Consider the following 57,671-nt stretch of genomic DNA (forward strand, 5'->3'; position numbering starts at 1 on the left):
CTCATGGCGCCAATCTAACCCGCTGACTCACAAACATGAATCCGCAGATCAGAGGAATAGCGCAACAAAGCCACCTGGATCTTTCAGGCCGGGATTTCCACGAATTTGTTGAACCAGTGATATTCCTCGCCCAGAAGACGATGGGCCTGTTCCACCACGCGATCCGGCAGATCGAGTTTGCGACCGGATTTGCGCTCCTGCACGCTGGCGCTGATTGCTGTCCCCAGAAGGTCGTTCAGCTTCGTGGCGAAATCCTCATAGCGGTCAGTACGCCCGATCAGGGTAAAGCGGTGCTTGCCCCAATAGCGCAGGAAGTTCTTATAGACCATCCGCATATTCGGGGCCTTCATGATATACTGGATGATCGTGACGTTGCCTTTTGCAATTTCACGACCGAATTCGGCGAAGAACCCGGTATCATCGGGACGCTCAAGCCCCCATTGCATATGAAAATGGTAATTCGAGATCACCCGGTCCAGCGGATCGCGCACCAGCGCGATATACCGAAACTCTGGACCGATATAGCGATCGATCGGGAAATGGCCAAAAATCAGATCGTTAACGCCGAAATTCCGGAGGTCTGCATTGGCATCGATGAATTGCGGCCCGTTATAGGCCTCGTAATCCTCATGCATCTTGATGCCACTGGTGCGCAATTGCGTCAGCAGACTCGTCCCCCCACATTTCGGCACATGGGGAAACACATAACAGGTCTTCATCAGATTTACATTCCAGTTCTGGCGGTTGGCTGCCCGGAAGATCCCACGCGCTTACACTTGGTCTCAGTCCGGAACCCGGATCATGCTTTCAGGCGTGCGACCCTTATAAAACCTAGGGTTCTCAACAGGTTGCTTGCGGAGCCTTGCATAGATCTGCGTTGGCTTCAGATAGCCCAGATCAGTCAGGATCTCATTCAGTTCTTCAATAAAGGTGATGAAAGCGGCGTCGCGCGGATCATTGGCATTGTAGTGATGGCCATAGCCGCGATCAACAAAGGTCTCGGCCAGATTGCCCCAGCCGATAAAGGTGTCGAAATGGAAATAGCGCACCAGAAGCGGCAGGATATCCTGCGCCCGGATTCCTTCGAACCCTTCGCCGGAACAATCGTGATTTAGGAAATCCTCGCCCTTGAAGTTCAGCTGCAAATGGGTGCGGCGCTCGGGCGGAAGAAATTTCCAGATCGAATTGATGATCTTATAGGCTTCCGGCCAGCGCATATGGCCGTTGCGACCGATCACGTCGAAGGTGACGAAAGAGGCGGCATCCTCCATCGCATTTCTCGTGGTTTCGAACAGTTTTTCCAGCTCGACAATGTGATGCAGCGCGTGATGCGCCATCATGGCCCCGAATTTGCGGTCCGGGACCCAATTGTTCAGGTCAACCTCGAGTGGCACGAACTTATCTGCGATCCCGGCCTCGCGGGCGGTCTCCATCGCGCGGGCATTCTGGATTGGTGACAATTCCAGCAACACGAATTTGAAATCCGGAAAGCCCAGATGAATCATATGGCGTGCAATGGTGTTTTCCAGACCGCCATCACCCGATCCGATACTGCCTATATTGGGATTACCGGTCGCTTTGATGCTTTCGATGAAAGCATGCGCATAGATATCTATGTGGTTATGATGACCGGTGACCTCGGTGATACGGGGCCGGATGAAGGTCTGCGACCAGAAATCAAATATGCCTGACAGTTCGTCATGCATATTGCCCTTCTCTTCATATTGGCGGATTTGCTCGGAAACACGCTGTTCATGGCTGGCGTCCCGGGCATCGCGGCGCAACTCTGCACACATTCGATTCGTCACCTTTCGCTGTCGCTGCATCGCTAACGTGGCGGGAAAAACGCGGCAAGCCTGAACTGCCTGTCCGCGCCGCCAAAGGCGCCGGACCGCCGGTCGCCTCGTTTTAGCGTGGATTTACCCTTATTCAACGGGGGCCAGGCGATAAATCGCGCCCGCCGTTTCCGACAGGAACCAGATCGCCCCATCCGGCCCCTCCCTTATATCGCGCACGCGGCCGGTTTCGGGGGCGGTGATGCGTTCTTCTGCCCAGCCGGTGGCGGCGGGCGTTTCGGGATCGAGCCGCGAGATGAAATCGAGCTTCAGCGAGCCGGTGAAGACATCGCCCTTCCATGCAGGGACCAGCGCCCCCGAATAGACCATCAGACCCGAAGGCGCGATGGAGGGATCCCAGTAATGCAGAGGCTGGTTCATCCCGTCCGCATGGGTGCCGCTGCCGATTTTCGTACCATTGTAATTCACCCCGTAGGAAATCACCGGCCAGCCGAAATTTTCGCCTGGCTGTGACAGGTTGATCTCGTCACCGCCCTTCGCCCCATGTTCCGAGACCAGAAGGCCACCATCGGGCATGGCGGCGGCGCCCTGGATATTGCGGTGCCCGACCGAAAAGATGCCCGTCCGCCAGCCGGTCTGCGCGACATCCGGGCGGCCATCCGGGCTGCCATCGCGCGCGATGCTGATCACCTTGCCATGGCTCAGGGCCGGGTCCTGTGCCTCAAGCCCCGCCGGGCCGGTGCCACGGTCGCCGGTGGTGATGAAGATATTGCCCCTCGCCCCCTCGACGATGCGCGCACCGAAATGCCGGCTTGCGGCTGCTGTATCGCCGGTGAACAGGGTCGCAAAGTCCTCAAGCCGGCTGTTATCCGCAGAGAGCCGCCCCCGCCCGGCCATGGTCGCAAGCCCCTCACCGCTCCGGCCCGCCCAGGTCAGCCAGATCTCCCGACTGGTGGCGAAATCGACGGGAACCATCACATCGAGCAGCCCGCCCTGCCCCAACACGGCCACCTCCGGCAGGCCGCTGATCGCCTGCATATCGCCCTCGGCAAGGCGCAAGAGCCTGCCGCCCTTTTCGGTTACCAGCAGACTGCCATCGGGCAAAAAGGCAAAGCCCCATGGCATATCGAACCCCGCTGCCACCCGGGTGATCTCCATCGGGCCAGCCGAGGTCTCGACCCTGCCCTGCGCCCCGGCGGCACCCGCGCCGGCCAGTATCGCAAACGCCAGGCCGGTCAGGGCCGTCTTCCCTGCGGATTTGATCATCACGCGCCCTCACTTCCGCATCCCACCGCCAGAGCTTCCGGCAAAGTTGCCGCCAAAGCCCCGGGCTGACTCTCCGGTTAAATCTCCGGGTCAGGTCTCCGGGAGAAAAGATAGGGGCGGCTCTCCCGCGCTGCGAGGGTTGATAAGGAATTTATCCCTCTGAACTGGTTTTTTCGGCGCTTTTCTTTTGAAATCTGCCCGGCTAGGGTCGGGAAAGGATCTCGGTCCAATCAGGGAGATATCAATGAAAAAGTTTCTGCTGGCCACTGCGGCCTGCGCGCTGGCGGCTGGCTCGGCCTCGGCTGAGGATGTGAAACTCGGCATCCTGCTCGGCTTCACCGGCCCCATCGAAACCATCGCGCCGAATATGGCGCTGGCGTCGGAAATGGCGATCAAAGAAGTGAACGACTCCGGCAAGGCCGCAAATGGCTGGGTTTTCTCGGGCGTGCGCGCAGACAGCAGCTGCATTGATGCGGCCCTCGCCACGGCAGCCGCCGAACGCCTGATCACCTCGGAAAGCGTCAAGGGCATCATCGGCGCCGATTGTTCGGGCGTGACCCGCGCCGTGCTGACCAATGTCGCCATGCCGAACGGCATCGTGATGATCTCGCCCTCGGCCACCTCGCCGGCCTTGTCGGATGATCCGGATGAAGGTCTCTTCTTCCGCACCGTGCCCTCGGATGCCCGCGAAGGCATCATCATGGGCGACATTCTGGCCGAGCGTGGCGTGAAGTCGATCGCGATCTCCTATTCCAACTCGGATTACGGCAAGGGCCAGGCCGATGCGATTGCTGCGGCTGCCGAAGCAAAGGGGATCAAGGTCACCATCAACGCATCGCATGACGATGGCAAAGCCGATTACTCGGCCGAAGTCGCGGCGCTGGCAGCAGCAGGCGGTGATGTGCTCGTGGTGGCGGGCTATGTCGACCAGGGTGGCAAAGGCATCATCCAGGCCGCAGTCGATACCGGCGCCTTCACGACCTTCGGCCTGCCGGGCGGCATGTTCGGGGAATCCCTGACCGAAGCCATTGGCGCCCCGCTGGAAGGCTCTTACGGTCAGCACCCGTCGTCAGACGCCGCCGGCTACCAGACCTATCTGGACATGGCCACCGCCAATGACCCGAGCTTCGACGGCACCACCAACTTTGCGCCGAACACCTATGACGCGACTGCAATCATGATCCTTGCCATGCAGGCCGCCGGCTCGACCGATCCGAAAGTCTACAAGGACAAGATCATGGAAGTCGCCAATGGCCCCGCCGATGGCTCGGGCGAGGTGATCAACCCCGGCGAGCTGGGCAAGGCGCTGGAGCTGATCGCCGCCGGCAAAGCCATCAACTATGAAGGCGCCACCGGCGTGACCTTCCTCGAGAATGGCGACGTCACCGGGCGCTACCGCGAATATGAAATCAAGGACGGCAAGTGGGAAACGGTGAAATATCACTGATTTCCGGCTGACATTGGGGCAATTGCCCCGGTCTCTGCCTTGACAGGCCTTGCAGGCCCGTGCATCCGCGCGGGCCTGTGACAAACAAAGCGCCACCCGGCCGCGTCTGACGGCAGTATCAGCGGGGGCAATCAGGGGATGTGTATGATCCGGGTCGAGAACCTTCACCGGCATTTTGGCGGTTTTCATGCTGTCGATGGCGCCAGTCTTGAGATCCGCACGGGCACGATCACCGGGCTGATCGGTCCGAACGGTGCCGGCAAATCTACCCTGTTCAATGTGATCGCTGGCCGGCTGCCGCCGACATCCGGCAAGGTCTTTATGGATGGCGATGAGATCACCGGCCTTGCGCCGCATGAACTGTTTCACAAGGGCCTTCTGCGCACCTTCCAGATCGCCCATGAATTCGGCTCGATGACGGTGCGCGAGAATCTGATGATGGTGCCGGGCCAGCAGCACGGCGAGCATCTGTGGAACGCCCTCTTCTCACGCGGCAAGATCCGCGAAGAAGAAGAACGGCTGCGCGCCAGGGCCGATGAGGTGCTTGAATTCCTGACCATCAGCCATATCGCCGATAACAAGGCGAGCCAGATTTCCGGCGGGCAGAAAAAGCTGGTGGAGCTGGGCCGCACCATGATGGTCGACGCGAAGGTGGTCTTTCTGGACGAGGTCGGTGCCGGGGTGAACCGCACACTTCTGAACACGATCGGCGATGCGATCGTCCGGCTGAACAAAGAGCGCGGCTATACTTTCTGCGTGATCGAGCATGACATGGATTTCATCGGCCGCTTCTGCGATCCGGTGATCGTCATGGCCGAAGGCAAGGTTCTCGCCGAAGGCAGTGCCGCCGAGGTCCGCGCCGATGAGCGGGTGATCGAGGCCTATCTGGGCCGCGGGTTGAAGAACAAGCTGAAGGATGAGGCAACTCATGGTTGAGACCAGACGCAAATGCCGCCTGGCTTCTGCCCTTTTGGTCTCAATGGCAGTCAGCTTTTTTTCGGCTGGTTCGCCACCTGCACATGCTCAGGCATCGGCAGGCTGTGCAAATTTGCTCGCATCGAGCTTTTGCCCCGGTAATTCGGGATGGAAGATCGCCGAAATCCCCTACCCTTCGACAACGTATTTCGCCAACAAGTCAGCCCGTCTCACCGGAGAGCTGAAGGTGGGGCTGAACAACGGCATTTCGCTGAAGGATCTGCTGGCGAGTCATCAGTCCGCTATGGACAAGGACTCAAGATTTTCCGCGCCGCCACGCCTTTTTGATGAGACAGAGACCGAAATAGTCGGGCAGCGCGGCGTCAGGCGCATCTGGCAGCTTCACACAGGAAAAAAGAAGCCATTCCTGGTGGTGACCTGTGCTTTGCGCGACAGTTTCAGCCTCTGCGTCACAACGTTTCATAAAAACAGCCGCTTCGACAAGGCTGAGCTTGACCTTCACAAGGCCCTTGTCACCTCTTTAACCTACAGGCCTTCGTAATGGCACATCCTTTTCTCATCGGTGAAAATATGACCGGCGGCTATGGCCCGGTCGATATCCTGCATTCCTGCACGCTTGCGGTCGAAAAGGGCGAGATCGCGGTGATCGTCGGCCCGAATGGCGCCGGCAAATCCACCGCGATGAAGGCGGTGTTCGGCATGCTGTCCTTGCGATCCGGCACGGTACGGCTGGATGGCGAGGATATCACGAAACTCTCTCCCCAGGCGCGGGTGCGCAAAGGGATGGGGTTCGTGCCGCAGACCCAGAATATTTTCACCACGATGACGGTCGAGGAAAACCTCGAAATGGGCGCCTTCATCCGCGAGGATGAGGGCATCCAGGATACAATGGCGCAGATCTATGACCTGTTCCCGATCCTGAAGGAAAAGCGCAACCAGGCGGCGGGCGAGCTTTCCGGTGGCCAGCGCCAGCAGGTCGCGGTCGGACGCGCATTGATGACGCGGCCCAGGGTGCTGATGCTCGACGAGCCGACCGCCGGGGTCTCGCCCATCGTGATGGATGAGCTGTTCGACCGCATCATCGAGATCGCCCGCACCGGCATCTCGATCCTGATGGTGGAACAAAACGCCCGCCAGGCGCTGGAGATCGCCGATAAGGGCTTTGTGCTGGTTCAGGGCGCGAACCGCTATACCGACACGGGTGCGGCGCTGCTCGCGGACCCCGAGGTCCGCAAATCCTTCCTCGGGGGCTGAAAAGGTGCGCAGCATCCCCCCGCTGGCCCCTGTGCCGCTTTCTTCGGGCCCCGCCCTGGCGGTTCGGCGTCTCAGCTGCAATGCGGTTTTCAGATGTGATGCTTTCGCTCACTTTTGCTCATTCCACATGCGCGCGCCCCTCGCCGCTCTGCCCCTGTCAGCCAGGAAGGCGGCGCTTGCCATGGCAGTCCTTTGCACCCTGCCCCCCCTGACTGTAAGTGCCCGCACTCTCGACTGCAGCGTCCGGTATGAATGCTCCGGCGGCAGCTGCAAAGAGACGAGCCGCCATTACCGCACCTATGCCGGCCCGGAAAAGATTGAGGTCCAGAGCCAGGGCTATGCGACCGATCTTGTGATGCTCGACAGAACCTCGGGCGGCGATCTTGTTTACGGGGGCCAGATCGGCCCGAATCTCTATGGTGTCTTCTTTCTTGCCCCGTCGAGTGCTGCGCAGCTGATGTTGCAGGGCGTCAATGGCTGGTCGGAAAACAAGACCGAAATGCTGATTTGCACGGAGGCCAAGGGCTGATGGATATTCTGAACGCCCTTGTGGCTTTCGCCAATTTCGTGCTGGTGCCGGGGCTGACCTATGGCAGCCAGCTGGCGCTTGGCGCGCTTGGGGTCTCGCTGGTCTTCGCGGTGCTGAGGTTTTCGAATTTTGCGCATGGCGATACGATGGCGCTTGGCACGGTGATGGCGATCCTCTTCACCTGGATGCTGCAAAGCTGGGGGGTCTCGGCCGGCCCGCTGCCAACGGCGCTGATCGCGCTGCCATTCGCGATCCTCGCGACCTCGGTGCTGGTGCTGGGCTCTGATATCGTCGTCTACCGCTTTTACCGCCGTGCCAAAGCGAAACCGATCATCCTGATGATCGCCTCGATCGGCGTCATGTTCGTGATGAATGGCCTGGTGCGGATGATCCTTGGCACGCGGGAGATTCAGTTTGCCGATGGCGAGCGCTTCCTGCTGCCACCCGCCGCCTTCCGCGCCGCGACCGGGCTGGCCGAGCCTCTGGCGATCCGCACCTCGCAGGCGGTTTCCGTGATCGTCGCGGTGATCTGCGTTGTGGCACTGTTCTGGTTTCTGAACCGCACCCGCACGGGCAAGTCGATGCGGGCTTTTTCCGACAATGAAGATCTGGCGCTGCTGTCGGGGATCAATCCGGACCGCGTGGTGATGGTGACCTGGATCATCGCGGCGGCGCTGGCGACCATTGCCGGCACGCTCTACGGGCTTGATAAAAACTACAGGGTCTTTGTCTATTTCGGCATGCTGCTGCCGATTTTTGCCAGCGCCATTGTCGGCGGGCTTGGCTCGCCCATCGGCGCGATCATCGGCGGCTTTGTCATCGCTTTCTCGGAAATCCTGATCACCAACGCCTGGAGCAAGATCCTCGGCTATCTGACGCCGGAGGGCTGGCTCGGAGACGGGCTCTACCAGGCGCTTTCGACCGATTACAAAGTGGCGGTGAGTTTCGTGATCCTGATCATCGTGCTTCTGGTGAAGCCCAATGGCATCATGGGGAGCAAATAAGATGCGCAATACCCTTCTCTTTGCCGGCGTCGCGACCCTCTTCCTGCTGACCGGTTTCTTCCAAAGCTGGAACCTTGCGCTCAATATCCTGAACCTTGCGCTGATCTCGGCGGTGATGGCGATTGGCGTGAATATCCAATGGGGCTGGGCCGGGCTGTTCTCGGCCGGGATCGTCGGCTTTGTTGCCCTTGGCGGGGTTGGGGTGGCGCTGGTCTCGGGCAACCCCGTGGCCGGCGCCTGGGAGGCCGGGACGCCCGAAATCCTCTCGGCGCTGGTCTTTGGCGCCATTGCAATCGTGCTGGCGGTCTGGATGCAGAAAAAGCTGCCAAAGGGCAGCACGCGAACGCTGGCGACCATCGCTTTCCTGCTGGTCTGTTTCTTCATCTACCGCGCGCTGCTTGACCCTGCCGTCATGGCGGTCGAGGCGAATGACTCGTCGAAAGCCGGGCATATCGGCGGTCTCGGGTTCAACTCGCTCTGGGCCTGGCCAGTGGGTGCGGCGCTGGCGGGGGCCGTGGCCTGGGTGATCGGCAAAGTGGCGCTTGGCCTGCGCGAGGATTACCTCGCCATTGCGACGCTGGGGATCGGCGAGATCATCATCGCCGCCCTGAGGAATGAGGACTGGCTGGCGCGCGGGGTCAAGAACCTGATCGACCTGCCCCGCCCCTGGCCGGTGCCATATGAGCTGGAACTGCAGCGCAATCCGGATTTCACCGACTGGATCGGGCTGGTGAATGCCGATCCGGTTCCTGCCTCGGCCATTGCGGTGAAACTGCTTTATGCGGGCCTGTTTGCCATCATTGTGCTGGTGTTGTTGTGGCTGTGCGAGCGCGCGCTTAACAGCCCCTGGGGGCGCATGACCCGCGCCATCCGCGACAATGAAATCTCGGCCGCCGCAATGGGCAAGAATGTCAAATACCGCCATTTGCAGATCTTCATCCTCGGCTCTGCCGTGGTCGGTCTGGCGGGGGCGATGATGACCTCGCTCGATGGCCAGCTGACACCGTCAAGCTATGCGCCGCTGCGCTTTACCTTCCTGATCTGGGTGATGGTGATCGTTGGCGGTTCGGGCAATAACAAGGGCGCCATTCTGGGCGGTATCCTGATCGGCTGGCTCTATCTGGCGGCAGAATCCTTTGGGCCGATGATCATGGGCTGGCTGACCTCGGTTCTGCCGGCAGGTCCGGTGAAGACCCAGCTGGCGGAATCTGCGGCGCATATGCGGCTCCTGATGCTTGGGGTGATCCTGCTGCTGGTGCTGCGCTTTGCGCCGCGCGGACTGATCCCCGAGAAATAGGACTGTCCGGCCCCCGGGCATAGTCGGCACAAAGGGGCACCCGCGACAGGTGCCCCTTTTTAATTCCAATACCGCCTTTGCGACAGATCAGGCAAAAACGACAATGGCTGTCGCTGTCTGACAGGCCGTTTTTGGCATCTGCCGCCACTCTGACCACATGTTCCAGCAGCAGAGCGGAGACAGGCTCATGAAATCCCATGCCCGCGTGGTGGTGATCGGCGGAGGCGTTGTCGGCTGTTCGGTGCTCTACCACCTGACAAAGCTCGGCTGGTCGGATGTGATGCTGATCGAGCGCTCGGAACTGACCTCCGGATCGACCTGGCACGCGGCGGGCGGGTTTCACACCATGAACGGCGACACCAATATGGCGGCGCTGCAGGGCTATACGATCCGGCTTTACAAGGAACTCGAAGAGATCACCGGCATGTCCTGCGGGCTGCACCATGTCGGAGGCGTGACGCTGGCCGACAACCCCGCGCGGTTTGAACAGCTGAAGGCCGAACGCGCGAAACACCGCTATATGGGGCTCGATACCGAGATCCTGACCCCTGCTGAGATTTCGAAAATGACCGATGGCATGGTCAGTCTCGACGGTATCATCGGCGGGCTTTATGATCCGCTGGACGGGCATCTTGACCCCTCTGGCACCACCCATGCCTATGCCAAAGCCGCGCGGATGGCGGGGGCCGAGATCGTGCTGCACAACCGCGTTCTGGAGACCAATCCGACGAAAGACGGCTGGGAAGTGGTGACCGAGAAAGGCACCGTGACCTGCGAGCATCTGGTCAATGCCGGCGGCCTCTGGGCGCGGGAAATCGGTGCCATGGCCGGGGTTTACCTGCCGCTTTTGCCGATGGCGCATCAGTATCTGGTCACCGAGGACATCCCCGAGATCATGGAGATCCTCGCCCAGGGCCGCGAATTCCCGCATGTGATGGATCCGGGCGGCGAGAGCTATCTGCGCCAGGAAGGTCGCGGGCTCTGCATCGGATTCTATGAAAAACCCTGCGAGCCATGGGCGCTTGATGGCACGCCCTGGACATTCGGCCATGAGCTTCTGAACGAGAATTTCGATAAGATCGAGGAGTCGGTCGCCTTTGCCTATCGCCGCTTCCCGGTTCTGGAACGCTCGGGCGTCAAGCGCGTGATCCACGGGCCATTTACCTTTGCTCCGGACGGGAACCCGCTGATCGGGCCGGTGCCGGGGCTGAGGAATTACTGGTCGGCCTGTGCGGTGATGGCGGGCTTCAGCCAGGGCGGCGGTATGGGTCTGGCACTTGCGCAATGGATGATCGAGGGCGAGGTCGAACGCGACCCGCGCGGCTTTGATGTGGCGCGTTTCGGCACCTGGACCAGCCCCGGCTATACCGTGCCGAAGGTGATCGAAAACTACCAGATGCGCTTCAACGTCTCTTACCCGAACGAGGAACGCCCCGCCGCCCGCCCCTTCCGCACCACGCCGATGTATGACGTGTTTGACGGGATGGGCGCGGTCTGGGGGAGCCAATACGGGCTTGAGGTGGTGAATTACTTCGCCCTGCCCGGCGAGCCGCGCTATGAGACGCCGACCTTCAAACGCTCCAACGCCTGGGAGGCCACCGCACGCGAGGTCAAAGGCCTCCGGGAAGGCGTCGGCATCAATGAGCTGCAGAATTTCGGCAAATACCTCGTCAGAGGTGCGGGCGCCCGCGCCTGGCTCGACCGGATCATGGCCGGACGCATCCCGAAACCGGGCCGCATCTCGCTGACACCGATGCTGGCGGTCTCGGGCAAGATCATTGGCGATTTCACCGTCTCCTGCCTGTCTGAGACCGAATTCCAGCTGACCGCCAGTTACGGCGCGCAGGGCTGGCACATGCGCTGGTTCGAGGACCATGCCGCGCCCGGCGTCACCGTTGAGAATATCTCGGATACACGGTCCGGCTTCACCATCGCCGGACCGAATGCCCGCAAGCTGCTGGCGCGTGTCACCCGTGCGGATGTCTCGGCGAAATCGTTCAGATTCATGGATGTAAAGCCGATGACCGTCGGCATGGCGAATTGCCTTGTGCAGCGCGTCAGCTACACCGCCGATCTGGGATATGAGATCTTCTGCGACCAGATGTCGGTGCGCCATCTCTGGGATGTGCTGATGCAGGCCGGCGCGGATCTGGGCATCACCCCCTTCGGCATGCGGGCGATGATGAGCCTCCGGCTCGACAAATGGTTCGGCTCCTGGGGGCGCGAATTCTCGCCCGATTACACCCCTGCCGAGACCGGTCTTGACCGGTTCATCGCCTGGACAAAACCCGTCGACTGGATCGGCAAAGAGGCCGCTCTGAAGGAGCGCGAAACCGGCCCCTCCCGCCGCCTCGTGACGATGGAGGTCGATGTCAGCGATGCCGATATCGTGGCCTGGGAACCGGTCTGGCTTGACGGAAAGGTCGTCGGCTGGTGCACCTCGGGCGGCTACAGCCACTGGACCGGCAAGTCACTGGCACTGGGCTTCATCCCCGCCGGCCGCGTCGAAGACGGGCTGGCGCTGGAGGTCGAAATCCTCGGCGAGCGCCGCCCGGCACGGGTGCATCTGGCGCCGGTCTGGGACGATGGCGGCCGGATGCGCGACTGATCTGGAACCGCGTCCGGGCCGAGATCGTATCGCCCCGGCGGAGCCTGCTCAGGATAAGCCGCCAATCTGAATGCGCCAACCCGCGCGCGCCGTTTCACCGATGTCTTCGACACAGGAAGTCTGGAGGCCGGTCGCGATCACCGCAGCCTTGGCCTCAGCTTCCCTAGCCGTGATGAAACTGCGGCCGAAGATTGCGCTCCGTCGCAATGAACTGCATCTGTTCATACCGCTCGCGACGGACTCGGACGAGGCGGGCTTCGAAAACCTCGGTTTCATCGGGATCTTCTGCGCGCGCCGCCAGGGCAATTTCCTGGAATTCATGCAGGGTCAGCCCCTTCATCGCCGTCCAGGTCAGTTCAGCCAAAACCGGCTCCTGATGCCCTTCGAACACAAAGCTGACGTGGTCGATACAATCGGGATCGGTGTAAACAGCAACTTTTCCGTGACTGCTGTCCTTCAGGGCCTGAAGCGCAGGCGACGTATAGGAAAGACCGAAGGCCTTCACACCGTCATCGGTGACGGTGTTCTCCATCAATTCGACCACACGCAGCGCGATGCGGCGCTTGCGATTGCCCCGCTTCCACGCCTGGTCCGGCAGGGACATTTCATCATACCCAGACTCGCGGAACCGCTGGCAATATCTGAACAGGGTCCGCCCGCCGGGAAGCGGGATCACAACCTTTTCCGACCCACCCCGCAATTCAGTTCCAGAGACGATGATCGGCGTGGCCGTGAAATGCTCTGCTGCTGCCTTACGGATCAACTTGCGGATCTCCGGCTTGTCCAACATGACGGGATAGATCCGAAAGCCGCGGTCCTCCAAAGCATCAATCCCCATGCAAAAGGCGAGACGGGGATCGATTTGAGCCTGAATGCTCGGACGCAACTGGTCCCGGTAGTGAAAACCACCGTCACCGATGCGCGCGGCCGCTGCAGACGTGGTGTTCTGCATGTTGGCAGCAGACACGCCGGGCAGCCGCAGATAATGCAGGGCCTCGCGGCAGGATAGGACCTCCGTATTGCCGGTTCCGAGGTCCATGAAACGGTATCGGCGCGATCAGGCGGCGATGATGCGGCAGCGCTATGCCGTGCGGTTCACCTGCGCCCCGGGTCGCAGGCGGCCATCATCCATCGCTCAGAGGCCAGAGGACTCCGGCATCGTCATCGCACCGAAGCGACTGAATGACGAGATGGCTGCCATCCTCAGGTTCAAGACGGCGACCTTCGCGGATCTCGGCCTGCAGCGGAACGGTGTTTGGGGAACCGAGACTGCCTCGCAGAAGGTCGAGCATTTCGGGCTCTGGTTCGGCGCCTTCGCGGCCCCGCCCGAAAGCGAGGTGCAGGGGCGCGGCGTCGATCCAAAGCTGCTGACCTTCGCGATGATGATCTTTCCACAGGTCTGGGACTGGTATCTGACATGGCGCGAACGGCGCCGTGGATTCTATACCAAATGGGAAGTCGATCTCCTTTCCATCGCCGCCGCCTTCTGCCGGGAGGAGACCGGCTGGCTGCGCCAGACCCCGCGTATCGCAGACACCCTGCGTGAGATCGACGGGCTGATCAGCGGTCAGGAGATCTCTGCAATCCATGCCGACTGGGCCGGAGCATGCGAGCGGATGTATAAGCACGCCCGGCGGCGCATCAAGGAAATCGACCGCGTCGCCCGGAACCACCGCGATCCGTTCGAGCCCATCCTGCCGGTGCTGGAGGCCCCGAGCCCGGTCGGAGAGTATCGCAAGATCACCGAAGAAATCCTGAACCGGATGCCTGATGAGCGACATCATCCGCGTGCTGCGGCGGAGTCAGTCAGGTCCTTTCTGCTGCTCCGCATCGGCCTGCACACTGGCTTGCGTCAAAAGAACCTGAGGGAACTGCTGCTGTGCAAACCGGGCAACCTGCCCACGCCGGAGCGCAAGCCCGAGGATATGAAACGCGGCGAATTGCGCTGGAGCAGCCGCCATCATGGCTGGGAGATCCTGATCCCATCTGTCGCGTTCAAAAACGCCAATTCGTCCTTCTTCGGATCAAAACCGTTTCGTCTGATCCTGCCAGACCTTGGCCGCCTCTATGAACTGCTTGAAGCCTGGATCGACCGGCACCGCAGCAGGCTGATCGGCGCCGCCGCCGATCCTGACACCCTCTTCGTCAAGACGGCGAAGATGACCAGCACCAATGCCGCCTATTGTCAGAACACATTCTATGAGGCCTGGCGGACGGCGATCCAGCGCTATGGTATCTGCACCCCTTGGACAGCGCGCGGAGCCATCAAGGGCCTGCTGCCCCACGGTCCCCACAACGTCCGGGACGTTCTGGCCATGCATATCCTGAAGCAGACAGGATCCTACGAACAGGCCAGCTACGCAATTCAGGATACTGCCGAGATGGTGGCGCAGCACTATGGGCGCTTCTTGCCCCAGGACAAAGCCGAGATCGCGGCCAGAATCCTCAATCAGGTCTGGCAGGCGGCCTGAGGCTTTAGATGGCAGGGGGCAAATGTATCGCCCTCTGCCTCGAAAGTTCAGTGAGAGAGCGCAATCGTTGCCAACCGGTCTCAACTTCCATCGGCTCTGGAACTGCCGAAAATCGGCAGATTGTGAATCCGATATGTCCCTTTAGGCATCAGATCCCCGGTTTTGGTGAGATTCCGGATGCCTTTTACAAATTGGGACGCAGACGCCGGATACTGAGTTCTGTAGCGCCATCCCAGTTCGACAAGTCTATCCAGGGCGCATGCGATCAATGCCCTCGCGCCTGCCAGTCGGCGACCGAAAAGACGGCGACATCGCCATCCGAGATGATCGGGATGGGCACGTTGAGCCCTCCACCGATCGCGACGAGTTCTTTCGTCTTAACGATCACATATTTCTTGTCGAAATCACTCACTTCGGCTTCCGGGATCATTGGTATTGCACCAACACCATCCCTCGGTGATCGCTGAAACGTGTTAAGCAGACCAGCGGCCGTGATTTCCTCAAGAAATTGCACATCGACACTCAAGCCTCGCGCAGCATCATACAAATCGAGCATAGGCCGAATCTGCCCATCGGAAGCAGCCTCTGAATCTTCAGGCAGGATCCTGATGGCGTGATAGTCGACCCGACCCATCAGCCGGCTTGTTCCCGGCAGCTTGCCGTCCAAAGCCAATCGCAGCACATCAGGGGCAGTCATGCGGAACAGTCGACAGATTGACCTGGTGTCGCGCCCGGTATGGCCGTCGCCTTCCGGAAGCGCCCCGATCCAGGATGAGAAGCCCAGAACACTGGCACGATCCAAACGCGGCCGAAGACCTTCGCCAATCGTCGAATGACACAGCACGCCGGCATCGACCAGTGTGCCGATCGTGAATTTACTGACACCCAGCATCTCGGTGGCCTCGCCAGGACCTGCATCTTCGATCGCACCATCGCGCAGGGCAGATATCACCCAGACCGGGATCAGCCGATCCGGGCCAGACTTGGAGAGGTCCAGATGACCTTCGGCCTCCAGCTGTTTGCCCAATCTCTTCGGGTGGAGATCAAGTTCCTTTGCGCCAGACTGAAGACTGTGCAAGCGTCGTTCCACCACCTTTTCATCCAGCGCCAGTTCATGGCGATCAAGCGGCCAGGTGCTCATGATGTGGCTCCGCAGGATCGCACGAACCGGTTCGAACCGTGAACCCGGCCGAAACCGCATCGGCAAGCTCTCCAGAGCTTCATGATTTCACAGCTCAGTTCTTGCAGAACAGCAGGGAGACACCGATCATCTCGGCACATTCCCCCACGACATCGATATCCAGCTTGTCGATCCATGCGTCGCCGATCCGTTCTTCGAGGCGGTCTTGCGCCCAAATCTCGAAACGCGGGTCGCCGCTGACGGTTGTGCCCGGCACATAATGCTCGTGCCAGGTTGCCGAAAAATCGTTGGGAACGAACGGCGAGGCATCGACCAGATGCGGCCCTGGCAGCAACAGCGCCTGGCCTGGACGAGGGCCCACAGCGGTCGAGACGCAAGACCGACGCCTGCGGCGCGATCCTGAGATAGGCATTCCGGGCAGGCGCGCACCCGCCGTCTGTGGATCGCCGAAAGAGCCAGCCGTTCTGACCTGAAACAGACAAGCCCGTCATCCGAAAGCCGGAAGGTGCGGTTCATCAGATCGCGCGTGTCTACGCCACCATAGCCGGCCAGGCGCTGTATCTGACCTTCATCACCGTGAAGCAGAGCCTTCAGATCCAGCCCGAGGTGCCCACAGTGGCTGGAAAGCCGACCCGCCATTCGCCGCCGCAAGACGTGAGGCGAAGGAGAGCATTGTCTCCTCTGGCAGCAATGGAACGGTAACGGGAAGGGCCATCGGATGCGCTTGCTCAACTCCTGTCGCAACGTGGCGACACAACACCCTGATGTGAAACGGGAAAGGCGCGGATCCATGCAGATCCGCGCCTTTCCGTTCAGTGTCGGCTCATATGCAGGAACGCAGGTCTTGACAGGGTCAATGCAAGCCTATGGCTAAAACCAGCACTCTTATGCTCCAATGACAAATGCCCCCGCCGCGCCCTCAACTGCAGCCGGTGGTGCCGCCGCAGGTGGTGCATTTCAGGCAGGTTCCGTTGCGGACCAGCGTGTAATTGCCGCACTCAGTGCAGGAATCCCCGGTATAGCCCTGCAGTTTCGCGCGGCTCCGCGCATCGGACCCGGCATTCAGCGCAGCAAGGCTGCTGCCGGGCGGTCGGCTGCCCGGGATCAGCATATTCAGGGCCGTCACCGGATCGATCCCGGCTGCTGCCTTGTCATGACCCGGAAGGAGATCCTGCGGCAGGCGATTTCTCAGATAGCCGGTCGAACTGATCGATTTCAGAAGCTCCACCGAACGTGTCACCGGCGCGGCTGCGGCGCGCTGGTCGGGCTTTCCCTCGTCATCGCCACGACCGAGATCGTCAAACGCGGTGCCCTTGGGCGCGACATGCGCCAGATCGGTGCGATCAAGATAGGAAATCGCCAGTTCGCGGAAGATGTAGTCGAGGATCGAGGTCGCGTTGCGGATTGAATCGTTCCCCTGCACCATCCCCGCCGGCTCAAACCGGGTGAAGGTGAAGGCATCGACGAATTCCTCAAGCGGAACACCATATTGCAAGCCGACGCTCACAGCGATTGCGAAGTTGTTCATCATGGCGCGGAAGCCCGCACCTTCCTTATGCATGTCAATGAAGATCTCGCCAAGCGCGCCATCGGCATATTCGCCGGTCCTGAGATAGACCTTATGGCCGCCGATCAGCGCCTTCTGGGTATAGCCCTTGCGCCGCTCGGGAAGCTTCTCGCGGTGGCTGCGGACGATCTCTTTGACCACCACTTTCTCTATGATCTTTTCAGCGATCACCCGGGCCTTTTCCTGCGGCGTGCCGGTCTCCATCACCTCTTCGGCCTCATCATCGCCTTCGATCAGCGCCGCCGCCAGCGGCTGCGACAGTTTCGATCCGTCGCGATAGATCGCATTGGCCTTGACGCCGAGGCTGTGCGAGAGCGCATAAGCCGCCAGCACCTCGTCGACCCTGGCCGAGGACGGCATATTGATCGTTTTCGAGATCGCGCCCGAGATGAAGCTCTGTGCCGCGGCCATCATGAGGATATGGCTTTCGACGCTGAGCAGACGGTTGCCCTTGCGGCCACAGGGGCTGGCGCAGTCAAAGACCGCAAGATGCGCCGGGTTCAGATGCGGCGCGCCCTCCAGCGTCATGGTGCCGCAGACATGATCATTCGCCGCCTCGATCTGGGCGCGGGTAAAGCCAAGATGTTTCAGCAGATCGAAACCGGGATCCATCAGCTCGGATTCCGGAATGCCGAGCGTGCCTTTGCAGAACTCTTCGCCAAGCGTCCATTGATTAAAGACAAAGCGGATGTCGAAGGCCGTGGGCAAAGAGGCCTCGATCTTCGCGATTTCGGTGGCCCCAAAGCCATGACCGATCAGCGCGGTATGGTTGATCGCGGGCGCCTGCGCGAGGCTGCCATGGCCGACCGCGTAAGCCACAATCTCGGTCGCCTGATGCGCGGGATAGCCGAGCGTCTCAAGCGCCGCCGGCACCGATTGGTTGATGATCTTGAAATAGCCGCCACCGGCAAGTTTCTTGAACTTCACCAGCGCGAAATCGGGCTCGATCCCAGTGGTGTCGCAATCCATTACCAGACCGATCGTGCCGGTGGGCGCGATGACCGAGACCTGGGCATTGCGGAAGCCATGCACCTCGCCCAGCGACAGCGCCTCATCCCAGGCGAGCCGGGCAAGTGCGACCAGCGCCTCATCGGGGCAATTCACATGATCAAGCGCGACCGGGGCCACGTTCAGCCCGGAATAGTCGCCGCTGCCATTGGCCGCCGCGCGGTGGTTGCGGATCACCCGCAGCATCGCATCGCGGTTCTTCGCATAGCCGGGGAAAGCGCCCAGCTCTGCCGCCATCTCGGCAGAGGTCGCATAGGAAATGCCGGTCATGATCGCGGTCAGCGCGCCACAGAGGGCGCGGCCCTGGGCGGAATCGTAGCCGAGCCCCATATTCATCAAAAGCCCGCCAATATTGGCATAGCCGAGGCCCAGGGTGCGGAATTCATAGGATCTTTGAGCGATTTCCTTCGACGGGAATTGCGCCATCATTACCGAGATTTCCAGCGTCAGCGTCCAGAGCCGGCAGGCATGGACAAAGGCCTCGGCCTGGAACCGCCCGCCCTTCCAGAAGGTCAGCAGGTTCAAAGACGCCAGATTGCAGGCCGTATCATCGAGGAACATATATTCCGAACAGGGGTTCGAGCCCCGGATCGGCCCGTCTTCCGGGCAGGTATGCCAGGCATTGATCGTGTCATGAAACTGGATCCCGGGATCGGCGCAGGCCCAGGCGGCATGGCCGACCTGATCCCAGAGATCGCGGGCCGAAACGGTTTTCGCCACCCCGCCATCGGTGCGGCGGACCAGCTCCCATGGCAGGTCGTCGCGCACCGCCGCAAGGAAAGCATCCGTCACCCGCACCGAATTGTTCGAATTCTGGCCGGAGACGGTGGAATAGGCTTCGGAATCCCAGTCGGTGTCATAGGTCGGGAATTCGATCGACTGGAACCCCTGGGCGGCATATTGCAGCACGCGATTGGTATATGTGTCCGGGATCAGAGCTTTCTTCGCCGACCGGATCGCGGCTTTCAGGGCCTTATTCCGGCCCGGATCAAAGGCATCCGCCTCATTGCCATCAAAGGCGCGGATCGCCGCAAAAATCCCGTTCAGCTCGCGCTCATGCGCTTTGGATCCGGCGACCAGCGAGGCGACCTTCTGCTCCTCGATCACCTTCCAGTTGATGAATTGCTCAATATCGGGGTGATCCATGTCGCAGATCACCATCTTGGCCGCGCGCCGCGTGGTGCCACCGGATTTGATCGCCCCTGCCGCCCGGTCGCCGATCTTCAGGAACCCCATCAGGCCCGAGGATTTGCCGCCCCCCGACAGCTTTTCATTCTCGCCCCTGAGCGACGAGAAATTGGTGCCGGTGCCGGAGCCATATTTGAACAGACGCGCCTCACGGACCCAGAGATCCATGATGCCGCCCTCTTTCACCAGATCATCCGAGACCGACTGGATGAAACAGGCATGCGGCTGCGGGTGCTCATAGGCGCTGGAGGATTGCACCAGTTTGCCGCTGACATGATCGACATAGAAATGGCCCTGCCCCGGCCCGTCGATTCCATAGGCCCAGTGCAGCCCGGTATTGAACCATTGCGGTGAATTCGGCGCCGACATCTGCCGCGCCAGCATATAGCGCATCTCGTCAAGATAATGCTGCGCGTCTTCCGCGCGGGTGAAATAGCCGCCCTTCCAGCCCCAATAGGCCCAGGCGCCGGCAAGGCGGTCAAAGACCTGCTTTGCCGAGGTCTCGCCGCTATAGCGCTCACCCTCGGGCAAAAGCGCCAGCGCCGCCTCATCCGCGACCGAGCGCCAGAGAAATTCCGGCATGTCCTTTTCTTTGACCCGCTTCAGCCGCGCCGGAACGCCCGCGCGGCGGAAGTATTTCTGGGCGATCACATCCGATGCGACCTGGCTCCAGCCCTCGGGCACCTCGACCGCGTCATTGCGAAAGACGATGCGGCCATCCGGGTTGCGGATCTCGGATGTGGTGGTGGTGAAACGCACCGCGCCCCAGGCGCCGCCCGTGGCATTGGTAAATCTGCGCTCGATTTTCATTGCTCTGTCCCCTGCTCTGTCCCCTGTGGGCCATTTGCGGCCCTTGTTTTTGCGGATGTAGCGCTGGTCGTGACATCCCGGGCCTGAACCACCACACGGGGCCCGGTTCCGCCGACAAAAGCCGGCCTGGAAAGGTCTTGGTGTAACGAATACAACATATGGTGGTCTGACTTGCCTCGCGAGCAACGTGTCGTAGGAAAACCGCAGTTTCAACGGATTTATTTCCGTCCTGGTCCGCATTGTCATCTTGACGTCACGGGGTCACATGCCGGGGACGGGCCAGGCCCCGCGAGAGGGTTCATGGGGCGCGGATGTGGGCAAATCTGTGGACGTTTCCGGGATGTCTTCTGGCCGGTGCCGGCTTTTCCCTCCGATCCGGGCGGTTTGGCCCGAAAGCTTCACATCGCGGATGAAGCCTGGCCAGATACGCGGTGCACTGCGTTAGCCTGTGGAAAACAGCCATGCGAGCGATTCCCCAAAGGGCCGTGTGTCGTGCAGGGCAAAAATGTCGCAGCCGCGCGAAATCGCAAACAGGGGTCGCCGTTGCCTCATTCTGTCGCAGGTGAGACGGCTGTGTCACTTTCCCCTGCGTAAAACTCGGGCTAAGAGCAGGAAAATCATCGCCAGATGCCGGGCGCAAGCACGCCCCCGATGGCAAAACCGGCCCAGGGGCTGGCAGGCGGTGTGAAGGAGTTTAGCGAATGAGTGCCCCGAAAGCCGCGCCGGAACGCGCCGCAGAACGCGCGGCCGCAAGCGCTGCCGCAAGCGTGACTGAAAACCGCAGGGCCGCAGTGCTGATGGTCAGCGCCATGGCCGCATTTGCCATCGAGGATACTTTTCTCAAACATGCCGCAGTCTCGATGCCGCCGGGCCAGGTCCTGGTGATCAACGGCCTTGCGGGGGGCGGTATTTTCGCGCTTCTGGCGCTGCGTCGTGGCGAGGCGGTGTTCAGCATGGCCGCTTTGCGCGGCCTGGCGCTGATCCGCAATGCTTCCGAAGGGGTGGCGGCTTTCACCTATCTGCTGGCGCTGGCGCTGGTGCCGATGGCGATGGCTTCGGCGCTGTTGCAGGCGTCGCCCCTGATGATCACTGCGGGGGCTGCGCTGTTTCTGGGCGAGACCGTCGGCTGGCGGCGCTGGATCTCGATCCTGACCGGCTTTGTCGGTGTGATGATCATTCTGGAACCCTGGAAGACCGGGATCGACATTGCCGGCCTCGCCATGGTCGGCTGCGTCATAGCCCTGTCGGTACGCGACCTCGTGACGCGGCGGTTGCCGCCGCATCTGGGAACGATGAGCCTTTCCTCCTGGGGGGTGCTTGCCTCGGTCCCTGCGGGCGTGCTTCTGATGCTGGTGCGCGGCGAGGGCTTTCAGGCGCCCGCCCCCGAACAGGGTGTGGTGCTGGCCTGCGCGGTCTTAGCCGGGCTGATCGGTTACTATATGGTGGTCGAGTCGATGCGGATCGGCGAAGTCTCGGCCGTGGCACCGTTCCGTTACACGCGCCTGGTATTCGCTTTCATACTGGCTGTCCTTTTCCTTGGCGAACATCTGAGCCTCAATGTGGTGATCGGATCGGGCCTCGTGATCCTGTCCGGCCTCTATATGTTCGGCCGCGCCAGAAAACGGGCGCATTAACCAGAACGGAACAAGCCCTGCAAAAAACACGCAGGCCTGGGGATTGCCGCCCTTCCCCAGGGCGGCGGCTCCCGCTAAACGGGGATCGGGATCGGCCCATCCCGCCCGACTGAAACAGAAACGTCTGACCCGGAGCTTACGATGAGCACGATCATTGACATTCACGCCCGCGAAATTCTCGACAGCCGCGGCAATCCGACCGTAGAGGTCGATGTGGTGCTGGAAAGCGGCGCCATGGGCCGCGCGGCAGTGCCCTCGGGGGCGTCGACCGGCGCCCATGAGGCCAATGAGCGCCGCGATGGCGACAAATCCCGCTATTTCGGCAAAGGCGTGCTGGAGGCGGTGGCTGCCGTCAATGGCGAGATCGCCGAAGAGCTGGTCGGCTATGATGCCACCGAACAGACCGGCATCGACCGCACCATGATCGAGATGGATGGCACGCCGAACAAATCGCGCCTTGGCGCGAATGCGATCCTCGGCGTCTCGCTCGCGGTGGCAAAGGCTGCGGCGGAATACACGACCCAGCCGCTCTACCGCTATATCGGCGGAACCTCGGCGCGCGTGCTGCCGGTGCCGATGATGAATATCATCAATGGCGGCGAACATGCCGACAACCCGATTGACATTCAGGAATTCATGATCATGCCGGTCGGCGCGGATGATATCCGTGACGCGGTCCGCATGGGGTCGGAAGTCTTCCACACGCTGAAGAAAGAGCTCTCGGCGGCGGGCTATGGCACCAATGTCGGCGACGAGGGCGGCTTTGCGCCGAACCTGTCATCGAGCCGCGTCGCGCTTGATTTCATCCTGAAGGCCATTGAAAAGGCCGGCTACAAGCCCGGCGAGGATATCTACCTCGCGCTGGATTGTGCTGCGACCGAGTATTTCAAGGGCGGCAAATATGAGATGAAGGGCGAAGGCATCTCGCTTTCCTCGGAAGAGAATGCCGAATACCTCGCGAAGCTCGCGGCGGATTACCCGATCATCTCGATCGAAGACGGTATGGCCGAAGATGACTGGGCGGGCTGGAAGCTTCTGACCGACAGGATCGGCAATAAGATGCAGCTGGTGGGTGACGATCTTTTCGTGACCAATCCGCGCCGTCTGGCCGAGGGCATCAGCAAGGGCATCGCAAATTCGATGCTGGTGAAGGTCAACCAGATCGGCACCCTGACCGAGACGCTTGAGGCCGTCGATATGGCGCATCGCGCGCGCTATACCAATGTGATGTCGCATCGTTCGGGCGAGACCGAAGACAGCACCATTGCTGATCTCGCCGTGGCGACGAATTGCGGTCAGATCAAGACCGGCTCGCTGTCGCGCTCGGACCGGATGGCGAAATACAACCAGCTGATCCGTATCGAAGAGATGCTGGGCGAAACCGCCGAATACGCGGGGCGTTCGATCCTGAAGGGCTGAGCTCAGCCAGAAGCCGGATTTTTTCAAAAAAATCCGGCTCAAATTTCGTTTCCGAAATTTGCGGGCGCCTTAGGGCGCCCGTTTTGGTGCCGGATCAGCCGGCCAGGGCTTTGGCGAGACGAAAGAGCCGCACGCGTTTCAAAAGCGGTTTCAGGCCGACCGGCTGGCCGGACAGGCTTTCGGCTTTTGCACGCACCCGCTCGACAATCGCCGCCATCTTTTCCGGCGCGCGCGAGTGCAGCTCCCACAGAAAGCCATCCGGATCCCTTCGGGAAATGCCTTCCGCCGCCAGAACATGACCGGGGAAATCCGAGGCGTTGAAGGTCACAATCGCATCGGCATGGCCGGCGATGCCCGTCGCCAGCACATGCAGATCGCCGGGATCGGGCAGCACCAGGCGCGCCTCGATGGCCGGTTGTGGCGCAACCCGACCCCGCGGGAAAGCCGCGCGAAACAGCGCGGCCTCACCCTCGGCCACGACCTGCACACCGGGGCCGAGTTTGGCCGAAGAATGCGTCCATTCGCCAAGGATCCGGTCAGACCAGACCGGCTCATAAAGACCCGCCTCGCCCGCGCCCTGCAAGATCTCCCGCAGCACTGTCGGGAAGAGGACACAGGCGTCGAGAACGGCCTTCATCTCAGCCGTCCAGACGGAAGGCCAGTGCCTTGAGATACCCCGTTTCCGCAAGCTGCGGCAGCACCGGATGGTCGGGGCCGGCAAAACCGGTATAGATCAGCTGCCCGCGACGCCCGCCCCGACCGATCCCGCGGGCCGAAGCATTGCGGAAGGATGAAAGATCCGCGGCATGGGAACAGGAACAAAGGACCAGGTAGCCACCGGGCGCAACCAGCGCGGCTGCCAGTTTTGCCACCCGTTCATAGGCCCTGAGCCCGGCCTCAAGCGCCGGTTTGGCCGGGGCAAAGGCCGGCGGATCGCAGATCACCAGATCGAACTGCGCCCCTTCCGCAGCAAGCGCCTCGAGCACCTGGAAGGCATCGCCCTGCCGCGTCGAAAACCGCTCTGCTACGCCCGAGGCTTTTGCGCCTCCTTCGGCCAGCGCCAGCGCCGCCGCCGATCCGTCGACTGCCAGTGCGCTTTCGGCGCCTCCGGCCAAAGCCGCCAGCGCGAAACCGCCGACATGGCTGAACATATCCAGCACCCGCGCCCCGCGCGCGAGCCGCGCCGTGAAGGCATGGTTCTCGCGCTGGTCAAAGAAGAGGCCGGTCTTCTGCCCCCCGGTCAGGTCGGCAAGATAGGTCGCGCCATTCATCGGCACCGCAAGCGGCGCGCCAGGCGTCACGCCCAGCACGGTCACGATCTCTTCGGAAAGGCCCTCAAGCCCCCGCGCCCGGCCCGAGCCATTTTTGATCACGGTCGTCACGCCCGTAACCGCTGCCAGCGCCGCGACAAGCGCTGAAAGATGCGCCTCGGCCCAGGCGGCATTGGGTTGCACCACCGCCACATCGCCGAAGCGGTCGATCACCACGCCCGGGAGCCCGTCGGCCTCGGCATGAACCAGGCGGTAAAACGGCTCTGGGTAAAGCCGTGCCCGTGCGGCCAGCGCCCGGGTCAGGCGCGCCTTGAACCAGGCCTCGTCAATCGCCGCCTCCGGATCACGGTCGAGCATCCGCGCCACGATCTTCGACGCGGAGTTTACCGTCACAAGGCCAAGTGGCCGGCGCTCGGCATCTTCCAGCACCGCAAGCGCGCCCGGCGCCAGCGCGGAGGTCCGGCGGTCCATCACCAGCTCATCGGCATAGACCCAGGGGTAGCCGTGGCGGATCGCGCGGGCCTCGGCCTTTGGCCGCAGCCGCACAGTTGGATATTTATAAGCGGAGGTGGGGATATCTGTCTCTGTCATGCCCTCCTCTTACTCAACCCGGCCGCTTTGTGAAAGTGGCATGGTTTCTCTGCGGTGCTGGAATACTGTGCCGGCCGGATCTCGCGCCGGATCGCGCTATCCTGCCTTTGACGCAGCCGCCATTTTGTGCCTGTTCCTATGGCAAAGCGCTTGCAAAATGGGGCGGCACCCTTTAATGTTAGCGCTAACAGATCTATCTTCGGACAGGATACCCCCTGCCGACCCGATTTCCGCCCCAGCTTCTCCGATATGCGGCCCCCAGACACCCGCGACGGAGATCCCCAAAGCCAGGACCGAGAGACCATCATGACATCGAGGCCAGACCTGAACCCGATCATTGCCCGCGTCACCGACCGGATCCGCAAGCGGTCAGAGCACTCGCGCTCCGCCTATCTGGCGCGAATGGCGGCGGCGGTTGCCAAAGGCCCGGTGCGCGCGCATCTGAGCTGTTCCAACCAGGCCCATGCCTATGCGGCGATGGGCGCCGACAAGGCGGATCTCGCGCTTGGCCGGGCGCCGAATATCGGCGTGATCACGGCCTATAACGACATGCTCTCGGCGCATCAGCCCTATGAGGATTACCCGAAGATCATCCGCGAGACCGCGCGCAGGTTTGGTGCCACCGCCCAGGTCGCAGGCGGCGTGCCCGCAATGTGTGACGGCGTGACCCAGGGTCAACCCGGGATGGAGCTGTCGCTGTTCTCGCGTGATGTGATCGCGCTGGCGGCGGGCGTGTCGCTTTCGCATGACTGTTACGATTCGGCTCTCTGGCTCGGGGTTTGCGACAAGATCGTGCCCGGGCTGATCATGGCCGCCGCCACCTTTGGCCATATCCCGTCGATTTTCATCCCCGCAGGCCCGATGACCAGCGGCATCGGCAATGACGAGAAAGCCAGGGTCCGTGCCGCTTTCGCTGAAGGCAAGGCCACGCGCGAGGAACTGATGGCGGCCGAGATGGCCTCCTATCACGGGCCGGGCACCTGCACCTTTTACGGCACCGCCAATACCAATCAGATGCTGATGGAGGTGATGGGCCTCCACCTCCCCGGCGCCACTTTCGTCAACCCGGGCACGCCTTTGCGCGAGGCGCTGACCGAGGCGGCTGTGGCGCGCGCGGCGGCGATCACCGCTCTGGGCAATGATTTCCGCCCGGCAGGCGAGATCCTGGACGAGCGCGCCTATGTGAACGGGATTGTCGGACTGATGGCCACGGGGGGCTCGACCAATCTCGTGCTGCATCTGCCGGCTATGGCGCGGGCCTCGGGCGTGCTGCTCGATCTTGAGGATTTTGACGATCTCTCGGGCGCAGTGCCACTGATGGCAAGGGTTTACCCGAATGGGCTGGCAGATGTGAACCATTTCCACGCGGCGGGGGGCCTGCAGTTCCTGATCCGCGATCTGCTGGGCGCGGGGCTTTTGCATGAGGATGTGAAGACGGTCGCAGGCGACGGGCTGACACATTATACGCGCGAGCCTGAACTCTGTGACGGCACCTTCCGCTACCGCGAAGGCCCGGCAAAAACACTGAACGACAGGATCCTGCGTCCGGCTGCCGATCCCTTTGCCCAGACCGGCGGGCTGCGGCAGCTGGAGGGCAATCTCGGTCGCGCGGTGATCAAGATCTCCGCCGTGGCGCCCGAGCGCCATGTGATCGAAGCGCCTGCCCGGGTGTTCCACGACCAGGAGTCGGTAAAGGCGGCTTTCAGGCGCGGCGAGTTCACCTCGGATATGATCGTGGTGCTGCGCTTCCAGGGGCCGCAGGCCAATGGAATGCCCGAGCTGCATTCGCTGACGCCGGTGCTGACAGTGTTGCAGGATCGCGGGCTGAAAGTGGCGCTGGTGACCGATGGCCGCATGTCGGGTGCCAGTGGCAAGGTGCCGGCTGCAATCCATGTCTCACCCGAAGCCGCCTGTGGCGGCCCGCTCGCGCGGTTGCAGGATGGTGATCTGTTGCGCCTTGATGCGGTGCAGGGTGAGCTGACCTGCCTCGCCCCCGATTTTGCGACCCGCGCCCCGGTCGTGGCCGATCTGAGCGCGAATGGATATGGCACCGGGCGAGAGCTTTTCGAGATGTTCCGCCGCTCGGTCGGCAATGCCGAACATGGTGCGGCAGTGGTCGTCTGATCCACCGCCGCGCCACCTGACTTTTGCCGGATGCCTCCGGCGGGAGTATTCAGGTCAAGAGGAAGATGCCTGTTTCCTCTTGATAAAAATACTCAAATTTCAACGCTGCCACTGGCAGATCCCTGTCCGAGGAAGAGACATGACCCCCGCAGAGCAATCCATTGCCGCTGAACAGATCTGCCGGCTGGCGCCGGTAGTACCGGTTCTGATCGTAGAAGATGTGACCCAGGCCGCGCCGCTGGCGCAAGCCCTGGTCGCAGGTGGCCTGCCGGCACTTGAGGTGACCCTGCGCACAAAGGCCGCGCTGGATGTGATCCGCGCAATGGCCGAGGTCGAGGGCGGTGTGGTCGGGGCGGGGACACTCCTGACCCGTGCGGATGTGAAGGCGGCGAAGGCCGCCGGCGCGAAATTCGGGGTTTCGCCCGGCACCACCCAGGCACTGATCGAGGCCTGCGAGGATGAGGGTCTGCCACTGCTGCCGGGGGCGGCTTCGGCCTCGGAGGCCATGGCTTTGCTCGAGCGCGGCTATACGGTGCAGAAGTTCTTTCCCGCCGAACAGGCCGGCGGTGCCGGGTTTCTTAAGGCGCTCTCATCACCACTGCCCCAGGTGCGGTTCTGCCCGACCGGTGGCATCAGCCTGAAAAACGCCGGTGATTATCTCGGCCTGCCGAATGTGCTTTGCGTGGGCGGCAGCTGGGTGGCGCCGAAAGACGCGCTTGCGGCCGGCAGCTGGAGCGAGGTCACCTTTCTGGCCGCTGAGGCCAGGGGCCTTGCCCGCCGCTGACCTCTCAGGCTGACCTTCCCAGACGACCGCCGCGGCGCTTTGGCTCTGCGGCGGGCATCAGCCCGGCGGTCAGCACCTCGTTCATCGGATGATCCGGCGCGGTGGTGCAGTATTCCGCGATCAGTGTGCGCAGCGCATCGGGGATCTTGCGGTTATCCGCCACACTCAGCGCCCAGTCCATAAAGATCGACCGGCATTCGCCCAGCGAAATCCCTTCGATCCGGTAGCTTTCCCGGACCAGTCCCTTCGGATCTGCCTCTTCCAGCCGCACAGCCAGCCTCCCCATCGCCTTACCCGTTCTGTTTTGCCGCAAATTGCCGCGCGCAGACGCTGCCTGCAAGCACCACCACCGACCGAAGCTGTGCCAGAAGCGTCTTCATGTCGCTTTCCCCGGTCTCGCGCAGCAAAAACGCGCGCCCCCCCTCGCCGATTGTGGCCGGATCAAGCGGCCCTTCGCTCAGGAGCCGCGCCGCGCAATGGAGCGACCAGAGGAAACGCCAGGCCTTTGCCAGGCCCTCCTGATCGGACTTCTCCAGCACCTGTTTCGCGCCGGCAAGCTGGCGCTCAATCGTTCGGGCCGGGTTCGCGGTGATCAGCGCCGCCATTTCGGCGACAAGCTCGATATCCATCAGCCGGCCCGGGCCGCTCTTGGTTTCCCATTCCCCGCGCGCGGGCTTGGCCTCCTGGAGCCGCGCCCGCATCGCCGCGACATCGGCGACCACATTGCCCCCCGCGCCTTTCACCGCGATCACCTCGCGACGGGCCTCTTCGACCGCGACGGCAAGGGTCGGATCGCCGGCCAGCACCCGCGCCCGCGTGAGCGCGAGATGTTCCCAGGTCCAGGCCTCAGTCATCTGATAATCGCGCCAGCCTGTCAGCGAGGTCGCAACCGGCCCCTGGCGCCCCGAAGGGCGCAGCCGCACATCGACCTCGTAAAGCCTGCCCCCCGCCGTCTGGGCCGACAGTGCTGTCACCATCGCCTGGGTCAGGCGCGCGTAATAGGTGCGCACCGGCAGCGGGCGGCGGCCCTCAGAATGTTCAGCCTCGACCCCGTCTGCGAAAGCATCATAGATCAGGATCAGGTCAAGATCAGAACAGGCATTGAGCCGCCCTACCCCAAGGCTTCCCATGCCCAGCAGCACCGCGCCCCGGCCCGGCGGCGCGCCATGTTTGGCCGCGAATTCAGCCACGACCCGGGGCCAGAGCGCGGCAACCACCGCCTCGGCCAGATCGGAATATTGCTTGCCGGCCTCGAAACTGTCGATCAGCCCGCGCAGGTGATGGACGCCGATGCGGAAATGCCATTCCTTCATCCAGCGCCGCGCCTCGTCGAGCTGACGTTCGTAATCGGCAAGGTCCCCAAGCCGTTGCGACAGCGCCCCCGTCAGGCCGCGCGCGCCGGGCCAGGGCTCGAAGAACGCCCCCCCGATCACCGCATCAAGGACCGCCGCATTGCGTGAGAGATACCGGGCAAGTTCCGGCGCGGTGCCGGCAATGTCGATGATCAGAGCCACCAGCTGCGGATTGGCCTCGAACAGCGAGAAGATCTGCACGCCCGAAGGCAGGCCTGCCAGAAACCCGTCAAGGGCCACCAGCGCCTCATCCGGATTGGCGGCTGCGGCCAGCGATTTCAGGAATTGCGGGCGGAGGCGGCGGAAAATGGTCTGGGCGCGATCCGAGCGCAGACAGGGGTAGTGCTGCCAGCCCCCGACGATCGAACGGGCGTGATCGGAGAGCTGCGGCGCTTCCTCCGCGGGCTCATCAGGGGCGAAGAACCCCTCGGTCAGATCATCGGTGCGCTTCAGCCGCGTGATCAGCCCCTCGCGGAACTGGTCCTCGGCTTCGCCCATGAAGGCGGCAATCCGCGCGACGCCCCCGGCAGTCGGCGGCATGGTCTGGGTCTGCGCATCGCCGACCATCTGGAGCCGGTGCTCCAGTTCGCGATGCGCGCGGTAAAGCGTGGTCAGCTCAGTGGCCACATCGCCCGGGATCCAGCCCTTTTCTGCCAGCGCCGCAAGGCCGCCTTCGGTGGTCGGATCACGCAGATCCGGGTCGCGGCCCCCGGCGATCAGCTGGCGGGTCTGGGTGAAAAACTCGATCTCGCGGATGCCGCCAAGGCCGAGCTTGATATTGTGATTCTCGACCGTCAACGGACCATTCAGCCCGCGATGTTCGCGGATCCTCAGCCGCATGTCATGCGCGTCCTGTATCGCGGCATAGTCGAGATGTTTGCGCCAGACAAAGGGAGTCAGCGACTGCAAAAAGCGCTGCCCGGCCTCCAGATCGCCGCCACAGGGGCGGGCTTTGATATAGGCCGCACGTTCCCAGGTGCGCCCCTCCGCCTCATAGTAATTATAGGCCGCCCCCATCGAGAGGCAGACCGGCATCACCGAGGCATCGGGCCGGAGCCGCAGATCAGTACGGAAAACATAGCCTTCGGAGGTCACGTCCGAGAGGATCGCCGTCATTTTCTTGGTCACGCGGATAAAACTGGCGCGGGCCTCGGCCTGGTCCTCGCCATAGCGCTCCTGGTCGAAAAGGCAGATGAGGTCGATATCCGAGGAGTAGTTCAGCTCGCCTGCGCCCATCTTGCCCATGGCAAGCACGGTCATACCACCCGCGGTCTCCGCATCCTGCGGGTCTGCGCCGGGCAATTTGCCGCGGCGGATTTCCTCGGCCACCAGCCATTTGACACTGAGATCGACCGCGAGATCGGCAAGCGCGGTGAGCGCGCCGGTCACTTCATTCAGCTGCCAGACCCCGCCCAGATCGCACAGCGCCGTCAGGAGCGCCGCACGCCGTTTGGCCTGGCGCAGCGCAGCACCCAGCGTATCAAGCCCGGCCTCGCGCGGCTCGGCCAGAAGAGAGGCGAGCGCATGTTCCGGCGCGCCCGCGAGCGCCTGGCGGATCCAGACCCCCTCGCGTTCCAGCAGGCCGCCGAGATAGGGCGAACAGCCTGCTATGCCCCCGATCAACCCCGCCACCAAAGGCCCGAGATCGGCAAATTCAGCCCTGGCCCCCGCCCCGGCTGCGGGATCGAAGGCGATGGGCTGGCGGGTGATGCGGGCGGCAAAGGCGTGATCTGACATGGGCGCAAAATGCGGCGCGGTGACGGGGGGGTCAATTCCCCTGATCGCGGGCGGCGCGGCTTTGGCAAAGAATTCCGCCTTTCCGACCGCCAGGAGCCGCCCCGGTAGCCCGGGGCGTCCCGGCTGGCCCAGGCGAAAAGCCGCTGAACCGCCAGGCAGCACGGCTCCTGATATGTAAATATCATTCACATCCCTCTTGAAAGAACCGGGAGCCAGCCGCAAATTATCCATGTGAACGACATTTACATCCGAACAGGGAGTGACCTTGAGATGAACAGCACAGCTGGTTCCCGCACGGGCATGATGGCCTTTCGCGGGTTTACCGACCGGCTTCGCCAGGTTGAGGCCTGGCTTGATGCCCGTGGTAAATGGGCCTGGATTGCCGCCATGGTGGCGGGGTTCGTGATTTTCTTTCCGCTTGGCCTCGCAATTCTGGCCTGGATGATCTGGGGAAAACAGATGTTTGGATTCGCCTGCAGCAACCGCAGACATGACCGCAGCGCCCGCAATGGCTTTGGCCGCCAGGGCTTTGACCGCCACGCGCCGTTCCGCGCCACCGGCAATGCGGCCTTCGACTCTTACCGCGATGAGACCCTGCGCCGGCTGGAAGACGAACAGGGCGCATTTGAATCCTTCCTCCAACGCCTGCGCGATGCCCGCGACAAGCAGGAATTCGACCATTTCATGGAGGAACGCGCCCAGGGCGTCTCTGATGCCGCCGCCGCCCGAGCTGAAACCGGCGCTGAAACCGGGCCGGAAACCGGCGAAGCACCCCGCCGTGGCGAATACTGAGGCACTGCGCCCCTGATGTCGCCCTTATCAAAGCCGCTGCCGGCGAGGCATACCAGCTGAGCGGTGCCCGGCGAAGGGTTTCCATCGCGTGAAAGGCAGGAAAACATCAGCGCTCCGGCCAGTGGCCGGGGCGCCGTTTTGCCGAATTTGCGCTGTTGTCGGATGGGATTGCCCTTGCTAGGGTCTCGCTTGACCACCGCTGGCTCTCTCCGGGTTCATGCCCGATCCGCCAGGCCTGCCTGAAAATATTGCCCGCGTCCCAAAGACCATCCTGCGAAAGGGCGCCCTCCCGCGCCCGGACTTAAGACACGCCAACCGACAGAGACCCGTAACACCCCCGACAGCCAGATGCGCCATACCCTTCCCATCGCCCCACAATTCTATGTGACCGCTCCGCAGCCGTGCCCCTATCTCGACGGGCGGATGGAGCGTAAGCTGTTCACGGCATTGCAGGGCGAACATGCGCAGAGGCTGAATGACGCGCTGTCGAAACAGGGCTTCCGGCGCAGCCAGAATGTGCTTTACCGCCCGTCCTGCGCGGAATGTTCGGCCTGTCTCTCGGCGCGGATCCGGGTTGCGGATTTCAATCCCTCGCGCACCCAGAAGCGGGTTCTGAAGAAGAACGAGGATCTGACCCGCAATGCAACCAGCCCCTGGGCGACGGAAGACCAGTTCCAGCTGTTCCGCCGCTATCTCGACACCCGTCATGCCGATGGGGGTATGGCGGATATGGATATTTTCGAATTCGCTGCCATGATCGAGGAAACCCCGATCCGGTCGCGGGTGATCGAATATACCCGTCCCGTGGACAGCGCGGATCCTGGCGGGTCGGACCGCTATGGTTCAGACCGCTATGGTTCAGACCAGGGCAGCCGGCTCGCGGCGGTCTGTCTGACCGATGTGTTCGATGACGGGCTTTCGATGGTCTATTCCTTTTACGACCCCGCGATGAATGCGCGTTCGCTGGGCAGCTATATCATCCTTGATCATGTCGAGATCGCGCGCGAGGCCGGGCTGCCCTATGTCTATCTTGGCTATTGGGTGCCGGGCAGCCGCAAGATGGGGTATAAGGCCAGCTTTGACGCGCTGGAGATTTTCAAGGGCGGGCAATGGACCGATCTGGGCTCGCCCGCCGATCACCGGGCCGAGCTTCATCCGCTCTCGGTCGATCCGATCGCCGAACAGGTCGCAAAGATCAGCCTGCCGGAGGCGCGTGGCTCCTGAAAAGATGTCGCACCTGCCGCTGGTCCTGCTTGCCGCCGTCGGGACTATTAGTGCCAGGATGAAACCTGCGCCCGCCCGTCCGCTTCTGTGCCCTGTTGCGATTATCCGTTGTGAACACGGTTTCACCCTGGAGGAAAATTAGGCCGCGCGTCGCGCTCCCCCCTCTGCCACAAGCCAGGGCTGCCACAGATTCGGGGCACGAAAACACGAAAATTGCCCTCCGCGACCCGCGGTCGAAATATTGTTGCGATTTTCACCCCGTCCTGGACAGATTCAGTGCAGATTTACGGTTGACGCCCCTTAACAGCTTGCCTTAGGGTCCCGTCAGTCGCGCGGACTGTCACAGGCCGCTGCGCTGAGGAGATGCGTATGGGCAGGATTATTGTCGTCGTAAGGGACAGGCGCATGGGCCGGTAACGGTTGCCATAATGGTCTCCCATGCGCCCCCGGATTAACCCTCGGGGGCTTTTTGTTTTGGAACGGCCGGCAGGAGCTGGCGAGAGGATGACGGTGCAGCGATGACGGCAAAGGTGATGACCGGCGCGAAGATGGTGGTGCAGGCTCTGAAGGATCAGGGCGTCGAGGTGGTGTTTGGCTATCCCGGCGGCGCAGTCCTGCCGATCTATGACGAGATTTTCCAGCAAAACGACATCCGCCATATTCTTGTCCGTCACGAACAGGGCGCGGTCCATATGGCCGAAGGCTATGCGCGTTCGACCGGCAAGGTGGGGGTGGCGCTGGTGACCTCGGGGCCGGGCGCGACCAATGCCGTGACCGGGCTGACCGATGCGCTGATGGATTCGATTCCGATCCTCGTCCTCTCGGGCCAGGTGCCGACCTTCATGATCGGAACCGATGGGTTCCAGGAGGCTGACACCGTTGGCATCACCCGCCCCTGCACCAAGATGAACTGGCTGGTGAAAGAGACCGACAGACTCGCGGATACGATCCACCAGGCCTTCCATGTCGCGAAATCGGGCCGTCCGGGCCCGGTGCTCGTCGATATCCCCAAGGATGTGCAATTCGCGACCGGCCCCTATACCGCACCGGAAAAGGCAAAGGTCTCGCATTATCAGCCGCGGGTGAAGGGCGATATCGACGCCATCACGCGGATGGTGGAACTGATGGAGACCGCCGAGCGGCCTTTGTTCTATACCGGCGGCGGCGTGATCAATTCCGGCAAGGGCGCGAGCCAGCTCCTGTGTGAGTTTGTCGAGGCGACCGGCTTTCCGATCACCTCGACGCTGATGGGGCTGGGTGCCTATCCGGCCAGCGGCAAGGCCTGGCTTGGGATGCTGGGGATGCACGGGCTTTATGAGGCCAATCTGGCGATGCATGGCTGCGATCTGATGATCAATGTCGGCGCGCGTTTTGACGACCGCATCACCGGGCGTGTGGCCGATTTCTCGCCGAAATCGAAAAAAGTGCATATCGATATCGATCCGTCATCCATCAACAAGGTGATCCGGGTCGATGTGCCGATCCTGGGCGATGTCGGCCATATCCTGGAAGACGCGCTGAAGATCTGGAAGGCGCGCGGGCGCCGCGTCAATAAAGACGGGCTCGCGAAATGGTGGGGTCAGATCAATGAGTGGCGGGCGGTCAACTGCCTTTCCTACACGCCGTCTTCGAGCACGATCAAACCGCAATATGCGCTGGAGCGGCTCGAAGCGCTGACCAAGGGCATGGATCGCTACATCACCACCGAAGTCGGCCAGCATCAGATGTGGGCGGCGCAGTTCCTCGGCTTTGACGAGCCGAACCGCTGGATGACCTCCGGGGGCCTCGGGACCATGGGCTATGGCATTCCGGCCTCGATCGGGGTGCAGGTCGCGCATCCCGAAGCGCTGGTGATCAACGTGGCGGGTGAGGCCTCCTGGCTGATGAATATGCAGGAGATGGGGACGGCGATGCAGTTCCGCGCGCCGGTCAAGCAGTTCATCCTGAACAATGAGCGGCTTGGTATGGTGCGCCAGTGGCAGGAGCTGTTGCATGGCGAGCGCTATTCGCATTCCTGGTCGGAAAGCCTGCCCGATTTCGTGAAACTGGCGGAGGCTTTCGGCTGCAAAGGGCTGCGGGTTGACGATCCGAAGGATCTCGATGACGCGATCCTGGAGATGATCCGCTATGACGGGCCGGTGATCTTTGATTGCCGCGTCGAGAAGCATGAGAACTGCTTCCCGATGATTCCGTCGGGCAAGCCGCATAACGAGATGCTGCTTTCGGCCGATGCGGATGCGTTCAAATCGGGCGCCGTGCTGGTGTGACATCGCGCGTGGGGGCCCTGCCCCCACACCCCCGGGATATTTAGAGACAGAAAATGAGAGGGCAGCCGATGTCTGCGCTTAAGATCAAAAAAGGCTCAACCAGCCACTCCGCCTATGACCTGCGCGACCCCCATTCCGAGGTCGAGGCGAGCCATACGCTGGCGGTGATCGTCGAAAATGAACCTGGCGTGCTGGCGCGGGTGATCGGGCTGTTTTCGGGCCGTGGTTACAACATCGACAGTCTGACCGTGGCCGAGGTCGATCATACCGGGCATCGCTCGCGGATCACAGTTGTCACGCGCGGGACACCGGCGGTGATCGACCAGATAGAGGCACAGCTGTCGCGTATGGTCCCGGTGCATGCCGTCCATGACCTGACCGCCGAAGGGCCGAGCGTGCAGCGCGAGCTCGCGCTGTTCAAGGTGGTCGGCAAGGGCGATCAGCGGATCGAGGCGCTGCGGCTGTGCGAGATTTTCCGTGCCAAGGTGGTCGATACCAGCCTCGAGAGCTTTGTCTTCGAGCTGACGGGCACTCCGGACAAGATCGACGCTTTTGCAGATCTGATGCGCCCGCTTGGCCTGAAAGAAATCGCCCGAACCGGTGTCGCAGCCCTCTCACGCGGCTTCTGATCTGGCCATTGAGTTCGCGGCAAGGCAGGCGCGGTGCCGCCTGCCGCCCATGCCGACCGCAGGCCTGCGCCAGCAGGCCTGCCCCCGCCCGCGCCTTTTGGACCGGAGCCGCGCAGCGGCTTTGGGCCAAAAGCGCGGGTTCCCTGCCGATCCCCGCCTGATCCCGGTTGACCTGAGACGCAGGCGCTGGCAAGGCGGGCGCCATGTTGCGCATCTCTGACATCACCTATTCCGTCGAAGGCCGCCCCCTGTTTGAAGGGGCCTTGGCCACCATTCCCACCGGCCATAAGGTCGGCCTTGTCGGGCGCAACGGCGCCGGCAAGACCACGCTCTTCCGGTTGATCCGCGGCCAGCTGGCACTGGAAGGCGGCGAGATTTCGCTGCCCAGCCGCGCGAAGATCGGCGGCGTCGCGCAGGAAGTGCCCTCGTCGGAGACCTCGCTTCTCGACACGGTGCTCGCGGCCGATACCGAGCGCGCCAGCCTGATCCTGGAATCCGGGACCGCAACCGACCCGGCCCGGATTGCCGAGATCCAGTCGCGGCTGAGTGACATCGACGCCTGGTCGGCCGAGGGCCGCGCCTCTTCGATCCTCAAGGGCCTTGGCTTTGATGCAGACCAGCAGCTCATGCCCTGTTCCGCTTTTTCCGGCGGCTGGCGGATGCGGGTCGCGCTGGCCGGGGTCCTTTTCGCGCAGCCGGACCTTTTGCTCCTTGACGAGCCGACCAACTATCTCGACCTCGAAGGCGCGCTCTGGCTGGAGGCCTACCTCCAGAAATACCCCCATACCGTCATCATCATCAGCCATGATCGCGGCCTGCTGAACCGCGCGGTCCAGGGCATCCTGCATCTCGACAACAGAAAACTCACCTATTGGCAGGGCGGCTATGACCAGTTCGCCCGCCAGATGGCCGAGCGCCGCGCCCTCCAGGCCGCCGAAGCCAAAAAGCAAGAGGCCCGCCGCGCCCATCTGCAAAGCTTCGTTGACCGTTTCAAGGCCAAGGCCTCGAAAGCGACGCAGGCCCAGAGCCGCGTGAAAATGCTCGAGAAAATGACCTCGATCACCGCGCCGGAAGATGCGGCGCGGGTGGTTTTCACCTTCCCGGCGCCGGAAGAGCTCTCGCCCCCGATCCTGACACTGGATGGCGCGAGCGTGGGGTATGACGGGCCGCCGGTTCTGAAAAAACTCTCGCTCCGGATCGACCAGGACGACCGGATCGCGCTTCTGGGCCGTAATGGCGAGGGCAAATCGACGCTGTCAAAGCTGCTTGCCGGCAAGCTGAAAGAATCGGGTGGCAGCGTCACCCGGTCCTCAAAGCTGCGCATCGGCTATTTCGCGCAGCACCAGGTCGATGAGCTTTATATCGACGAGACGCCGCTGCAGCATATCCAGCGCCTGCGCCCTTCCGAGCATCAGGCGAAACTGCGCGCGCGGCTTGCGGGCTTTGGCCTTGGCGCCGATCAGGCGGAAACCGCCGTGGGGCGGCTTTCGGGCGGGCAAAAAGCACGGCTCTCGCTGCTGCTTGCGACCATCGACGCGCCGCATATGCTGATCCTCGACGAACCTACGAACCACCTCGATATCGAAAGCCGCGAGGCCCTCGTGGAGGCGCTGACCGAATATTCCGGCGCGGTCATCCTTGTCAGCCACGACATGCATCTGCTGTCGCTTGTGGCTGATCGGCTCTGGCTGGTGAAAGGCGGCGCGGTCGAGCCCTATAATGGCGATCTCGAAGATTACCGCCGTCTGCTGCTGACCCCGGATGAGGCGAATAAACCCGCGAAAGCCGCGCCTGTGGTGAAAAAGGCCAGCCGCGAGGAAGTGACCGCGCTGAAGGCCGAGCTTCGGAAATGCGAGGAACGCGTCGCCAAGATCGAGGATATGCGCTCGAAGCTGGCGGTGAAACTCGCGGATCCGGCGCTTTACGAAGATGACCGCAAGGGCGATCTGGGGGTCTGGAACCGGAAATATGCCGAGGTGATGGAGGCGCTGGACCGCGCCGAATCCCTCTGGATCAACGCCCAGGAGGCGCTGGAGAAAGCCAATCCATAATGGCCGCAGAGATGAACCCGAACTGTTCATCTCTGCACAGTCAACCCGTCTTGAAATTCTCCCGGTGCGAGAGTTGATAGGTGTCAACGCAAACGCCGCATTGCGGCATCCAGATAGGCACCTGAAAATGTCGAAGACCATCGAAGCCCTGACCAAGCGCCGCACCCAATATGCGCTTGGCCGCAATGTGACCCTGTCGAAAGATCAGATCGAAGCGCTGATCAAAGAGGCGATCCGCCAGGCCCCCTCGTCCTTCAACTCGCAAAGCTCGCGCGCCGTGATCCTGTTCGGTGCCGACAGCGAGAAAGTCTGGTCGCTGATCGATGCCGAACTGCGCAAGATCGTTCCGGCCGACGCTTTCGCCTCGACCGAGGCCAAGCTGAAATCCTTCGCTGCCGGCCTTGGCACTGTTCTGTTCTATGAAGACCAGGACACGATCAAAGGCCTGCAGGAAAACTTCCCGCTTTATGCCGATGCTTTCCCGGGCTTCTCGCTGCATTCCGCCGGCATGGCGCAGCTTGCCGTCTGGACCGCGCTTGCCGAAGAAGGCATCGGCGCCAGCCTGCAGCACTATTCGCCGATCGCCGATGCCGCGCTGACCGCCGGGTTCAACCTGCCCGCCAGCTGGAAACTCCAGGCGCAGATGCCCTTCGGCTCGAATGAAGCGCCTTTCCTCGACAAGGCCTTCATCGAAGACGCGCATCGCTTCGTCACCCTCGGCAAGTAAGCCGGTCGGCAAATCACAGCAAAGGGGAAGGCCACGCGCCTTCCCCTTTTGCATTTCTGCCCCCCGGAGCGGTGAAAGCCGGTTGACGGAACCGGGTTTCCCCCCCGACAGTCAGCCATGGACAGCGCATTTCTGATCACCGCCTTTGCCACGCTTTTCGTGGTGATCGACCCGCCGGGCCTCGTGCCGCTGTTCATCGCCCTGACGCAGGGCATGGACCCAGGCCATCGCCGCGCCATGGCACGCCGCGCCTGCCTGATCGCTGCCGCCCTTTTGCTGATCTTCGGCCTTTTCGGCGAAGTGATCCTGAACTTCATCGGCATTTCGATGCCGGCCTTCCGCATCGCCGGCGGCATCCTTTTGTTCCTCACCGCCCTCGACATGCTGTTCGAACGCCGCACCCAGCGGCGCGAGGGCCAGCAGCCCGATCCCGATCACGACCCCTCGGTCTTCCCGCTCGCAACACCGCTGATCGCCGGCCCCGGCGCCATCGCCACCATGATCCTGCTGATGGGCCAGGCGGGTGAGGCCTGGAGTGCCAAGCTTGCCGTAATCCTCCTCCTCGCGGCGATCATGCTGGTGACCTTCCTCTTCTTCCGCGCCTCGCCGCTGCTGGAGCGCCTGCTGGGCCGCACCGGCACCGTGGTGATCACCCGGCTTCTGGGCATGCTGCTCGCGGCGCTTTCTGTCCAGTTCGTGATCGACGGGGTGCGCCAGACCGGGCTGATCACCGGCTGACGCCCTTCCCGCCCGCCCGCCTTTGCGCCATAGTCAGCGCAAAGGAGACCCAAATGGATTCAGAGCTCTGGCCGCGCGTCATCTATCTCAGCCTGCTGGTGGCGGCGCTTGGGGGCTGGATCCTCGTCGAATATCGCGGCCGCTTCGGCGCGGCCCTGCGCACCTTCGCCGCCTGGGGGCTGATCTTCGTGGGCCTTGCCGCAGGCTACGGGCTCTGGAACGATATCCAGGGCGAGAACCGACCGCGCCAGATGGCCAGTGAAGCCGGCGAGATGGTGCTGCGCCGCGCCGCGGACGGCCATTTCTACGCCGCCCTCGACATCAACGGCTCCGAGGTCTTCTTCATGGTGGATACCGGCGCCACCAATATGGTGATCTCTCGCCGCGATGCGGAACGGCTGGGCTTCCACCCTGATGAGCTGCGCTATTTCGGCGAGGCCTCCACCGCCAATGGTGTCGTGCGCACGGCCCGTGTCACGCTTGATGAAATCGATTTCGGCCCCTTCACCGACCGTTCCATGGACGCCTGGGTGAATGAGGGTGAAATGGACGGCTCGCTGCTTGGCATGGATTACCTGCGCCGCTTCTCGATCCGCATCGAAGGCGACCGCATGATCCTGACGCGCTGAAACCCTGCCGGCTTCCTCTTGACATAAATACTCCCGCCGGAGGCGTCCGGCGTCAGCCAGAAGTCCCGCCGGTCGCGGTCTTCATCTCCCACCGCCCCGCGGCATCCGACCAGTATTCCGCCACCAGCCCGGCCGCGACCACCGCTTTCCATTCGGCCCGCGCCGCCTGCATCTGCCGCTCATCGGCGCCCTCGAACAAAAGCCAGACCCGCTCCATCAGAGCCGCCTCGCCCGGATCGACCGGCGATCCCGCCAAAAGCATCACCGCCTTCGCGCCATTGACCGCAGCCCCCGTGCCCAGCAGAATCGGCTGGAGGGCATCATGATCGCCCCCCGCAAGCCCATGCGGCAGGAACCCGTCCCTCGGCTCCAGCCAGAGCTGCATATCCAGCCGCTCCAGCAGCGCAGGATCCGGGCCGCGCAGCATCACATGCCAGCCCTGACCCAGAGCCTGGGTCAGGATCGGGCGCGCAGCCTCGGCAAGACTGCGCCCCGTCAGATGGTAGAATTTGACCGCACCCATGGGCGGCTCAGCCCTCGAACCGGTCCTGGATCAGCCGGTTCAGCGCCCGGACGCCCCAGCCGGTCGCGCCTTTCGGACTGAACTCGGTTCCCGTTTTCGCCCAGGCGGTGCCGGCGATGTCCAGATGGATCCAGGGCATATCGGGTTTCACAAAGCGCTGCAGGAACTGCGCGGCGGTGATCGAGCCGGCCTCGCGCCCGCAGGAATTGCGCATATCCGCGACACGGCTTTTCAGCATCCGGTCATAGGCCGCGCCCAGAGGCAGCCGCCAGGCCCCCTCATTCTCGCCCGCCGCCGCCTTCAGGAAGGCATTGCACAGCGTGTCATCATTGGAAAACACCCCGGCATTCTCGTCGCCAAGCGCCACGATCACCGCCCCCGTCAGGGTCGCCAGATCAATCATCCCGCGCGGCGCAAACCGCTCCTGCGTGTACCAGAGCACATCGGCCAGCACGAGACGGCCTTCGGCATCGGTGTTGATCACCTCGATCGTGTCACCCTTCATCGAGCGCACGACATCGCCCGGCCGCTGCGCCCGCCCGTCGGGCATATTCTCGACAAGGCCCACCAGCCCGACCACATTGGTTTTTGCCTTGCGCAGCGCAAGCGTCCGCATCACCCCGGCGACGGTGGCGGCACCACCCATATCCATCACCATGTCTTCCATACCGGCCGCCGGTTTCAGGCTGATGCCGCCAGTGTCAAAACACACACCTTTGCCCACAAGCGCCAGCGGCGGCTCGTCTTTTGCGCCGCCCTTCCATTGCATGACCACGACCTTGGACGGGCTTTCCGATCCCTGACCGACCCCCAGCAGCGCCCGCATCCCGAGCTTTTCCAGCTCTTCCTCCTCGAGGATCTCGACCTCAAGGCCCAGTTCCCCCATCGCCGCCAGCCGGGCGGCGAATTCATAGGTGTTCAGCACATTCGCGGGCTCATTGATCAGATCGCGGGTGAAGAACACCCCTTCTGCCAGCGCGGCAAAGGGGGCGGCTTCCGCCGCGACCTCTTCGGGTTTTGCCACACAGAACGAGACCGGCCCATAACCCTTCTTGTCGCCCGAGCGGTAGATCTCGAATTCATAGGCCCGGAGCGCGAGGCCAAAGGCGATTTCCGCCGCGCGCGGATGGGTCTCGGCCAGAACCGTCAGCGCCTTGTCGCGATGCGCCGCACCAATGCTGGCGCCGGCTTTGCGCGCGGATTCCGCATCGGTGCGCTTTGGCAGGCGCAGGATTTGCACCGCATCGGCTGCGAGCCCGGCGGGAAAGGCCAGCTCCAGCGCTTCGCCCGGTTTAAGCTTGCCGAATGCCTCAGACCCGACCGCGCGGGTCAGCGCGCCTTTGGCCGCGCGGTCCAGCTTGCGCGCCATGGGCGACAAGGCGCCTGCGGCATCTGCGAAAAGCGCAATACGCCCGGTAAGATCCGTCAGATCCCCCTTGTCGGTATCTTCAAAACGGATCTGAACAGGATGCGACATGATGCTGATTTCCCTGTAAAAACAAGTTGATTTCGACGCAGAGATCAAGGGCCGGCGACCGGCATTTCCGCGCTTTCGCCCAAAGCTAGCCCCCCGGGCCCCGCTTGACCAGATATGAGTTTTCCCTGGCCGCGATATCGGCTAGGGTCGGCGCCGAAACAGCCACTCCCCCTGCCGGCCCGCGCGCCGGCAGATTGCGACTTCCGGTATCCCACTTGTCGAAATTCGACCGCTATCTGCTTTCCCAGCTTCTGGCTCTGTTCGGCTTTTTCAGCCTTGTGCTGGTGGCGGTCTATTGGGTCAATCGCGCCGTGGGGCTTTTTGACCAGCTGATCGGCGACGGTCAGACCGCGCTGGTTTTTGTCGAATTCTCGCTTCTGACGCTGCCGAATGTGATCCGCCTGGTGTTGCCGGTCTCGGCCTTTGCCGCCTGCCTTTATGCGGTGAACCGGCTGATGCAGGATTCGGAACTGGTGGTGATGCAGGCCACCGGCTTATCTGCCTTTCGCCTCGCGCGACCGGTGCTGTTCTTCGGGATCTGTGTTTTCGCGATGCAGATGGCCCTGACGAATTTTCTTGTCCCCAGAAGCCAGGCCCGGCTGACCGCCCGCTCGGCCGAGATCTCGGAAAATGTCACCGCGCGGTTTCTCAATGAGGGGCGTTTCATGCATCCCGCCGCCGGGGTCACACTTTACATCCGCGAAATCAGCCAGCTGGGCGAGCTGAATGACATTTTCCTTGCCGATGACCGCAACCCGAGGGAGCGTGTCACCTATACTGCCCGCCAGGCACTGATCGTGCGCGGCGAAGAAGGGCCGCGCCTCGTGATGCTGGACGGGATGGCGCAAAACCTGGCCCAGGACGGCAGCGCGCGACTTTCGGTTACGCGATTCTCCGATTTCACTCTTGATATGGCGGGAATCGTCGGCGCCAAAGCCACCCGCCTGCGCAGCCTGCGCGAGGTATCGACGCCCGATCTGCTGATCGCCGGGCCAGACCTTCAGACCGAGACCGGCGAGAGCCGGGCAAAGCTGCTGGAGGAAGGCCATGGCCGGATCGCGACCTCGCTGCTTGGGATCGCGGCGCCGCTTCTGGGCTTTGCCGCGCTGATGCTCGGGGGGTATTCGCGCTTTGGGCTGTGGCGCCAGATCGGGCTGGCGGTGCTGCTGATCATCCTCTTGCAACTGGTCAATACCGCCGGCTCGGGCGCGGCATTGCGGTCGGAAAACCGCTGGCCGCTGGTCTATGCGGCGCCGGTGCTCGGCCTCGTTCTGGCCACGGTGATGCTGTGGTATGCCGGGCGCCCGCGCTGCATCAGGGCGCCACAGGCCGAAGCCGGAGGCGTTACATGACGCTTTCCCTCTATATCGCGCGCCGATTTGCGATGACGGTGGGCCAGGTGTTCCTGGTGTTTTTCGGCATCCTGATGCTGATCGACATGATCGAGCAGCTGCGCAAATTCTCGGGCAAGGGCGCAGGTCTTGGCGATGCGTTCCACCTCTCGATCCTGAATGTGCCCGAAACCCTGTACCGCATCCTGCCACTGATTTTCGTGATGGGGTCGATCGCGATGTTCCTGTCGCTGGCGCGGTCTTCCGAGCTGGTGGTGGTGCGGGCGGCCGGGCGTTCAGGGCTGCGCTTTCTTGCGACGCCGGTGGTCGTTGCAACGCTGATCGGGCTGATGGCGGTCGCGGTGCTGAACCCGATGGTGGCGGCCACCTCGCGCGCCTATGATGACCTTTCGGCCCGCTATGCGGCAGATGGCAGTTCGGTCCTGTCGGTGTCGGATGCCGGGCTCTGGCTGCGCCAGGGCGGCAGCTATGGCCAGACAGTGATCCAGGCTGCCCGGGCCAATTTCGACGGAACCGAACTGAACCGCGTGACCTTCCTGACCTTTGGCGAAGAGGGATTGCCAGTCACCCGGATCGAGACCACCAGCGCGAAACTGGTCAAGGGCGCCTGGATCCTTTCGGGCGCCAGGGTCTGGAATCTGAACGCCGACAACCCCGAACTATCGGTCAAATCCTGGCCTGATGGCACCCGCCTGCCCTCTGACCTGACGCCCGAACGGATCCGCGACAGTTTCGGCACGCCTTCGGCCGTGCCGGTCTGGCAATTGCCGAATTACATCAAAGACCTCGAGCAGGCCGGTTTTTCCGCCCGCGCCTACCGTCTGTGGTTCCAGATGGAACTGGCCCAGCCGCTCCTGCTGACCGCAATGGTGCTGGTTGCCGCAGGCTTTACCATGCGCCATACCCGCGCCGGGAAAACCGGCATCCGTGTGCTTTACGCCATCCTCGCCGGATTCGCGCTCTTCTTCCTCAGGAATTTCGCGCAGGCCCTTGGCGACAGCGGCCAGATTCCGGTATCACTGGCCGCGTGGAGCCCGCCGCTTGCTGCGGTGATGCTTGCGCTTGGTCTTTTGTTGCATCTGGAGGACGGCTGATATGCGGATACGCCGCCTCGTCGCATCGCTGGCCGTCTCGCTTTTATGCTCCACCGCGCCACTTCTGGCACAGGCAACGGATGACCGCGCCACGCTGATCTCTGACCGGCTGGAAATCGAGGGGAACAACCGTCTTGTCGCCTCGGGCAAGGTCGAGGTGCTGCAGGGCGGCTACCGGCTTTCGGCCACGCGGGTCATCTATGACAAATCGACCGACAGGCTTTTCATCGAAGGTCCGCTGAGCCTGACCGATGCCGAAGGCAAAATGCTGATCCTCGCCTCGCAGGCCGAACTGTCCGCCGATATGAATGAGGGGCTTTTGCAAAGCGCCCGTGTCGTGCTGGACCATCAGCTGCAACTCGCAGCGGGCAATATCGCGCGGATCGGCGGGCGCTATTCGGCAATGTCGAATGTGGTAGCCTCAAGCTGCAGGGTCTGCGCCAGCCATCCGACGCCTTTGTGGGAGATCCGGGCGAAACGCGTGATCCATGACGCAGAAGAGCGGATGATCTTCTTTGAAAACGCCCAGTTCCGCGTCGCCGGAATGCCTGTGGCCTATATTCCGCGTCTGCGCCTGCCCGATTCCACCCGCGAAAGGGCGACAGGTTTTCTCGCGCCCCGGCTGCGCACGACATCGAGCCTCGGCTCGGGGCTGAAACTGCCCTATTTCATTGCGCTTGGGGAAAGCCGCGATCTGACGCTCACGCCCTATGTCACCACCCGCGACAGTCAGACGCTGGAACTGCGCTACCGTCAGGCCTTCCGGACCGGCGCGATCCAGCTTGAAGGCGCGGTGACGAAGGACAAGCTGACCGAAGAGACGACGCGCGGCTGGTTCCGTGCCCGGGGCGGCTTTCAGCTGCCCGATGATTTCCGGCTGACCTTTGACATCCAGACCACATCCGACAATGCCTATCTGTTGGATTACGGCTATTCCGATACCGACCGGCTCGACAGCCGGGCCGAGATCAGCCGGGTGCGCCGCAACGGGTTTTTCTCGGCCAGGATGGTCAGCTTCCAGTCGCTTCGGGATGACGAGGACAATGACACCCTGCCCGCGCTTGCGACCGATCTGACCTTCCACCGGCGGTTCTCGCTGGGGCCGCTCGGGGGGCTGGGTGGTTTCCGGCTGCAATGGCATTCGCATTACCGCACCTCATCCAGTCCCTATGACAGCCTTGACCCGGCCAAAGCCGACGGGATCGCCGATGGCCGTGACGTAAGCCGGCTTTCCGCGCGGTTCGACTGGCGCCGCAGCTTTGTCAGCGATCCGGGTATTGTTGCCACGCTCTTGGGCGAGGCCCAGGTCGATGCCTACCGGCTGCGCCAGGATGCGGTCTTTGCCGGCCGCTATACCCGGGGCCATGCCGCAGCCGGGCTCGAGCTGCGCTGGCCTTTTGTCAAAGCGACCGCCTCAGGTGCGACGCATGTGATCGAGCCGGTGATCCAGCTGATCGGCGCGACCCGGGACCGCTCCGGCCTGCCCAATGAGGATTCGGTGCTGGTCGAGTTTGACGAGGGCAATATCTATGCGCTTGACCGCTTTCCCGGTGCGGATGCGATTGAACAGTCCAGCCGCGCCAATGTCGGGCTGACCTGGACGCGCTATGATCCGGCGGGCTGGAATGCAGGCTTCACGCTGGGCAAGGTGTTCCGGCGCAATGACAGCGACAGTTTCAGCCCCGGATCGGGCCTTGGCGGGCTGAATTCCGACTGGCTGCTGGCGGCAACGGTGGGGCTTCCCAATGGCCTCTCTGCCACCGGGCGCACGGTTTTTGACAATGACCTTGAACTCAGCAAGGCCGAGCTGCGGCTGAGCGCCGCGAATGAGACAGTGACCCTGTCCTCTTCCGCACTCTGGGCGGTCGCGGATATCGAGGAAAACCGCCCCGATCCGACCCGCGAGCTGACCTTTGATGCGGTCTGGCGGGTGAACCCTGCCCTCGCGGCCAAGGCCGAAGGGCGCTATGATTTCAACCAGACCCGCGGCACCATTGCGGGCCTCGGGCTGGAGTTCCGTAATGAATGCGTTGTGGTGGATGTTTCCCTCTCGCGCCGTTTCACCTCGTCAGATAGTGTGACCCCCACCACGTCATTCGGCCTTTCTGTCGATCTGATCGGCTTTGGCAGCGGCCAGAAGGCTGGCCCTTCGAGGCGCTGCTACTGATCGCCGCGCAAGGCGCCGCCCGACCGGGGCGGGTCAGGCTGGCAGGGCTTGCGCCCCGGCTTCGGGAATGGCAGGCAGGGATAAGAGGAAAGCTGCGGCGGCGGGCCCCGATTGGCCCTGTCAGTCACAGGTTTGCCAGAGATTACGAGCTGACAAGAGACTACGGGCAGGCGGTCGGACAGATGGTAAAAGCTGAGAACACCCCGCGCAACAGGCTGCGCAATGCGACATCAGGACTGGCGCTGGTCATGGGCGCGGCTTTCGCTGCGGCCCTGGCGGCCCCGGTGATTTTCGCGCCGCCCGCGCTGGCGCAGAACCTGTTTGCGCCACGGGTCTATGTGAATGAGCAGGTGATCACCGAATATGAGGTGACGCAGCGCGCGCGTTTCCTGCAGATCCTGAACGCGCCGGGCGATCCTGAAACCGAAGCGGTAAAATCGCTGATCGACGACCGGCTGCGGATGAGCGAGGCGAAACGGCTTGGCGTAAAGCTGACGCCGGAAGAGCTGACTGCGGGGATGGAAGAATTCGCCACCCGCGCCAATCTGACCTCCGAACAGCTGATCGCGGAACTGGCCAAGGCCGGTGTCTCGGCGGAAACCTATCGCGATTTCGTCCAGGCCGGCGCCTTGTGGCGCCAGGTGGTCCGGGATCGTTTTGCCGGCCGTGTGCCGGCCTCCGATGCCGATGTCGACAAGTTCCTTGAAGCCGCAACCCGGCCAAAGGCGATGAAGGTTCAGGTCTCAGAGCTGGTGATCCCGGCCGAGCCCGGGCGTGAGGCCGAGGCGATGGCACTGGCAGAGCGGCTCTCGCGCGAGGTGACCTCCGAAGCCGCCTTCGCGGCGGCGGCGCGCAGTCATTCGGCAGCACCCACCGCGGCTTCCGGCGGCCGGGTGCCGGACTGGCTGCAGCTTTCCAACCTGCCGCCTGCGATTTCCTCGCAGCTGCTGGCGCTGTCGCCGGGCAAGACCTCGGCGCCCATCTCGGTGCCGGGGGCAGTGGTTCTGTTCCAGCTGCGCGAGATCGCCACGGATGAAAAGGCTGCGCCGATCAGCGTTACGGTGGAATGGGCCGATTTCCTGATCCCGGATTCGATGGAAGAGGTGGTGCGGGTCAGCGCGGGCTCGGATGTCTGCAACGATCTTTACGCCCTGGCGAAGGGCTTGCCGGCCGAAAATCTGACGATCCGGACGCAGGCATTGTCGGAAATCTCGCCCGAGATCGCGCTTGATCTTGCAAAGCTGGATCAAGGGGAGTTCGTGACAAAGCCGCGCGGCGATGGCTGGCGGCGGCTGATCATGCTGTGCAAACGGCAGCCGGTCATGGATCCGCCCCCGAACCGCGAGCGGGTGAAAGAGGTTCTGATGAACCAGAAGCTCGATGGTCTGGCCGAGAACTATCTCGAGGAACTGCGCCACGCGGCGCTGATCCGCCAGCCCTGATATCGGGCAGACGGGTCGCGGCCGGAGAGTTGGGGGCAGACCGTCAGGAGAGACAGTCGGGGGCCAGCCCCCGAACCCCCGGAGTATTTGGATCAAGAGGAAGACAGGAGCGGAGCTTTGGCGACGATAGACGGGCTGCCGCCACTGCGTGAGGTGATCCGCGCCCATGAGCTGGTCGCGAAAAAGCAGCTGGGGCAGAATTTCCTGCTCGACCTCAATCTCACATCGAAGATTGCCCGTTCGGCGGGGGATCTGAAGGGCTCGGATGTGCTTGAGATCGGGCCTGGGCCCGGGGGGCTCACGCGCGGGCTGCTGGCCGAAGGTGCGCGCCATGTGGTGGCGGTTGAAAAGGACGCCCGGGCATTGCCGGCGCTGGCCGAGATCGCGGCGGCCTATCCGGGGCGGCTGACGGTGCTGCATGGCGATGCACTGGAGCTGGATGTGGCGGCGCATCTGACCGCTCCGGTAAAGATCGCGGCCAACCTGCCCTATAATATCGGCACCGAGCTTTTGGTCCGCTGGCTGTCGCCGCCGGTCTGGCCGCCCTTCTGGCAGAGCCTGACGCTGATGTTTCAGAAAGAAGTGGCCGAGCGGATCGTGGCAAAGCCCGGCAGCGACCATTACGGGCGGCTGGCGCTGTTGGCCGGCTGGCGGACCGATGCGAGGATCGTCATGACCCTGCCGCCGGAAGCCTTCACCCCGGCGCCGAAGGTGCATTCGGCGGTGGTGCATCTGACGCGGCTCGAGGAGCCGCGCTTTCCGGCGGATGGCAAAGTGCTGAACCGGATCACCGCCATGGCCTTCAATCAGCGCCGCAAGATGCTGCGTTCCTCGCTGAAGGGGCTTGCCCCCGATATCGAGGCGCGGCTGGATTCGGTTGGAATCGCGCCGACTGCGCGGGCCGAGGAAATCGGGCTGGAGGCCTTTTGCGCGCTGGCCCGCAATATTTCAGCCGGAAGCTGAGGGCTGTCGGACCGGTGGCTGCCCGAGCCCGACAGCAGCATCGCATCCGCAGAGATACATTGCGTTTCTCCGCTGATCTCTGGAAGCTGTCCGGCTGATTTGCGCTGGTGGCGGTGCCTGCGGGTCAGTTTCGATGCTGGTTCAGGACACCATCGCGGCAGGCGTCGCTGGGCCTGTGAGCCGGTCTTACCGGCGTGCAGGCAGACGCATCGTATTTCAGCGAGGCGAACAGGCGCTCAGGGAAGACGTGGTCTATGCAGCGGCCCGTTCCCTCCCTCACGATCCGGGTGCCACCCGTTTCGGGCGATCTGTCCTGACAAAAGAGGCGTTGCCTGATCACGTGCTCTGCTGCGTCGAAGCGGTGGGTGGCTGCGTTCAGCGCCTGGAGGCAGAAGCTCCGTTCCAGCCTGTCAGAGACCTAAGAGGCCAGAACCTTGCGGGAGGGCACCAGCCCATGTCTGCGACCTGACAAAAGCCCCCCATTGCCAGGCCTGGCAGGGGGTGCCGGCGTACCAGGCCTGACCGGCGCGGTCGTGGTGCAACCTTCCCACACTGCGGGAGCAGATCCTGTAGCGCTCTGCCGGATTGTCAGCCTTGGGCTTCCAGATCAGATCGGCGGTCGGCACATGCATCCGCCCGATAAGCCCCTGCATTGCACCCTGCACCTTGTTCGGCACAGGCCAGGTCATTTGCCTGACCGCGTGAAAAGGCATGTCCGGGCCGTACCGCTCGATCCGCCATATCAGGTTGAGGGTGATTTCCGGCTCGCCCATCGCTTCACAATAAAAGGCTTCACAATAAAAGGATGAGGGCGAGGCCGACCAGGGGCGACACTCAGCGCCCGCCGACGATGCCGCAGGCCCTGCCAATCCTCCCCACAGCCTCTCGTGCCAGTCCAGGGCCTGCGCTTTCCGAACAAACTCGGCGGCGGTGGTCTCGGAACCTGGCTCGGATCCCCTGGTGGATCATCATCGGACGCAAGCCATACCCGGTCAACAGTTCCGAAACCGGGCGCCCGCTGCTCAAGGCCACCAGTGCCACGCCAGTCGTCGGGAAAACGATCCGCCGGAGCATGCTCTGATCCTGTTCATACCCGAAGACCGCGAGACGGAATCTGCGCATTTTCAGTCCTGATCCCGCCTTCCCGGGACATCAGCAAAGGTCAGATTGCCGCATCCGTCCCTGTCCAATCGCCGGAGAGGAAATCAAAAAGGCCGCCCCGAGGCGGCCTTTCTTTCGTTCACTCGGCGGCTTCGGGTGTCTCCGGGCCACTGGCGGTCTTACGCGGGCGGCTGACGCGACGCGGCTTTTCGATCTCGGCGACCTCTGCGGGCGCGGCAGCTTCGTCAGCCTCACGACGGGTATTGGCGCGCGGCGCGCGGCTGCCGGCGGGACGCTCGGCTTTCGCAGGTTTCTCGGCAGATTTCTCACCACGCGGCAGGCGTGGGCCACGTGGGGCACGGCCCCCGGACGCGGTCTCGGTTCCGGTCCCGGTGTCGACCGGAGCGGCTGCGGGCGCTTCGCCGGCCTCGGCCGGTTTGCGGGCGGTTGCGAAAAGTGGCGTGTCTGCAGCGGCCTCCCGCTCCGGAGCGGGCGCGCTATCGCCGCCGGACAGCACCGGTTCCGAAGCTGCGGGCGCCGGGGCGCCACGTTCGGGAAGATCAACGAGGCCGCCATCTTCCGGACCAAAGTCGATCACATCGGAAATGAGATCCGGCTGGCGGGTGTCCTCGCGCTGATGACGCGGCTCCCGTCCGTCGCTGCGGCCTTCGCCGCGCGGCTCATTGCGCGAGTCGTTCCGGTTCTCGTTGCGCCCATCAGCGCGGGTCTCATTCCGGCCCTCGTTGCGACCTTCACCCCGGTTGTCATTGCGGCCGTCACTGCGGGTTTCATTGCGGCTGTCATTTCGGCCATCGTTGCGCTCAAAGCGGTCGCTGCGATCATTGCGGTTGTCACGCTCACCACGCTCACGATTGTCGCGGTTGCCGCCATTCTGGTTGCCATACTGGCCGCCATTCTGGTTTCCGGAACTCTGGTTGCCGCCATTCTGGTTGCCGGAGCTCTGGCCAGTGCCGGTTTGCTGATATTGCTGCTGGCGGGCTTCCTGCTCGACGGCAAGCTCGCGCTGCGCCTCAGCCAGCATCCTTGTGTAATGCTCGGCATGCTGGAGGAAATTCTCTGCCGCCACGCGGTCATTCGACAGCTGCGCATCCCGCGCCAGCGTCTGGTATTTTTCGATAATCTGCTGCGGCGTTCCCCGCACCTTGCCTTCAGGACCCGACGAATCGAACACACGGTTGACGATATTGCCGAGCGAGCGCGGGCGGTTCTGATTTGAACGCGAGCGTTTCTTGGAAGAGCGCATCTTTGCCTAATGTCCAGGGATCACCGTGGCCCCCATAATGCCGCTTTGTGCGACGGGAAATGCAGGGGCGGGATCGGTTTTGCGGGAAGGGCGCAGTCAGCGCCAGATCCACCGCATGAATTTGCTAAACCATGTGAGCCGCAGTCTGGCAAGCTGATTCTGCCGGGAAATGCACTCATCCACAGGGTTTTTTCGGTGAAATAGGATATAGTTGCCCATTTGCCGGATTCAAGACGCGCAATACCCGCAAATGCCCGGCTGATTAAGGCGGTCTAAGGTGGTCTAAGGCGCGGATCAGGCCGCCGCTCTGGCGCTGACCACCCTGTCTTTGCCGTCAAAATCCTGAATTATGTCTATATTTTTAAAGCCGCCGGCGGCAAATATCTCAGCCACCGCCCTGCCCTGATCCCAGCCGATCTCGACAATCAGCCGGCCGTCAGGCCGCAGGGCCGCGGGGGCCTGGGTCGCAATGGCGCGGTAAGCGCTCAGCCCGTCGCCGAAATCGGTCAGGGCAAGATGGGGCTCATGATCGCGGACTTCGGGCTCAAGGCCCGCCATGGCGTCAAGCGTGATATAGGGCGGGTTCGAGACGATCAGATCGGCCTTTTCCGTGATCCCGTCGAGCCAGCTCGTCCGGGTGAATTTCGCCCGCCCGCTCAGGCCGAGCGCTTCGGCATTGCGCTGCGCCACGGCAAGCGCGGCAGCCGAGAGGTCGGTTGCAAGCCCCGTCGCTGCGGGGCTTTCCGCAAGCAGGGTCAAAAGGATCGCCCCTGTCCCGGTGCCAAGATCGATCACCTGTGAGAATGGCAGCCGCAGCGCCTCGGTGATCAGGATCTCGGTCTCGGGGCGCGGATCGAGCGTGTCGGCTGTGACGATGAAACTGCGGCCGTAAAACAGCCGCCGGCCGATGATCTGCGACACGGGCCGGCGGGCGGCGCGGGCCAGGATCGCGGCATCGAACCGGGTCGCGGCCCCATGATCCAGCGGATCCGCCAGATGCAGCAAGAGCCGGTCAGGCCCGATCCCGATGGCATGGGCCAGCAGGAGCCGCGCATCACGGGCAGGATCTTCGACCCCTGCCGCGCGCAACAGCGCCACGGCCTCCGCCAGCACCTGTTTCGCCAGACGGCCCGGACCGGCGCTCATGTCTCTTCCTCGGCCAGCCTGCTGGCCTGGTCATGGGCGCTCAGCGCCTGGATCACCTCGTCCAGATCGCCCTGCATGATCTGGTTCAGCGCATAGAGCGTGAGGTTGATGCGATGATCGGTCATCCGGCCTTGCGGGAAATTATAGGTGCGGATGCGTTCCGAACGGTCCCCCGAGCCGACCTGCGACTTGCGGTCGGCGGCGCGTTCGCGGGCCAGGCGGTCGCGCTCGATCTCGAACAGGCGGGCGCGCAGCACCGCCATGGCATTGGCGCGGTTCTGATGCTGCGATTTTTCCGACGAGGTCACGATGATGCCGGTGGGCAAATGGGTGATCCTGACCGCCGAGTCGGTGGTGTTCACATGCTGACCACCGGCGCCCGAGGCCCGCATCGTGTCGATCCGGATGTCTGAGGCCGGGATGTCGATATCGACCTCTTCCGCCTCTGGCAGCACGGCGACGGTCGCGGCCGAGGTATGGATGCGGCCCCCTGCCTCGGTCTCGGGCACGCGCTGCACGCGGTGGACGCCGGATTCGTATTTCAGTTTCGCATAGACCCCGGTCCCCTGGATATGGGCGGTGAATTCCCTGACGCCGCCCAGATCCGAGGTCTGGCTTTCCAGCACCTCAAACCGCCAGCCCTGGGCTTCCGAATAGCGCTGATACATGCGGGCAAGGTCGCCTGCGAAAAGGCTCGCCTCCTCGCCGCCGGTCCCGGGGCGGATCTCGAGGATCGCCGGGCGCTGATCGGCGGCATCTTTCGGCAAAAGCGCCAGCCGCAGCTGGTGTTCCATTTCGGGCAGCGCCTCGCGCAGACGCGGGAGTTCTTCTTCCGCCAGCGCGCGCATCTCGGGATCGGTGAGCATGGCCTCGGCCTCGGCCAGATCGGCGCGGGCCCGCATCCAGGCCGCGATCCCCGTGACCACCGGCTTCAGGTCGGAATATTCACGGCTCAGCGCGGCAATCTCGCTCGCCGCGGCGCCGGCATTCAGCCGGGCCTCGACATATTCAAACCGTTGGGTGATGCGGGCGAGTTTGTCCTGGGGCAGCATGGATAACCCCTGCCGTGCGCGACGGCGCGGGTCAAGGGGGGGCCGCGGTCACAGAGCTCAGGGTCAGGAAGACGAGCCCCCCCTGCCGCCCGCCGCGCGGATGGCCTGCAGCAGCCTCTGGCGCACCGGCCCAAGCCAGGCATCCGACCAGATCATGCGCCGCCCCTTGCGGTCCACCACCTCGCGGCCTTCCGGCAGATCAGCCAGCGTCCCGGCCTTGACCTCAATCCCGGGCAAGGTGATCGCGACAAGGCGCGCGCGGCGCCGCCGGACCCAGGGCAGCGCGCCATAGAGCCGCCCCAGCCAAAGCCAGGGGAGCATGAATTCGGCGGGGAATTTCACCACCATATCGCGCGGCACCGCCGAGATCACCGGCTGCGCCACCCAGGAGATGAACCGCTCATCTGCCCGCATCGGGGTGCCGGTAAAATCCTCCCTGCCCCGTGCCATCGCAAGGAATCGCTCTGCGATGTAATCGCAGCGCCCCGGCTGCCAGACCACGACCGAGCTGTTGCCCCGCGCATAGCGCTTGCCAGCGGTCAGGCGGTGCAGCGCCCGCGATGCGGCGCCAAAGGGCAGCACTGTGCTTTGCAGGATCGAGATCGCATCCGGGTCGCGGCGCCGGCTCAGCGGCGACAGATCCCCCAGCACCACCGTATCAAGGTCCAGATAGATCGCCGGCAGATCTTCAGGCAAAAAACCGGCCTTAAACATCGCGAGCTTGGCCTGGCAGCCGCCGCCCATCCAGGCCGGCTGGAGGAATTCGGGCGGGAAGGCCAGTTCGCTGATTCCACCCGCCAGCCCTTCGCGGGGCCGGTCGGTGATCAGCAGCACGCGCTGCAACCCCGGCGAGGTCTCACGCACCGCTGCGACAAGGCCATTCACATCCCCGGCGCCGTATTTCTCGCCCCAGATCACCAGCACCAGCTGCCAGCCGGCGATATCGGTCTGTCTCATTGCGATCGGCTCCGCGCCCAGAATTCCACGGTCCGATCTTGCCCTGGTCGCGCAAGAAGCGCCAGCCGCCTGGTGGTGGCGCGTTGGATCAGAAGGCTATAACACCCTGGTTCAGAACATTTTCTGACCGGCCTTCGCAAGATGGAAGCCATGGCCTTCGCCATTCCGGCAGGTCAGGCCGGTCTTTTCCGACTGGCACGTGATCTCACCGATGACCAGCGCTGCCCCATAGCCCAGAACCCCGGATCGAGGATCGCGGATCGTATCGCCGTGACAGGTCAGCTCTGCCGGCCCGGTCTCGCCGATCAGGAAAGACATGCCCCAGTCCAGATCGCAATCCTCGGGCGGCACGGTATAGGTCTGTTTGCCCTCGGCCATGTCACAGCGCAGCCAGAGATCGCCCTCAGATGCATCATAATAGCAGTGGATATTGTCTGACGGGCTGCGAAAGCTGCCGCTCTGATCCTGGGCCGCTGCCGGCCTGGCAGTGAAGACGGTGGCTGGCCCGAAGGCCAGCACCGAAAGAAGAAGGAACCGCCACATCTGCTTTGCTCCTGTTCTGGCCGGGGATCGGTTATGGCCGGGCCCCGGCATAAACCGGCCTCACCCCGGGATCGGTTGAGACTTCTCGACAAGGCGCGCGAGGAAGCTTGCGCCGATCGGCGCAGCCTCATCATTGAAATCATAGGCCGGGTGATGCAGCCCCGCCCCCGGCCCGATGCCGAGGAAGAGGTATGCGCCCGGACGCGCCTCCAGCATATAAGAGAAATCCTCCGATCCCATCTCGCGATTTGACTGGTCATTCACCGCCGCATCGCCCGAGACTTCCCTCGCGACCGAAGCCGCGAATTCCGTCTCTTTCTCGTCATTGATGGTGGCCGGATAGCCCCATTCGTAATTCACCTCGGCCTTGACACCGAAAGCGGTCGCAGTGCCCGAGACGATTTCGAGGAACCGCTTTTTCAAAAGATCGCGCACATCGGGGCGGAAGGCGCGGATCGTGGCGGCGAAAGTGCCGCTTTCGGGGATGATGTTCGAGGCGGAACCGGCATTGATCATCGTGACCGAGATCACCGCCTCGTCCAGCGCATAGACATTTCGCGGGATGATGGTCTGCACCGCCTGAACCATGGCCACGATCGCCACCACCGGATCGACGCATTCATGCGGCGTGGCGGCATGGCCGCCCCGGCCCGTCACCGTGACCCAGGCTGTGTCGACCGAGGCCATGATCGGCCCAGGCGTGGTCTGGAAATGGCCAAGCGCCAGGTTCGGCGCATTATGGATCCCGAAGACGCGGGCGATGTTGAAGCGATCCATCACGCCCTCTTTCACCATCACCTCGCCGCCGCCGCCATCTTCCTCGGCGGGCTGGAACATCAATGCGACGCTGCCGACGAAGTTGCGGGTCTCGGCGAGGTATTTCGCCGCGCCCAGCAGCATCGCCACATGGCCGTCATGGCCGCAGGCATGCATGCGGCCCGGCACGGTCGAGGCATGGTCCGCCCCCGTGAGCTCGGTGATCGGCAGCGCATCCATATCAGCCCTGAGCCCGATCACCGGCCCCGGTCCGCGCCCGTCGATGATCGCCACGACGCCGGATTTCGCGATCCCCTCATGGATCTCATCGACGCCAAATTCCCGCAGCCGTTCCACGATGAAGGCTGCGGTCTGGTGACAGTCGAATTCCAGCTCGGGGCGGGCATGGATATGCTGACGCCAGCCCTTCATTTCCCCGGCATAAGAAGCGATACGGTTCAGTACGGGCATTGCGGCGACTTTCCTGGCTGTCTCACGGCCCAAAGGGACCGATTCATCACCCGTATAATGTGACCCAAACCGGAGCTTCGCAATGTCCGTATCCCGCCTTGACCGCGCCGAAAGTGACCAATTGGTTAACGAAGACGCGAACCGGGCCGGCGATATCGCGCGGCTGGCTGAAATCATGGTGCGGCTGCGCGATCCGGAAACCGGCTGCCCCTGGGATGTGGAACAGACTTCGGCCTCGATTTCGCGCTATTGTCTGGAAGAGGCGCATGAGGTGGTCGATGCCATCGAGCGCGAGGCCTGGGATGAGCTGAAGTGCGAGCTGGGGGATCTTTTGCTCCAGGTCGTGTTTCATGCGCGGATGCAGGAAGAGGCCGGGCGCTTTGATCTGTCAGATGTGATCCGTTCGATTTCCGACAAGATGATCGCGCGCCACCCGCATGTGTTCGGCGATGAGAGCCGCGACAAAAGCCCTGACAGGCAGCGCATTGACTGGGAGGAGCTGAAGGCACGCGAACGCGGCCCCGCGCGCGTCCTTGACGGGGTCGCGATGGCCCTGCCCGGGTTGACGCGGGCGGTGAAATTGCAAAACCGCGCGGCGCGGGTCGGGTTTGACTGGCCGGGTGCGGCTGATGTGCTGGCCAAGATCACCGAGGAAGCCGCCGAGGTGGTTGAGGCGCGTGACCGGCTGGGCGAGGCGGAACTGGCCGAGGAAATGGGCGATCTCCTCTTCGTCATGGCCAATCTCGCGCGGCATCTCAAGGTCGATCCCGAGGCGGCGCTGCGGGCGGCAAACCAGAAATTCACCCGCCGTTTCAACAGGATCGAGGACTGGCTGGCCGAGGATGGCCGCAGCCCGGCGGCGTCAGACCTTGCCGAGATGGATGCGCTGTGGGATCGGGCCAAGGCTGAAGAGAAAGCCGCGAAGCGGAGCGACAAGGGGTAAGCTAAGCCGCGCCTTAACAGGGTTTCCAGGCTGGCATTGCGCAGGTTTTACGTCGATTTTCCCGGAGATATCAGGAGAACAGACCGCAAAACGGACGGCATGGGCGCGGGTGTTAATCTCTTCGCAGGC

At 62.9% G+C, this 57,671-nt stretch carries 46 protein-coding genes and 1 pseudogene; 27 read left to right on the forward strand and 20 right to left on the reverse strand.

Features of this window, described 5'->3' with window-relative positions:
• Positions 1 to 83: 83 nt before the first annotated feature.
• From JC607_RS17020 to JC607_RS17030, 3 genes are all read right to left on the reverse strand, one after another.
• Positions 84 to 719, reverse strand: coding sequence for a sulfotransferase family 2 domain-containing protein (locus JC607_RS17020; protein ID WP_198838091.1), 636 nt, complete (start codon positions 717 to 719; stop codon positions 84 to 86).
• A gap of 63 nt (positions 720 to 782) precedes the next feature.
• The gene (locus JC607_RS17025) at positions 783 to 1,796 is read right to left on the reverse strand and encodes a class I SAM-dependent methyltransferase (RefSeq protein WP_198838092.1); all 1,014 of its coding nucleotides are present in this window, start codon (positions 1,794 to 1,796) and stop codon (positions 783 to 785) included.
• Between the two features lie 129 nt (positions 1,797 to 1,925).
• Positions 1,926 to 3,062 (reverse strand): PQQ-dependent sugar dehydrogenase, encoded by a 1,137-nt coding sequence (locus tag JC607_RS17030; protein WP_198838093.1) that lies wholly within the window; start codon positions 3,060 to 3,062, stop codon positions 1,926 to 1,928.
• Between the two features lie 244 nt (positions 3,063 to 3,306).
• Between JC607_RS17030 and JC607_RS17035 the strand changes: the two genes are divergently transcribed.
• The 8 genes from JC607_RS17035 (at position 3,307) to JC607_RS17070 (ending at position 12,137) form a co-directional block, all read left to right on the forward strand.
• A complete protein-coding gene (locus tag JC607_RS17035; RefSeq protein ID WP_198838094.1) occupies positions 3,307 to 4,509 on the forward strand; it encodes an ABC transporter substrate-binding protein in 1,203 nt (400 codons plus the stop codon).
• Positions 4,510 to 4,653: 144 nt separating this feature from the next.
• The gene (locus tag JC607_RS17040; RefSeq protein ID WP_198838095.1) at positions 4,654 to 5,445 is read left to right on the forward strand and encodes an ABC transporter ATP-binding protein; all 792 of its coding nucleotides are present in this window, start codon (positions 4,654 to 4,656) and stop codon (positions 5,443 to 5,445) included.
• Positions 5,438 to 5,986, forward strand: a complete 549-nt coding sequence (locus JC607_RS17045) for a hypothetical protein (protein WP_198838096.1) — start codon at positions 5,438 to 5,440, stop codon at positions 5,984 to 5,986. Before JC607_RS17040 ends, JC607_RS17045 begins: the two co-directional genes overlap by 8 nt.
• A complete protein-coding gene (locus JC607_RS17050; RefSeq protein WP_198838097.1) occupies positions 5,986 to 6,699 on the forward strand; it encodes an ABC transporter ATP-binding protein in 714 nt (237 codons plus the stop codon). The genes JC607_RS17045 and JC607_RS17050 overlap by 1 nt, the downstream gene beginning before the upstream one ends.
• Before the next feature lie 181 nt (positions 6,700 to 6,880).
• On the forward strand, positions 6,881 to 7,228 hold the full coding sequence (locus JC607_RS17055) for a hypothetical protein (RefSeq protein ID WP_198838098.1): 348 nt from the start codon (positions 6,881 to 6,883) through the stop codon (positions 7,226 to 7,228).
• Positions 7,228 to 8,232, forward strand: coding sequence for a branched-chain amino acid ABC transporter permease (locus JC607_RS17060; protein WP_198838099.1), 1,005 nt, complete (start codon positions 7,228 to 7,230; stop codon positions 8,230 to 8,232). Before JC607_RS17055 ends, JC607_RS17060 begins: the two co-directional genes overlap by 1 nt.
• Position 8,233: 1 nt before the next feature.
• Positions 8,234 to 9,529 (forward strand): branched-chain amino acid ABC transporter permease, encoded by a 1,296-nt coding sequence (locus JC607_RS17065; protein WP_198838100.1) that lies wholly within the window; start codon positions 8,234 to 8,236, stop codon positions 9,527 to 9,529.
• Positions 9,530 to 9,716: 187 nt separating this feature from the next.
• On the forward strand, positions 9,717 to 12,137 hold the full coding sequence (locus tag JC607_RS17070) for an FAD-dependent oxidoreductase (RefSeq protein ID WP_198838101.1): 2,421 nt from the start codon (positions 9,717 to 9,719) through the stop codon (positions 12,135 to 12,137).
• 163 nt (positions 12,138 to 12,300) lie between these two features.
• On the opposite strand, the gene JC607_RS17075 is transcribed toward JC607_RS17070, so the two are convergent.
• Complete coding sequence (locus JC607_RS17075; RefSeq protein ID WP_198838102.1) at positions 12,301 to 13,176, reverse strand: Mu transposase C-terminal domain-containing protein; 876 nt, start codon at positions 13,174 to 13,176, stop codon at positions 12,301 to 12,303.
• On the opposite strand from JC607_RS17075, the gene JC607_RS17080 reads away from it, so the two are divergent.
• Entirely contained in the window at positions 13,175 to 14,608 is a 1,434-nt protein-coding gene (locus JC607_RS17080) for a hypothetical protein (protein ID WP_198838103.1), read from the forward strand. The two genes, JC607_RS17075 and JC607_RS17080, sit on opposite strands and share 2 nt — an antisense overlap.
• 265 nt (positions 14,609 to 14,873) lie before the next feature.
• Here the strand turns inward: JC607_RS17080 and JC607_RS17085 are convergent, their stop codons facing one another.
• The 3 genes from JC607_RS17085 to JC607_RS17095 form a co-directional block, all read right to left on the reverse strand.
• Positions 14,874 to 15,749, reverse strand: coding sequence for a hypothetical protein (locus tag JC607_RS17085; RefSeq protein WP_198838104.1), 876 nt, complete (start codon positions 15,747 to 15,749; stop codon positions 14,874 to 14,876).
• A 94-nt stretch (positions 15,750 to 15,843) separates the two neighbouring features.
• Positions 15,844 to 16,083: a hypothetical protein gene (locus JC607_RS17090; protein ID WP_198838105.1), complete on the reverse strand. Its 240-nt coding sequence runs from the start codon at positions 16,081 to 16,083 to the stop codon at positions 15,844 to 15,846.
• Between the two features lie 585 nt (positions 16,084 to 16,668).
• Complete coding sequence (locus JC607_RS17095; RefSeq protein ID WP_198838106.1) at positions 16,669 to 20,322, reverse strand: vitamin B12-dependent ribonucleotide reductase; 3,654 nt, start codon at positions 20,320 to 20,322, stop codon at positions 16,669 to 16,671.
• A gap of 701 nt (positions 20,323 to 21,023) precedes the next feature.
• Between JC607_RS17095 and JC607_RS17100 the strand changes: the two genes are divergently transcribed.
• Together JC607_RS17100 and eno are read left to right on the forward strand one after the other, a co-directional pair.
• Entirely contained in the window at positions 21,024 to 21,956 is a 933-nt protein-coding gene (locus JC607_RS17100; RefSeq protein ID WP_198838107.1) for a DMT family transporter, read from the forward strand.
• A 141-nt stretch (positions 21,957 to 22,097) separates the two neighbouring features.
• Complete coding sequence (gene eno, locus JC607_RS17105; RefSeq protein WP_198838108.1) at positions 22,098 to 23,375, forward strand: phosphopyruvate hydratase; 1,278 nt, start codon at positions 22,098 to 22,100, stop codon at positions 23,373 to 23,375.
• A gap of 94 nt (positions 23,376 to 23,469) precedes the next feature.
• Here eno and JC607_RS17110 read toward each other — a convergent pair whose 3' ends face one another.
• Positions 23,470 to 24,012, reverse strand: coding sequence for an RSP_2648 family PIN domain-containing protein (locus JC607_RS17110; protein WP_198838109.1), 543 nt, complete (start codon positions 24,010 to 24,012; stop codon positions 23,470 to 23,472).
• Position 24,013: 1 nt separating this feature from the next.
• Positions 24,014 to 25,237 (reverse strand): RSP_2647 family RNA methyltransferase, encoded by a 1,224-nt coding sequence (locus tag JC607_RS17115; RefSeq protein WP_198838110.1) that lies wholly within the window; start codon positions 25,235 to 25,237, stop codon positions 24,014 to 24,016.
• 306 nt (positions 25,238 to 25,543) lie between these two features.
• Here JC607_RS17115 and edd point away from each other — a divergent pair, with 306 nt between their 5' ends.
• Positions 25,544 to 27,361 carry a phosphogluconate dehydratase gene (gene edd / locus JC607_RS17120; RefSeq protein WP_198838111.1) on the forward strand — a complete coding sequence of 606 codons (1,818 nt, stop codon included), beginning with the start codon at positions 25,544 to 25,546 and terminating at the stop codon, positions 27,359 to 27,361.
• Positions 27,362 to 27,500: 139 nt separating this feature from the next.
• A complete protein-coding gene (gene eda, locus JC607_RS17125) occupies positions 27,501 to 28,145 on the forward strand; it encodes a bifunctional 4-hydroxy-2-oxoglutarate aldolase/2-dehydro-3-deoxy-phosphogluconate aldolase (RefSeq protein ID WP_198838112.1) in 645 nt (214 codons plus the stop codon).
• Positions 28,146 to 28,149: 4 nt separating this feature from the next.
• Here the strand turns inward: eda and JC607_RS17130 are convergent, their stop codons facing one another.
• Positions 28,150 to 28,416, reverse strand: coding sequence for a hypothetical protein (locus tag JC607_RS17130; protein ID WP_198838144.1), 267 nt, complete (start codon positions 28,414 to 28,416; stop codon positions 28,150 to 28,152).
• 19 nt (positions 28,417 to 28,435) lie between these two features.
• Positions 28,436 to 31,234 (reverse strand): glutamine-synthetase adenylyltransferase, encoded by a 2,799-nt coding sequence (locus tag JC607_RS17135; protein WP_198838113.1) that lies wholly within the window; start codon positions 31,232 to 31,234, stop codon positions 28,436 to 28,438.
• Positions 31,235 to 31,504: 270 nt separating this feature from the next.
• On the opposite strand from JC607_RS17135, the gene JC607_RS17140 reads away from it, so the two are divergent.
• From JC607_RS17140 to JC607_RS17175, 8 genes are all read left to right on the forward strand, one after another.
• The gene (locus JC607_RS17140; RefSeq protein ID WP_370584854.1) at positions 31,505 to 32,026 is read left to right on the forward strand and encodes a DUF2852 domain-containing protein; all 522 of its coding nucleotides are present in this window, start codon (positions 31,505 to 31,507) and stop codon (positions 32,024 to 32,026) included.
• A gap of 348 nt (positions 32,027 to 32,374) precedes the next feature.
• A complete protein-coding gene (locus JC607_RS17145) occupies positions 32,375 to 33,250 on the forward strand; it encodes an arginyltransferase (protein ID WP_198838114.1) in 876 nt (291 codons plus the stop codon).
• A 518-nt stretch (positions 33,251 to 33,768) separates the two neighbouring features.
• Positions 33,769 to 35,517 carry an acetolactate synthase 3 large subunit gene (locus JC607_RS17150; protein WP_233092970.1) on the forward strand — a complete coding sequence of 583 codons (1,749 nt, stop codon included), beginning with the start codon at positions 33,769 to 33,771 and terminating at the stop codon, positions 35,515 to 35,517.
• A 68-nt stretch (positions 35,518 to 35,585) separates the two neighbouring features.
• The gene (gene ilvN, locus JC607_RS17155) at positions 35,586 to 36,146 is read left to right on the forward strand and encodes an acetolactate synthase small subunit (RefSeq protein ID WP_198838115.1); all 561 of its coding nucleotides are present in this window, start codon (positions 35,586 to 35,588) and stop codon (positions 36,144 to 36,146) included.
• A gap of 203 nt (positions 36,147 to 36,349) precedes the next feature.
• Positions 36,350 to 38,197, forward strand: a complete 1,848-nt coding sequence (locus JC607_RS17160; RefSeq protein ID WP_198838116.1) for an ABC-F family ATP-binding cassette domain-containing protein — start codon at positions 36,350 to 36,352, stop codon at positions 38,195 to 38,197.
• A gap of 127 nt (positions 38,198 to 38,324) precedes the next feature.
• On the forward strand, positions 38,325 to 38,924 hold the full coding sequence (locus JC607_RS17165) for a nitroreductase family protein (protein WP_198838117.1): 600 nt from the start codon (positions 38,325 to 38,327) through the stop codon (positions 38,922 to 38,924).
• Positions 38,925 to 39,041: 117 nt separating this feature from the next.
• Positions 39,042 to 39,662, forward strand: a complete 621-nt coding sequence (locus tag JC607_RS17170; RefSeq protein ID WP_198838118.1) for a MarC family protein — start codon at positions 39,042 to 39,044, stop codon at positions 39,660 to 39,662.
• Between the two features lie 53 nt (positions 39,663 to 39,715).
• Positions 39,716 to 40,291: a TIGR02281 family clan AA aspartic protease gene (locus JC607_RS17175; protein WP_198838119.1), complete on the forward strand. Its 576-nt coding sequence runs from the start codon at positions 39,716 to 39,718 to the stop codon at positions 40,289 to 40,291.
• 52 nt (positions 40,292 to 40,343) lie between these two features.
• Here the strand turns inward: JC607_RS17175 and JC607_RS17180 are convergent, their stop codons facing one another.
• Together JC607_RS17180 and JC607_RS17185 are read right to left on the reverse strand one after the other, a co-directional pair.
• On the reverse strand, positions 40,344 to 40,814 hold the full coding sequence (locus tag JC607_RS17180; RefSeq protein WP_198838120.1) for a DNA polymerase III subunit chi: 471 nt from the start codon (positions 40,812 to 40,814) through the stop codon (positions 40,344 to 40,346).
• Between the two features lie 7 nt (positions 40,815 to 40,821).
• Positions 40,822 to 42,291, reverse strand: a complete 1,470-nt coding sequence (locus tag JC607_RS17185) for a leucyl aminopeptidase (protein WP_198838121.1) — start codon at positions 42,289 to 42,291, stop codon at positions 40,822 to 40,824.
• A 215-nt stretch (positions 42,292 to 42,506) separates the two neighbouring features.
• Between JC607_RS17185 and lptF the strand changes: the two genes are divergently transcribed.
• The 5 genes from lptF to rsmA all read left to right on the forward strand — a co-directional run bounded on the left by lptF (position 42,507) and on the right by rsmA (position 49,309).
• Positions 42,507 to 43,643, forward strand: a complete 1,137-nt coding sequence (lptF, locus tag JC607_RS17190) for an LPS export ABC transporter permease LptF (protein ID WP_198838122.1) — start codon at positions 42,507 to 42,509, stop codon at positions 43,641 to 43,643.
• Positions 43,640 to 44,737: an LPS export ABC transporter permease LptG gene (gene lptG, locus JC607_RS17195; protein ID WP_198838123.1), complete on the forward strand. Its 1,098-nt coding sequence runs from the start codon at positions 43,640 to 43,642 to the stop codon at positions 44,735 to 44,737. The genes lptF and lptG overlap by 4 nt, the downstream gene beginning before the upstream one ends.
• 1 nt (position 44,738) lies before the next feature.
• Entirely contained in the window at positions 44,739 to 46,904 is a 2,166-nt protein-coding gene (locus tag JC607_RS17200) for an LPS-assembly protein LptD (RefSeq protein WP_198838124.1), read from the forward strand.
• A gap of 182 nt (positions 46,905 to 47,086) precedes the next feature.
• Positions 47,087 to 48,346 carry a peptidylprolyl isomerase gene (locus JC607_RS17205; RefSeq protein ID WP_198838125.1) on the forward strand — a complete coding sequence of 420 codons (1,260 nt, stop codon included), beginning with the start codon at positions 47,087 to 47,089 and terminating at the stop codon, positions 48,344 to 48,346.
• A 117-nt stretch (positions 48,347 to 48,463) separates the two neighbouring features.
• A complete protein-coding gene (rsmA, locus tag JC607_RS17210; protein ID WP_198838126.1) occupies positions 48,464 to 49,309 on the forward strand; it encodes a 16S rRNA (adenine(1518)-N(6)/adenine(1519)-N(6))-dimethyltransferase RsmA in 846 nt (281 codons plus the stop codon).
• 410 nt (positions 49,310 to 49,719) lie between these two features.
• Here rsmA and JC607_RS17215 read toward each other — a convergent pair whose 3' ends face one another.
• The 7 genes and pseudogenes from JC607_RS17215 to JC607_RS17245 form a co-directional block, all read right to left on the reverse strand.
• The gene (locus JC607_RS17215) at positions 49,720 to 50,082 is read right to left on the reverse strand and encodes a hypothetical protein (protein ID WP_198838127.1); all 363 of its coding nucleotides are present in this window, start codon (positions 50,080 to 50,082) and stop codon (positions 49,720 to 49,722) included.
• A 1,319-nt stretch (positions 50,083 to 51,401) separates the two neighbouring features.
• A pseudogene (locus JC607_RS26105) lies at positions 51,402 to 51,674 on the reverse strand (DUF4167 domain-containing protein); the annotation flags it as partial.
• Between the two features lie 294 nt (positions 51,675 to 51,968).
• Complete coding sequence (gene prmC / locus JC607_RS17225; protein ID WP_198838129.1) at positions 51,969 to 52,820, reverse strand: peptide chain release factor N(5)-glutamine methyltransferase; 852 nt, start codon at positions 52,818 to 52,820, stop codon at positions 51,969 to 51,971.
• Positions 52,817 to 53,872, reverse strand: a complete 1,056-nt coding sequence (gene prfA / locus JC607_RS17230; RefSeq protein ID WP_198838130.1) for a peptide chain release factor 1 — start codon at positions 53,870 to 53,872, stop codon at positions 52,817 to 52,819. Before prfA ends, prmC begins: the two co-directional genes overlap by 4 nt.
• Positions 53,873 to 53,935: 63 nt before the next feature.
• Positions 53,936 to 54,829 carry a hypothetical protein gene (locus JC607_RS17235; RefSeq protein WP_198838131.1) on the reverse strand — a complete coding sequence of 298 codons (894 nt, stop codon included), beginning with the start codon at positions 54,827 to 54,829 and terminating at the stop codon, positions 53,936 to 53,938.
• Positions 54,830 to 54,940: 111 nt separating this feature from the next.
• A complete protein-coding gene (locus JC607_RS17240; RefSeq protein WP_198838132.1) occupies positions 54,941 to 55,372 on the reverse strand; it encodes a DUF6636 domain-containing protein in 432 nt (143 codons plus the stop codon).
• A 60-nt stretch (positions 55,373 to 55,432) separates the two neighbouring features.
• Entirely contained in the window at positions 55,433 to 56,599 is a 1,167-nt protein-coding gene (locus JC607_RS17245) for a M20 aminoacylase family protein (protein WP_198838133.1), read from the reverse strand.
• Between the two features lie 82 nt (positions 56,600 to 56,681).
• Here JC607_RS17245 and mazG point away from each other — a divergent pair, with 82 nt between their 5' ends.
• Positions 56,682 to 57,542 carry a nucleoside triphosphate pyrophosphohydrolase gene (gene mazG, locus JC607_RS17250; protein ID WP_198838134.1) on the forward strand — a complete coding sequence of 287 codons (861 nt, stop codon included), beginning with the start codon at positions 56,682 to 56,684 and terminating at the stop codon, positions 57,540 to 57,542.
• Positions 57,543 to 57,671 lie beyond the last annotated feature (129 nt).

The sequence above is a fragment of the Paracoccus sp. IB05 genome (genome assembly GCF_016405985.1).
GTDB lineage: Bacteria > Pseudomonadota > Alphaproteobacteria > Rhodobacterales > Rhodobacteraceae > Pseudogemmobacter.

What these genes read in the sequence shown, in the direction of transcription:
- JC607_RS17020 (WP_198838091.1), bottom strand. Translation starts at nt 719, where the DNA reads ATGAAGACCTGTTATGTGTTTCCCCATGTGCCGAAATGTGGGGGGACG.
- JC607_RS17025 (WP_198838092.1), bottom strand. Translation starts at nt 1,796, where the DNA reads ATGTGTGCAGAGTTGCGCCGCGATGCCCGGGACGCCAGCCATGAACAG.
- JC607_RS17030 (WP_198838093.1), bottom strand. Translation starts at nt 3,062, where the DNA reads ATGATCAAATCCGCAGGGAAGACGGCCCTGACCGGCCTGGCGTTTGCG.
- JC607_RS17035 (WP_198838094.1), top strand. Translation starts at nt 3,307, where the DNA reads ATGAAAAAGTTTCTGCTGGCCACTGCGGCCTGCGCGCTGGCGGCTGGC.
- JC607_RS17040 (WP_198838095.1), top strand. Translation starts at nt 4,654, where the DNA reads ATGATCCGGGTCGAGAACCTTCACCGGCATTTTGGCGGTTTTCATGCT.
- JC607_RS17045 (WP_198838096.1), top strand. Translation starts at nt 5,438, where the DNA reads ATGGTTGAGACCAGACGCAAATGCCGCCTGGCTTCTGCCCTTTTGGTC.
- JC607_RS17050 (WP_198838097.1), top strand. Translation starts at nt 5,986, where the DNA reads ATGGCACATCCTTTTCTCATCGGTGAAAATATGACCGGCGGCTATGGC.
- JC607_RS17055 (WP_198838098.1), top strand. Translation starts at nt 6,881, where the DNA reads ATGGCAGTCCTTTGCACCCTGCCCCCCCTGACTGTAAGTGCCCGCACT.
- JC607_RS17060 (WP_198838099.1), top strand. Translation starts at nt 7,228, where the DNA reads ATGGATATTCTGAACGCCCTTGTGGCTTTCGCCAATTTCGTGCTGGTG.
- JC607_RS17065 (WP_198838100.1), top strand. Translation starts at nt 8,234, where the DNA reads ATGCGCAATACCCTTCTCTTTGCCGGCGTCGCGACCCTCTTCCTGCTG.
- JC607_RS17070 (WP_198838101.1), top strand. Translation starts at nt 9,717, where the DNA reads ATGAAATCCCATGCCCGCGTGGTGGTGATCGGCGGAGGCGTTGTCGGC.
- JC607_RS17080 (WP_198838103.1), top strand. Translation starts at nt 13,175, where the DNA reads ATGAAACGGTATCGGCGCGATCAGGCGGCGATGATGCGGCAGCGCTAT.
- JC607_RS17075 (WP_198838102.1), bottom strand. Translation starts at nt 13,176, where the DNA reads ATGGACCTCGGAACCGGCAATACGGAGGTCCTATCCTGCCGCGAGGCC.
- JC607_RS17085 (WP_198838104.1), bottom strand. Translation starts at nt 15,749, where the DNA reads ATGAGCACCTGGCCGCTTGATCGCCATGAACTGGCGCTGGATGAAAAG.
- JC607_RS17095 (WP_198838106.1), bottom strand. Translation starts at nt 20,322, where the DNA reads ATGAAAATCGAGCGCAGATTTACCAATGCCACGGGCGGCGCCTGGGGC.
- JC607_RS17100 (WP_198838107.1), top strand. Translation starts at nt 21,024, where the DNA reads ATGAGTGCCCCGAAAGCCGCGCCGGAACGCGCCGCAGAACGCGCGGCC.
- eno (WP_198838108.1), top strand. Translation starts at nt 22,098, where the DNA reads ATGAGCACGATCATTGACATTCACGCCCGCGAAATTCTCGACAGCCGC.
- JC607_RS17110 (WP_198838109.1), bottom strand. Translation starts at nt 24,012, where the DNA reads ATGAAGGCCGTTCTCGACGCCTGTGTCCTCTTCCCGACAGTGCTGCGG.
- JC607_RS17115 (WP_198838110.1), bottom strand. Translation starts at nt 25,237, where the DNA reads ATGACAGAGACAGATATCCCCACCTCCGCTTATAAATATCCAACTGTG.
- edd (WP_198838111.1), top strand. Translation starts at nt 25,544, where the DNA reads ATGACATCGAGGCCAGACCTGAACCCGATCATTGCCCGCGTCACCGAC.
- eda (WP_198838112.1), top strand. Translation starts at nt 27,501, where the DNA reads ATGACCCCCGCAGAGCAATCCATTGCCGCTGAACAGATCTGCCGGCTG.
- JC607_RS17135 (WP_198838113.1), bottom strand. Translation starts at nt 31,234, where the DNA reads ATGTCAGATCACGCCTTTGCCGCCCGCATCACCCGCCAGCCCATCGCC.
- JC607_RS17140 (WP_370584854.1), top strand. Translation starts at nt 31,505, where the DNA reads ATGAACAGCACAGCTGGTTCCCGCACGGGCATGATGGCCTTTCGCGGG.
- JC607_RS17145 (WP_198838114.1), top strand. Translation starts at nt 32,375, where the DNA reads ATGCGCCATACCCTTCCCATCGCCCCACAATTCTATGTGACCGCTCCG.
- JC607_RS17150 (WP_233092970.1), top strand. Translation starts at nt 33,769, where the DNA reads ATGACGGCAAAGGTGATGACCGGCGCGAAGATGGTGGTGCAGGCTCTG.
- ilvN (WP_198838115.1), top strand. Translation starts at nt 35,586, where the DNA reads ATGTCTGCGCTTAAGATCAAAAAAGGCTCAACCAGCCACTCCGCCTAT.
- JC607_RS17160 (WP_198838116.1), top strand. Translation starts at nt 36,350, where the DNA reads ATGTTGCGCATCTCTGACATCACCTATTCCGTCGAAGGCCGCCCCCTG.
- JC607_RS17165 (WP_198838117.1), top strand. Translation starts at nt 38,325, where the DNA reads ATGTCGAAGACCATCGAAGCCCTGACCAAGCGCCGCACCCAATATGCG.
- JC607_RS17170 (WP_198838118.1), top strand. Translation starts at nt 39,042, where the DNA reads ATGGACAGCGCATTTCTGATCACCGCCTTTGCCACGCTTTTCGTGGTG.
- JC607_RS17175 (WP_198838119.1), top strand. Translation starts at nt 39,716, where the DNA reads ATGGATTCAGAGCTCTGGCCGCGCGTCATCTATCTCAGCCTGCTGGTG.
- JC607_RS17180 (WP_198838120.1), bottom strand. Translation starts at nt 40,814, where the DNA reads ATGGGTGCGGTCAAATTCTACCATCTGACGGGGCGCAGTCTTGCCGAG.
- JC607_RS17185 (WP_198838121.1), bottom strand. Translation starts at nt 42,291, where the DNA reads ATGTCGCATCCTGTTCAGATCCGTTTTGAAGATACCGACAAGGGGGAT.
- lptG (WP_198838123.1), top strand. Translation starts at nt 43,640, where the DNA reads ATGACGCTTTCCCTCTATATCGCGCGCCGATTTGCGATGACGGTGGGC.
- JC607_RS17200 (WP_198838124.1), top strand. Translation starts at nt 44,739, where the DNA reads ATGCGGATACGCCGCCTCGTCGCATCGCTGGCCGTCTCGCTTTTATGC.
- JC607_RS17205 (WP_198838125.1), top strand. Translation starts at nt 47,087, where the DNA reads ATGGTAAAAGCTGAGAACACCCCGCGCAACAGGCTGCGCAATGCGACA.
- JC607_RS17215 (WP_198838127.1), bottom strand. Translation starts at nt 50,082, where the DNA reads ATGGGCGAGCCGGAAATCACCCTCAACCTGATATGGCGGATCGAGCGG.
- prmC (WP_198838129.1), bottom strand. Translation starts at nt 52,820, where the DNA reads ATGAGCGCCGGTCCGGGCCGTCTGGCGAAACAGGTGCTGGCGGAGGCC.
- prfA (WP_198838130.1), bottom strand. Translation starts at nt 53,872, where the DNA reads ATGCTGCCCCAGGACAAACTCGCCCGCATCACCCAACGGTTTGAATAT.
- JC607_RS17235 (WP_198838131.1), bottom strand. Translation starts at nt 54,829, where the DNA reads ATGAGACAGACCGATATCGCCGGCTGGCAGCTGGTGCTGGTGATCTGG.
- JC607_RS17240 (WP_198838132.1), bottom strand. Translation starts at nt 55,372, where the DNA reads ATGTGGCGGTTCCTTCTTCTTTCGGTGCTGGCCTTCGGGCCAGCCACC.
- JC607_RS17245 (WP_198838133.1), bottom strand. Translation starts at nt 56,599, where the DNA reads ATGCCCGTACTGAACCGTATCGCTTCTTATGCCGGGGAAATGAAGGGC.
- mazG (WP_198838134.1), top strand. Translation starts at nt 56,682, where the DNA reads ATGTCCGTATCCCGCCTTGACCGCGCCGAAAGTGACCAATTGGTTAAC.